The sequence below is a fragment of the Hyphomonas oceanitis genome (assembly GCF_036964545.1).
GTDB lineage: Bacteria > Pseudomonadota > Alphaproteobacteria > Caulobacterales > Hyphomonadaceae > Hyphomonas > Hyphomonas oceanitis.
This window is the reverse complement of record NZ_JBALTL010000002.1, coordinates 275,577-333,247: the sequence shown is the minus strand read 5'-3', so window position 1 is coordinate 333,247 and position 57,671 is coordinate 275,577. Positions and strand designations below refer to the sequence as shown.

Below are 57,671 nucleotides of genomic sequence, written 5' to 3'. Positions count from 1 at the left end.
CCGAGCGCATAGAAGGCAGAAGCCGCCTCTTCGACGCCAATGTCGGCTGTCTTTGCCAGATCAGTGACGACAAGGCCTTGCGCGAAGTTGCTCATGGCAGCCGCCCAGCGGGCAAGCGCTTCGGGTGCACCGCGCTTCATGAAGGCACGCGTCGCCCGTTCGATACGGGATGCCGGATACGGTGAGTGCACCGACGCCAGCGCCGCTTTCAACTCATTCAGCGGTACGTGAGACTCGGCAACCGCCTCGCCAACGGACAGGCCTGGGCGCATGCGGACAAACCATGTTGCCGCCTCATTCATCGCCTGCATGGCCTGCATGCGCAGGTCAATTTGCAGATCTGCGGGCACAGTGTTGTCCAGGCTGTCGACTTCGCGGCGGAAGGCGTCAAAGTCGAGCACGGCGCGTGCCGCTTCCAGCCCGCGCACAGTCGCCGCGCTATCGCCGCCCGACATTTCGCGCAGGCGCAGCAGAGGCACTGGCCCAGCCATGTCGAGCGAGCGGTTAGCGATCACAGTTGCGATGATCTCCCGCTTCAGGCGGTGATTGCTGATCGCCTCGCCGTACGTGTCGATCGGGTGGGTAAAATAGGAGGTCAGCACGCTTTCGAAATACGGATCGTCGGGAATGTCGGAAGCAACCACGTCATCAATCAGCACGATCTTCGACCAGGCCAGAAGCACGGCGAGTTCGGGTCGGGTCAGGAACTGCCCCTGTTCCTGTCGGACACGCATCTGCGCCGAACTTGGCAGGCCTTCCAGTGGCCGGTTCAGCACGCCGCGTTCTTCAAGATAGACCATCAGGCGCTCAAGCGCTTCATGGTCGGCTGCGGCGCTCGCCTCGGCCAGCGACAGGGCGGCGGTCTGGTCGTAATTGTGGCGCAGGACGTGGGCGGCCACATCGTCCGTCATCTCGGCGAGCAGACCATTGCGGTCCTTCGCCTTTAGGGACTTGATGCGGATCGCCTCGGCCGCGAGGATCTTGATATTGACCTCATGGTCGGAACTGTCGACGCCAGCCGAGTTGTCGATGGCATCGGTATTGATGCGTCCGCCATTCTGGGCAAACTCGATGCGGCCTGCCTGGGTGAGGCCAAGGTTTGCCCCTTCCCCGATGACTTTCGCCTTGAGGTCGCGCCCGTTGACGCGGAACGCATCGCTCGAGCGGTCGCCCGCCTCGGCATGTGTCTCGCTACTGGCTTTCACATAGGTACCGATACCGCCGAACCAGAGCAGGTCTGTCTCGGTTTTCAAGAGGGCGTGGATCAGCTCGTCCGGCGTGACGGCATCCTTGTTGACCCCCGTCATGGCCTTCATCTCATCGCTGAGCGGGATGGACTTGGCGGTGCGCGGGAAGATGCCGCCGCCCTTTGAAATCAAGCTTGTGTTGTAGTCGGACCAGCTGGAGCCCTGCATGTCGAACAGGCGCTGGCGCTCGGCGAGGTTCTTGGCCGAGTCGCCCGGGTTCGGGTCGACGAAGATGTGCAGGTGGTTGAACGCGGCCATCAGGCGGATTTCCGGTGACAGAAGCATGCCGTTGCCGAACACGTCGCCGCTCATGTCGCCGACGCCGATGACGGTGAAAGGCTCGGTCTGGATATCCTTGCCCATTTCGCGGAAGTGGCGTTTGACAGCTTCCCAGGCGCCGCGCGCCGTGATGCCCATTTTCTTGTGGTCGTAGCCGACAGAGCCACCGGATGCGAACGCATCGCCCAGCCAGAAGCCGTGCGCTTCGCTGATCGCGTTGGCCGTGTCGGAAAAGGTCGCCGTACCCTTGTCGGCAGCGACAACGAGGTAGGGATCTTCGCCGTCCCAGATGACCGTATTTTGCGGATGGAGCACGTTTGCACCATCGAGATTGTCGGTCAGCTCCAGCAGTGCCGTGATGAACTGCTTGTAGGCATCGCGCCCGCTTTCGAACCAGGCATTGCGGTCAGACCGGTCGGCCAGCTGTTTCGGGAAGAAGCCGCCTTTCGAGCCAACCGGCACGATGACCGCGTTCTTGACCTGCTGTGCCTTCACAAGGCCCAGCACTTCGGTGCGGTAGTCCGCCGCGCGGTCCGACCAGCGCAGGCCGCCACGCGCCACCGGGCCGAAGCGCAGGTGCACGCCGTCGACCTGCGGGCTCGACATGAAGATTTCGCGGTAGGGCTTTGGATCTGGCAGGTCTTCCAGTTCGCGGCTCGCCACCTTGAAGCTGATGAAGGAGAGCGGGCGGCCGTCTGCGTCAGTCTGGTAGAAATTGGTCCGCTGCAGGGCAAAGATCAGGTCTGTCAGGTGCCGGAGGATCTGGTCGTCGGTCAGGGTGGCCACGTCTGCGAGCGCGGTTTCGATTGCCGAGCGTATTTCGGCCGTGGCAGCGCGGCGCGCATCGAGCCCTTCATAGGCTGACGGGTCGAACCGCGCGGCAAAGAGATCAAGCAAGAGGCGCACGATTTTGGGATGTGCAGCAAGTGCATCTTCCTGCACATCCTGCGGCTGGTCGAGGCCCGACTGGCGACGATAGGCTGAAAGTGCACGCATCAGGGCTGCTTCGCGCCAGCTGGCACCGGCACGGAGGACAAGGCGGTTAAAGCCATCATTTTCCGCAAGGCCGCTCCACACGGCTACAAAAGCGTCTTCAAATCCCCGCGCGAGTTTCGCGAGGTCTACGACATCGCCATTGACCGACTGCATGAACAGCGAGTGGATCCAGTAAGTGTCCGGGGCGTCAGCGGCGGGCTTCTCCGACGGACGAACCGGATAGCCGGTCTCGAAGTTCACGAACAGGCCCATGTTCTCGAACACAGGCACGCAGCGTGAAAGCGGAATCGCACCCTTGCGCGCATAGATCTTCACACGGACAGCATCTTCGCCATCGCCCTCAAGCCGGAACGCGCGGGCGAGGACCGGCGTGGTGGCGTGCAAGCCGGCCATCGTCATCACATCGCGCAGCGCCTCGGCGGGCGGGAAGGCTTCACGATAGGCTGCGTTGAACGCGCCCAGGAAAGCACGACCGCCATCGCGGTCAGCATCAGCGAGGGGGCTCGCCATGATGGCTTCACGGAAGCCCTGATCCCAGGTACGGGCCAGCGCGGCAATCTCGCGTTCGAGTTCTGCGGCGTCGGGCTCGGGATGGTCGCGGTCGAGCGATATCTCGAAATGCACGCGCGCCAGCGGACCGGTATCGAAATAGGGTTGGAATTTCTCAAGCGTCCCATCATATGCGCGCGTCAGCACGTCTGCGATACGGATACGCAAATTGGTGTCATAGGCTTCGCGTGGCACGAACACGATGGCCGTCACGAAGCGGTCGAACTGATCGGCGCGCAGGAAGAGGCGCGTGCGGGGACGGCCGACAAGGTGCATCGCGCCGACGATCATTGGCGTCAGGGTGCGTGAATGCGTCTGGAACAGTTCGTCCCGCGGCCAGGTTTCCAGCAGGTTCGCGATTGTCTTTTCGGTATGGCCACCGGGCGTTGCGCCTGAGGCCGCGATGACTTTCTTCACGCGGCGCCGCACGAACGGAATGGAGCGCGCCGTCTCGTCATAGGCTTCAGCGGTGAAAAGGCCGAGAAAGCGAACCTCGCCATTCACCCTGCCCTCGGCATCGTATTTCTTGACGCCGATATAATCGCATTTCACGCGCCGGTGTACGCGGCTGACAAGGGTCGACTTGGCGACGAACATGGGGAACGGCTCGGCAAGCAGATCACCGATCTCGGGCGTGAGAACGAGCGGTTCGCTGTCAGGCGACAGCACATTGAGCTGCTCGTCACGCAGAATGCCGAGATTGGAGCCCTCCACCATGATCGGCTCTTCGGGCAGAACCTTGCCCTTTGCGTCCGTCTCGAAGCGATACTCGCGGCAGCCGACGAAGACGAAATGGTCCTCAAGCAGCCATTCAAGGAAAGCGATGGATTCGGCGCGGTCGTCAGCGGCGTGATTTTGCTGCTCGGCAATGCTTCGGATTTCGGCCCGCATGCGCTCCTTCATCGGCTCGAAATCGCTGACAACCTGGCGCGTGTCGCTGAGTGTCATGCGCACGCTCTGGGTCAGGCGGGTGGCTTCGGCCGGGGTCATGGGAGGCAAATGAATCTGGATAACAGAAACGACCCGCCCGTCATCCATGGTCACAATCGGGTGAAACAGCGCTTTGACTTCATGGCCTTCGGCCGCGCACTCGGCCAGCAGCGAGTCCACGAGGAAGGGCATGTCGGGCCCGACCGCTTCGAGAACCGAGCGCTGCAACGTCCCGTTGGCGCCGACGGGATCCCTCAGGACGCGCGCATCCTGTGTGTCAGGCGCAACCTCGCTCCCCCAGTTCCAGAGGCCCTCTGCCAGAGCCATCAGATCAGCCTCTGTCAGGCCGGTCAGATCTTCGTTGCTGGATTCCAGTTTTACCTGCTTGAGCAATTGCTGAAGCGGGTCGACCTTGGACGGTGTTTGGGACATGGGATTTTCGCTCACTGGCAGTGAAGACTATCCAACCGGGTGTAACGTGCACCGGGACGACCTTCAATGGCCTGTTACAAATGGAACTTTCTGCGTCTCAGGCAAATTCAAATCATGGCTGCCAAATAAGGCGGGCCCGCCGAACGGGGACGTGTCCGACGGGCCCTACAGGCGTTCCGCAGGCTGGGTGGGGGGACGCACGCGGAGGCCTGATCTCTTTATTTCGGCCCTTATCTTTGGAAGACAAGGGTTGCCGCTGGTATTGCTACATTAAAAATCATGAAGAGATTACTGATGTGGATGCAGTGAATCCTGAAGGTGCGCGATGCCATACTTCAACTGTTTCCGCTATCAACTTTGGCAGTTGTCACTGATCTCTTGCTCTCTCCTGCCCCTTGCGGGTTTCCATCGGCGGAGAGCAGGATCGCGATCCATCGCGTACTGTGAGACTGCGCAAACAGTATCATCATCAACACAGTCAGCGGCGCTGACAGGAACATCCCGGGTATGCCCCAAAGCACACCCCAGATCGCAAGCGCCAGCAATACAACCAATGCAGAAAGATTCAGTGAGTCGCCCATCATGCGCGGCTGGATGAAGTTCCCGATCGAAAACTGCCAGAAGCTGACAATGCCGAACACGATCGCGGCATAGATGTAGATGTCCTGAGGCGGAGTGCCCGGTATCCATCCCGGGATATCCGGCTGCACCAGTGCAAAGAGGGGCGGCACAAGCGCGGCCACGATCGACCCGACGGTCGGTATATAGTTAAGCACGAAAATCAGCGCCGCGAGGAAGAGCGCGTTCTGGACACCCAGCAGGAGCAGCGACACATAGGTCAACGCCGTTATCAGCGCCGAGATCACCGTCTGGGTCCAGAGGTAGGTCTCGATACCGCGCCGCGCTTCATCGCCGACCTCGCGCACCATCGCGCGCTTTTCGTAATCCGGGAAAATATTGTCCAGCTTACGGGTCCAGCCCGACTGCGCCAGGAACAGGAACGCGACATAGATGAAGATCAGCATCAGGTCGCCAGACAGGTCGCCCGTCGCATTCGCAATCGTGGCAAAGAAGCGCTGACCGCCCTCGTTGAACATAAGATGCGTCAATGTCGGCGCGTTCTCCATGTTCACGAGGCTATAGGCGTCCTGGATCAGGCCGTTGATCTTCTCCTCATACTCCGCCGCATCGCGCCCGAACTGCGACACGCCATTCGCGAGCAAGGCGATGAAGCCGACAAAGCCGCCGAGCACGATGAGGATCGCCACAGCCCGCGCCGCACTCCGGCGCATTGAATGCGACCAGTTGTCGATCATGCGCGCGAAGCCCTCGATTACGAGGAACAGGAACACCGCCATGGCAAATGTCGAAAGGATGCCCCGCCCCACATAGAGGAAGGTGATGATCACGCCGGTCGCGATGATCCAGATGCCGGTCTTGGTCGCGCGATCCATTCAGGGGCCCCCGTTAGAATTACAGGTTGGAAGCAGCCTTGCCCGCCGTCAAGCCACGCCTTTCTTTGATGGCAGCCAAGCTCAGTGGGGGCCTTGCCGAATCCTGTGAAACCACTAGCGTCCGCTCCGCATCAGGGGAGAAATGGGCAACATGACGGACGCACTTTTCATCGGCGGCGCTGACGCAGACGGCACGGGAACACCGAACACGGCCCAGGAAATGCTTCTGAAAGTGGCCAACCGCCATGGCCTCGTCGCTGGCGCCACCGGTACGGGCAAAACAGTGACCCTGCAGATTCTCGCGCAGGGCTTTTCCGATGCAGGGGTGCCCGTCTTCTGCGCTGATGTGAAAGGCGACCTCTCAGGCATCTGCGTTGCGGGAAGCGCCGACCACAAGCTGCATGAAAAGCTCGTCGCGCGGGCAGAACTGATCGGTCTGGAAGACTTCGGCTATGCCGCCGCGCCGACCATTTTCTGGGACGTGTTCGGCGAGAACGGTCATCCCGTTCGCGCCACGATTTCAGAAATGGGCCCCCTGCTCCTGTCGCGCCTCATGGGCCTGACCGATGCGCAGGAAGGCGTGCTCAACATCGCCTTCGAATATGCCGACGACAACCAGCTCCTGCTGCTCGACCTGAAAGACCTGCGCAAGCTGCTCACCCATCTTTCCCAGAAAGACGTGCGCGACGAGATCAGCAAGGAATACGGCAATGTGGCCGCCGCCTCGCTCGGCGCGGTACAGCGCAACCTTTTGATGCTCGAACGTGAAGGTGCCGAACACTTCTTCGGCGAGCCGGCCCTGGAGCTGGAAGACCTGATGCGCACGACCCAGGACGGGCGCGGCTATGTCAACGTGCTGGACGCCACGAAACTGATCAACAGCCCGAAACTCTATTCCACTTTCCTGCTCTGGCTCCTGTCGGAACTATTCGAGCGCCTGCCGGAAGTCGGCGATCCGGAGAAACCGAAACTCGTCTTCTTCTTCGATGAGGCCCACCTCCTCTTCAATGATGCGCCCCCCGCCCTGATGCAGAAGATCGAACAGGTTGTGCGCCTGATCCGCTCCAAGGGCGTCGGCGTCTTCTTCGTCACCCAGAACCCGCGCGACCTGCCCGAAAGCGTTCTCGCCCAGCTCGGCAACCGAATGCAGCATGCGTTGCGCGCCTACACACCCGCTGAGCGGAAAGGCGTGCGAGCGGCAGCTGACTCCTTCCGGCCAAACCCCTCCCTCGACACCGAAGAGATCATCACGCAGCTCGGCACGGGCGAGGCGCTCGTTTCCACGCTCGACGCCAAGAGTGCGCCATCGGTCGTCCAGCGCACAATGGTGCGCCCGCCTTCCTCCCGCCTCGGCCCGGCAACGGACGCCGAACGGGCCGCCGTGCAGAAGGACAGCCCCTATGCTGGCAAGTATGACGACGTGATCGACCGGGAATCCGCCTACGAGATCCTGGAAGAGAAGGAAGCAGAAGCGGCGGAACAGGCCGAGAAGCTCGCCGCCAAGGAAGCCAAGGCGGAAGAAGCGCTCGCAAAGAAGAAAACCCGCGCGAAATCGACCCGCTCGCGCCGCCAGACGCCGATCGAGGCGGCGGGCAAGCAGGCCGCCCGCACGGCGACGCGGGAGATTACCCGCTATATCCTACGGGGCATCCTGGGCGGCATGAAGCGCTAGGTCGCAGGTCTGCCCTTGATGAATTCCTTGTTACTAACCAGATTTCCTTTGCGTCAGGACTCGCCGGTGACGCGCACGTCACCTATAGTCAGGCAAGAACAACGGACACCACAGGGAGGCTCACGCCTATGAAAGATTATCTCAAGTTCTACATCAATGGTGAATGGGTCGATCCGGTCGAGCCGCGTACGCTCGACGTCGAGAACCCCGCAACCGAAGAACCCTTTGCGCGCATCTCGCTCGGCTCGAAAGCCGATGTCGACAAGGCTGTCGCCGCCGCCAAGGCTGCTTTTCCGTCCTTCTCGCAAACCAGCGTCGAATATCGCGCCGACCTGCTCGACAAGATCACGGCCGGTCTCCAGAAGCGCATGCCTGACCTTGCCAGCGCCATTTCAGACGAAATGGGCGCGCCCATGTGGCTCGCCAATGCGGCTCAGGTGCCTGCCGGCATGGGCCACTTCGCCACGACAGCTGCCATCCTGCGCGGCTATGAATGGGAAGAGCTGAAAGGCACGACGCTCCTGCGCAAGGAAGCCATCGGCGTCTGCGGTTTCATCACGCCATGGAACTGGCCGCTCAACCAGATCGCCTGTAAAGTCGCCCCTGCCCTCGCCGCAGGCTGCACAATGGTGCTGAAGCCTTCGGAAATCGCGCCGCTTGATGCGCTGATCTTCGCTGAAGTCCTGCATGAGGCCGGCGTGCCAAAAGGCGTGTTCAACCTCGTCAATGGTGACGGCCCAAGCGTCGGCGCCGTTCTATCCGGACATCCGGATGTCGACATGATGAGCTTCACCGGCTCGACCCGCGCCGGCGTGCTCGTGGCCCAGGCCGCTGCACCGACCGTCAAGCGCGTTGCCCAGGAACTCGGCGGCAAGTCGCCGAACATCGTCCTGCCAAATGCTGACCTTGAAAAAGCTGTCGGCGGCGGCGTGCGCCAGATGATGACGAACACAGGCCAGTCCTGTAACGCGCCGTCGCGCATGTTCGTCCAGAAGGACCAGCAGGCTGACGCGATCAAGATCGCCAAGGCCGCTGCTGAATCCGTAAAGGTCATGATGCCCGGCGAAGCAACGCCAGGCGCCATTGGCCCGATCTCGAACGGCAGCCAGTTTCAGAAGGTTCAGGACCTGATCCAGAAGGGCATCGACGAAGGCGCGACACTCGTCGCAGGTGGCACTGGCCGTCCTGAAGGCTTCAACAAGGGCTACTTCACCCGCCCGACCGTCTTCGCAGACGTGACCAATGACATGACCATCGCGCGCGAAGAAATCTTCGGCCCGGTGCTCTGCATCCTGCCTTATGACACGCTGGAAGATGCCATCTCGATGGCAAATGACACGGTCTACGGTCTTGCCGGCTATGTTCAGGGCCCTGAAAAAGAAGCCAATGAAGTCGCCAACAAGATCCGCGCCGGCCAGATTCTGGTCAATGGTGCGAACCCTGACTTTTCCGCACCATTTGGCGGCTACGGACAGTCGGGTAACGGCCGCGAATGGGGCGAGCTCGGCTTCGAGGAATTCCTCGAGACCAAAGCCGTCATCGGTTACAAGGCCGCCTGATCCATCAGGTTCGCAATACAGACATGATCAAGGGCGGCCCGCGAGGCCGCCCTTTTTCTTTGCGGGGTCAGGGCTGGTCGGCCTGGATGCGGAACACATCGCCGAGAATGGAGACGATATAGAGATTGCTGTCATTGTCCTCGCCAAAGCTGGAAATGCTCTCGACCGTTCCCGTCTCCGGGCGCAGCGATCCGTTAATGCGCAGGAATTCGCTGCCGAACACCGTGCGGTCCGGGCCGAGATCATCCACCGGCACGGCCCAGACGTTATTCGAGACAAAATCCGCAAAAACATAATGGTCTTTGATCAGTTCAAGATTGCCCCGGTAGACATAGCCGCCCGTTATGGACTGTCCCTGTGTCATGCCGCTGCCATGCGTGTATTCGATCACAGGGTCGACAAGGCCAGCCCGGTCTGCGCCGCTATAATCCTGCGTACCTTCCTGAATATTCCAGCCGAAATTCGTGCCCGCATCACTCATGCTAAGCCGGTCGACTTCCTCCACAGCGCCCTGCCCGACATCGCCGATGAAGAGGTCGCCGCTCACCTCATCGAAGCTGCAGCGGAACGGATTGCGCACACCCAGCGCGAAGATTTCCGGACGGCCCGAAGCCCCCGTAAACGCGTTCCCCGACGGGATGGCATAGTCACGTGCATCATCCGCAGGGAAATCATCTCCGGTCACATCAATGCGAAGGATCTTGCCAAGTAGTGAGTTCGGATTCTGGGCATATCCGTTCGGGTCACCCGCGCCGCCACCATCGCCCGTCGGCACGACCAGAAGCCCGTCCGGCGCGAAGCCGATCCAGCCCGCATTATGGTTCGCTTGCGGCTGGTCAAATGTCAGGATCACGTCGGCCGTTGCCGGGTCGGCCTGTGTCAGCGAACCTGAGAACATCTGGTAACGCCGAATTTCCGTGTCGCCGCTATTATTGGTCATGTTGATGTAGAAGGTCCGGTCGCTCGCGAAGTCTGGCGAGAAGGCAAGCCCGAGCAGCCCCCCTTCCCCCGCTGCAGATGTTTCGCCGGATACATCAAGGAAATCGACAGCGTCGATCACGCCCGTCGCCGGATCAAGCACACGGATATGGCCCGCCTTTTCAAGCACGACGACCTGCGACGTGCCCGGCAGGCCCGCAAGGTAAAGCGGTTGCGTAAAGCCGGTGCCAACCCGCGCGACGGTCATGCCCTCGACGACATCGTCCACAGTGATGGCGAGTTCCAGACGCGCCGTAAGGCCGCCCGGGTCCGTCGCTTCAAGGGTTATGTTGTAGACATTGTCCGCATTGGCATCCGCAGGCGCCTCGAAGTCGAGCGGCGTGGCCGCACTGATCGTTCGGGCCGTTGTATCAATATTGAAGGCCGCTTCATCACCGCCGGGCACGACTGAAACGGAGACGGTATCACCATCCGGGTCGGATACGGCAAACGTGTAGAGCGTCCCGGTCGCGTTCTCATCGACGCTGGCTGTGGGTGATGACGTAAAGGCGGGCGCACGATTGGCAGGGGTGGGCGGTGGCGTGGGCGCATTCCCACCATCACTTCCGCCGCTACAGGCAGCCAATAACAAGGGAGCCGCCGAAATCAGGCCAAGACGGGTTTTGAACCTACGCGTTACTTCTGGCATGATGGCGCCTCCTCACAATGATGGAATGCCCCAAATCTCACGCTAGTTCCCGAAAACGTGATTGTCATATGACAAATGGGACAGCTGGAACCTGCCAGTTCAACTGGCGTTCAGCTTGGATTGGCTTACATTGAAGGTAACCAGCTCCCCTCAGGAGGACCGCCAAAATGCACATTTCCAAGATTGCCGCCGGTTTTGCAGCGCTCGCCATGCTTGTCGCCTGTACAACCGCGACCCCCTATCAGGCAGCGCTCGACACGCAGCGCGGCTATTCCGAACAACAGATCGAATCCAACCGTTTCCAGGTCCAGTTCTCAGGCAACAGCCTGACAGACCGCAAGACGGTTGAAACCTACATGCTCTATCGCGCCGCCGAACTGACCAAGCAAAATGGTTTTGACCATTTCCGCGTTGTCCAGCGCGCCACGGATGCCGACAGCCGCGTCGTACCGACAGGTACAGGCTATTCGCCATTCTACAGCAACTTCTATCTCGACTACAGCTACTATGGCCCCCGCGCCGGATACTTCTATGACCCCTACCGCCGCTGGGCCTATCCGCGGTCGTTCTACGCATCCCGCTTCGGCTATTATGACCCGTTCTGGGACGGCCCGCAGGAATATCGCGAAGTGACGAAATATGTCGCCTCGGCCGAGATCGTCATGGGCAAGGGTCCGAAACCCGATGATCCAGCCTTCTTTGACGCCGATCAGGTGATCTTCAACCTGGGCACCCAGATCCAACGCCCTGAAGCCTGAGTCAGCGCTGAACATCCGCTTAAACGCCGCCCCCTTCAGGGCGGCGTTTTTACTTGGTGCACATTTTTCGCGCATTCGCCCCTAGGCAAGCGGGAAGGCTTGGCCCAGATAGGGGCCTTCCCCCAAACCGCACCTGACAGGAAAGGCGGGCCCATGGCCGACCAAGAACCCACCGCCATTCCACCTACAGGCGTCCTGCCCGGCGCGAAGCGCCCCGTGCCTGGGCGCAGCGAACTTGTCGTGATGATTGCCGGCCTGATGGCGCTCAATGCTTTCGGCATCGACGTCATGCTGCCCGCACTCAACCAGATTGCCCATGACGTCGGCCTCACTGCGCCCGGCATGGAAAGCGACAACCGCCAGCAGATGATCATCTTCTCATATGTGCTCGGCTTCGGCGCGCCGCAGATCATATGGGGGCCCATCTCTGACCGTTTCGGACGGCGCGGTCCGCTTTTCGTGGCCATCATCGGCTACATCATCACCGCCTTTGCCTGCATCGTGATGCGCGACTTCCATGCCCTGTTGTTGATGCGGTTCACGCAAGGCGTGTTCGCCTCCGGCGGCCGCCTCGTCGCTGTCTCGATTGTGCGCGACCTCTTCGCCGGTCGCTCGATGGCCCGCTTCATGTCACTGGTGATGACCATCTTCATGGTCGTGCCGATCCTCGCGCCGGGTATCGGACAGCTCGTCCTGCTGTTCGCCCCATGGGAAGCCATCTTTGTGGTCCTCGGCATCTTCGGCATGATCATGCTGGGCTGGACCTGGATGCGCCTGCCCGAGACATTGCCGGAATCCGCACGCCAGCCATTGAACCTCGGCGCCGCCATGAGCGCCTATGGCCAGATCCTCAAGTCCCGCGTGACGTTCGGCTACATGTGCGTATCAGGCGTCATCTTCGGCGCGCTGTTTTCCTTCATCGCCTCGTCGGAACAGATTTTCCGCGAAATCTTCGGCCAGACCGAAACCTTCGCGCTCTGGTTCGCAGGCATCGCCGGCACGCTCGCCTGCGCCAACTTCCTCAATTCCCGGATTGTGGAAAAGGTCGGCATGCGCCGTATCAGCCAGACGGCCCTCTTTGTGTTCACAATCGGCGCCGCCGTCCTGTCGGCCATCAGCTATTTCTATGGCGAGCACCTCTACATCTTCTTCCCGCTGTTTGCGCTCTGCTTCGGCTGCTTCGGCCTGATGGGGTCGAACTTCAGCGCCTTGGCCATGGAGCCGCTGGGCAAGATCGCCGGCACAGCGTCAGCGGCGTATGGCTTTGCGACGACGACGGTCTCCAGCCTTATCGGCATGGCCATTTCCAGCCAGTATAACGGCTCGACCATCCCGATCACGCTCGGCTTTGTCTGTCTCGGCCTCGCATCGCTCGTGATCATCCTGATCACCGAGAAGGGCCAGCTGTTCAGTTCACGTTGACGCGGCGGCCCGTTCGCCCGGTCCGCCCGGTTGTTTCGCGCACCTTGGCGAGCGGGCGAACCTGCCGCTCCAGATGCTCGATGATCATGCCGGCAATGTCCTTGCCGGACGCGCCTTCTATGCCCTGAAGGCCCGGTGAGGAATTCACTTCCAGCACTTTCGGACCTTCATCGGTCTGCAACAGGTCGACGCCTGCCACCCGGAGGCCCAGCACCTTCGCCGCATCGCGCGCAACTTCACGCTCCGCGGTCGTCAGCTTCACTGCGCTCGCCGTGCCACCCCTGTGCAGGTTCGAGCGGAACTCGCCCTTGGCTGCCTGCCGCTTCATGCCGCCAACCACCTTGTTGCCGATGATGAAACAGCGCGTGTCCGCGCCGGCCGCCTCAGCCACGAATTCCTGAACAAGGAAGTTCGCCTCCAGGCCGCGAAAGGCATCCACCAGGCTCTCGGCCGCCTTGCGCGTCTCGGCCAGCACAACACCCTTGCCCTGCGTCGAGGAGAGCAGCTTCACGACCACGGGCGCACCTCCGGCGAGCGATATCAGGTCTTTCGTATCCTTCGGACTGTGTGCAAAGGCCGTGATCGGCATGCCGATATTGGCGCGCGCCAGCAACTGGTGCGCCAGCAGTTTGTCGCGCGAACGCCCGATGGCCCCTGCCCCGTTCAGGCAGAAGGCGCCCGTGTTCGAGAACTGGCGCAGGACGGCCATGCCATAGTCAGTGATCGACGCACCAATGCGCGGGATAACTGCATCGAAACGCGCCAGCGCCTTGCCGTCATAGTGAACTTCAGGGTCCAGCGTGCCGATCTGCATGTAGCAGCGTGCCGTATCGATGGCCTCAATCACATGGCCGCGTGCTTCGGCGGCTTCCATAAGGCGCCTGGACGAATAATTGTTCGGCTCGCGCGTCAGCAAGGCAATCCGCAGCGGTCGCTTCACCGGGGTGCGCTTGGGCAGGCTGCCATAGCGGGCGAAATCCAACACCGGCTGGCTGAAGGACACGTTCGGATTGACGATCATGTCCGGCTGGATGGCCGCGCGGCCGAACAACATGCGATAGGTCATGCTTTCGCGGTTCGACAGGGTCAGCTGGATCGGCCAGCGGCGTTTGCCCATCTGCACATCGGTCTCGATGACATAGCGCAGTTCGGTGTCGCCATTGGAGCTGGTCACCTCGCGCCGGTCGATGACGCGCGCCGAACAGGTGATTTCAAGGTTCGGGTCTGCCGGGTTCGGCTGGATCAGGAAGCGCACCTGCGGCTTGGTGCTCGGCCCGAACGGCTCGATCACGCTGGCATGCAGGGCCGAGGTCTTCGCGCCGGTGTCCACCTTGGCCTTGATCGCAGGAAGCCCAAGGTCCGGCAGCGCCAGCCATTCTTCCCAGCCGAGTTCAAACTGTCCCATACCGGCTCCCGCTCAGACTGAATTTTAAGAATGCGCCGCCCTTAATGGGCTTCCGGCACATCGTCCAGAGCCAGAAAGCCGTACTTGCCTTTCCTCCCCTGCGCAGCGGGGGAGGTGGCGCACGCCGCAAGGCGTGTGACGGAGGGGGCATTTTCCGCCCCCACCAACCATGCTCCCCCTCCGACCCCTTCGGGGCCACCTCCCCCGTTTCACGGGGGAGGAAAAATCTTGCTAAGCCGTCGCGAGCCACGCCTTCTCGACTACTTTCACCACGTCACCCATGATGCCGGTGATCTTGAAGTCCTTCGGCGTATAGATGCGGGCAACGCCCATCTGGCGCAGGGCCTGCGCATCTTCCGGCGGTATGATGCCGCCGACGACCAGCGGCACATTCTCCAGCCCCTGCTTGCGCATCTCGGCAATCGTCTCGCGAACAAGGTCAAGGTGGCTGCCCGACAGGATCGACAGTCCAATGACATGCGCCTTGGCCTCTTTCGCCTGCGCGGCAATCTCTGCCGGCGTGAAGCGGATGCCCTCATAGACGACATCCATGCCGACTTCCCGTCCGCGCGCCGCGATCTGCTCGGCACCGTTCGAGTGGCCATCAAGGCCCGGCTTGCCCAGCACATAGGTGAGGCGTCGTCCGAGCGCGTCTGACACACGGTCGACCTCGGCCTTCACCGCTTCGATTTCTTCATCTCCGCCACTGCTGATAACCATGGCCACGCCCGTCGGTGCACGGAATTCTCCGAACACTTCGCGCATTGCCGTGCCCCATTCGCCTGTCGTCACACCCGCTTTGGCGCATGTGATGGAAGGCTCCATGATATTGCTGCCGCTCTCGGCCGCCGCCTTGAGCGCAGCAATCGCGGCATCACACGCCGCATTGTCGCGCTTCGCACGCCATGCTTCGAGGTCGCGCACCTGCATGGCTTCTTCCATCGGATCGACCGTCTGGATGGAGCCGTCGCCCACGCCGAGCGGGCTCTCTTCGGTAGACGTATACTTGTTGACGCCGACCACGCTGAGCGAGCCGTTCTCGATGGCCTTGATCCGGTCGATATGCGCACCGACCAGGCTCTCTTTCATATGCGTGATCGCATTGGTCGCCCCGCCGAGCGCGTCGATTTCAGCCAGCGTGGCGCGCGCCATCTTCTTCAGCTCTTCGGTCTTGCCTTCGATCACATGGCTGCCGTCGAAAATGTCCTCGAACTCAAGAAGGTCGGTCTCGTAAGCGAGAATCTGCTGCAGGCGCAGGCTCCATTGCTGGTCCCACGGGCGCGGCAGGCCCATGGCCTCGTTCCAGGCTGGCAGTTGCAGCGCGCGGCAGCGGGCACGCTTGGACAGCGTCACGGCCAGCGCCTCGATCAGGATGCGGTAGACATTATTCTCCGGTTGCGGCTCGGTGAGGCCCAGCGAGTTCACCTGCACGCCATAGCGGAACAGGAGTGCCTTGGGGTCTGACACGCCATAACGTTCGCGCCCTATCTCTTCCCAGAGATCGACGAATGCGCGCATCTTGCAGAGTTCCGTAACGAAACGGACACCTGCATTCACGAAGAAGGAAATGCGCCCGAACACGGTTTCAAAGTCTGATTCCGGAACTTGCCCACCGGCTTTCACCTTGTCGAGCACCGCAATCGCCGTCGCCAGCGCATAGGCCAGCTCCTGTTCAGGTGTCGCACCAGCCTCCTGCAGGTGGTAGGAGCAGACATTCATTGGGTTCCATTTTGGAACTTCGGTATAGCACCAGCTGACCATGTCCGCGATCAGCCGCATCGACGGCTCCGGCGGGAATACATAGGTGCCGCGCGACAGGTATTCCTTCACGATGTCATTCTGCGTCGTGCCGCGAAGTTTCGCCCGGTCGTCGCCGCGCTCATCTGCCAGCGCGACATACATGGCCAGCATCCAGGCGGCCGGCGCATTGATCGTCATCGACGTGTTCATCTCTTCCAGCGGCAGCTGGTCAAACAGTTTCGCCATGTCGCCCATATGCTTGACCGGCACACCCACTTTGCCGACTTCGCCCTTGGCCAGGATATGGTCGGCGTCATAGGCGGTCTGCGTTGGCAGGTCGAAAGCGATGGAGAGACCCGTCTGCCCCTTGGCCAGGTTGCCCCGGTAGAGTTCGTTCGATTTCTGCGCCGTTGAATGACCCGCATAGGTGCGGAAAATCCATGGCCTGTCAGGCGCGTGCTGGATCGGTCTCTGTGTATCGGCCATGCCGGGGCTCCCCTTTGTATTGTTGCGGCGCAACATGCCGCGCGGCGCGCCGGAGCGCAAGCGGCACATGGCGCCCTTGTGCTGACGCATTTGCGTGGCCACATTCGGGACACTACACCACCCGCGACAGACCCGCGAATACCCTTTGACGTACCTCGAACCGACCCGGAAATACCCTGACCCAGTCCACCTCCCCGCTCCAGACCGCCCTTGGCCTTCGCCTTGCCACCCTGCTCGCCTTCCCTTTCGGCGTATTGCTTGTGGCACTGATGGAGCGCAGCGCATTGATGATCGTGCTGCTCGCTGCCGCCATGATGGGCGTCAGCCTGGTTGAGCGCCTGCGTCTCGCCCGCCTGACGGGGAACCCGGCGCCTATCGCCATGACAGCGCTTTTGCCCGGCTTTGCGGTGCGCCTTGGCGGCCTGGCGGGCCTGTTCATCGTCTTCCTGGGTTTCCTGGCCCTCTTTCGCGACACGTCACTGGCGCGCGGCTTCGGCCTTGAAGATGCAGCAATTTTGATCGGCATCACCGGGTTTGCCCTTGCGGCCAACGCGATCAGCGCCCGCATCGCCACAACCGAGGTTGGCGCCGTCATGAGCACAATGAACGCTTCGTTCCGTGATGCCAATCCGGGCGCCCGCATGACAGGCGGAGACATCATCGAGGGCGAATTCCACGACGCCGAAGACGACACCGATCCCGCTACTCGCCGCTAGGTCCGGCTTGATGTATAAAGCTTTCGGACGCTGACAGAGGACGCATCAAGTGGCTGAATATATTGGATTTTTGGCTGCATTTTTGACAACCGCCTCGTTCGTGCCGCAAGCCGTCAAAATCCTGCGCACGCGGCAGACAGACGGCATATCCCTCATTATGTACGCCATGTTCACCGTCGGTGTCGCCGTCTGGCTGGTCTATGGCATAATGCTGGCCAGCCCATCAATCATCGCCGCTAATTTCGTGACCTTCTGCCTTGCCAGCACGATCCTCATGCTCAAGGCAAAGGCCGTTTTCGCCCCGCCTCAGTCCATCGCCCAAGGCGCAACAGCCGCCACATCGGCCCCCATCGCCTGATAATAAAGCCGCTGGAGCTGACGCGTTACCGGGCCCGGCTTGCCGCTGCCAATCGACTGGCCATCAATGGAGATCACAGGCGCAATCATCGCGCCGGCAGACGTCGTGAACGCCTCGACCGCCGCAAGTGCTTCCTGAGGCGTGAATGACCGCTCAACGAGGGTCAGGCCTGAACCCTCCAGCAGGGAAAGCACACCGGCCCGTGTAATGCCCGGCAGGATCGACGAGGAAAGCTCGCGCGTTACCAATTGCCCCGCCGAATCGACAATCCAGGCATTGGACGAGGCCGCCTCGGTTACCCTCCCCTCCTCGACCATGAGGGCCGTATCCGCCCCCGCCTCTCGGGCGGCGCGATAGGCCAGCGCCTGCGACAGGAGCTGGGTCGTCTTCATGTCGCGCCGCTTCCAGCGTGTGTCATCCAGGAAGATCGCCCTCACCCCATCGCGCGCCGTTTCGCCGATCAGCTGCTTGGTGTCGGCATAGAGGAAAACGGTCGGCTCGAATTCTTCGGGCCCGGCAAAGTCGCGCATGCCATAGGCGCCGCCTGTAACCTGAAGATAGATCAGCCCTTCGGTAAGATTATTGTATTCGATGAGATCGCGATGAACCTTGCCCCAGGCTTCAGCGCTGAGCGGGTTTGGCAGGGCAATTCCGCCCAATGTGCGGTCTAGACGCGACATATGGCCCTCAAAATCGACCAGGCGGCCGCCATAAACGGCCGTTACCTCATAGGCGGCATGGGCAAAAAGGAACCCCCGGTCAAAGGGCGAAACCATAGCGTCTGCTGCAGAACAGAAGGCGCCGTTGAGGTAGGCAGTCTGGCATATTGTCATTTTTGTCACGCTGTTGGGATTGCGATATTGTGCGGCGCAACAAAATCCTTGCATCCTTGCTGGCCAAAAGCCAAGGTGCCGCGACCCGGGGGCTTTGTGAAGACACGCAATAATCGTGCGCACGCTGCTCCCTGACGTGATTCTGGAGGATTGGTATTTCAATTATGGGCAGACAACAGAAAGACATTTACGAACTGGGCGAGATTCCGCCCGAGTTCCACGTGCCGAAACTCATGCATGCATGGGCCATCCGGCGTGAGCGCCATGGGCGCCCGTCATCCGCGATGCAGCTTGAGCAGGTTCCGGTACCGGAAATCGATTCCGACGAAGTGCTCGTCCTCGTGATGGCTGCCGGCGTGAACTATAACGGCATCTGGGCCGGTCTCGGCGAACCGATTTCGCCCTTCGACATCCACAAGCAGCCCTACCACATTGCCGGCTCCGACGCCGCAGGCATCGTCTGGGCCGTGGGCCGCAAGGTCACCCGCGTGAAGCCGGGCGACGAAGTCGTGATCCACTGCAACCAGGATGATGGCGACGATGAAGAGTGCAATGGCGGCGACCCGATGTTCTCGCCCAGCCAGCGCATCTGGGGCTATGAAACGCCAGATGGCTCGTTCGCGCAGTTCTGCCGCGTTCAGGCCCGCCAGTGCATGCCGCGCCCGAAACACCTCACCTGGGAAGAGAGCGCCTGCTACATGCTGACGCTCGCGACGGCTTACCGCATGCTGTTCGGCCATCGCCCGCACATCGTGAAGCCTGCTGACAACGTGCTCGTCTGGGGCGCCTCGGGCGGCCTTGGCAGCTTCGGCGTGCAGCTTTGTGCCGTCACCGGCGCGAACGCCATCGGTGTCGTTTCCAGCGATGACAAGAAAGAGCACGTGCTCAGCCTCGGCGCCAAGGGCGTATTGAACCGGAAAGACTTCAATTGCTGGGGCCAGCTCCCGACCGTGAATGGCCCGGAATTTGCCGACTATATGAAAGAGTCGCGCAAGTTCGGCAAAGCCATCTGGCAGTTTACGGACAAGAAGGATGTCGACATCGTGTTCGAACATCCGGGCGAAAGCACCTTCCCTGTCTCGGTCTTCTGCGTGAAACGCGGCGGCATGGTGGTCATCTGTGCCGGCACGACCGGCTTCAACCTGACCATGGATGCCCGCTTCCTCTGGATGCGCCAGAAGCGCGTCCAAGGCAGCCACTTTGCCCACCTGAAGCAGGCGAGCGCGGCAAATGACCTGGTCATCAACCGGCGCATTGATCCCGGCATGTCCGAAGTCTTCTCCTGGGCAGACATCCCTGCCGCCCACGACAAGATGCTCGACAACAAGCACCTTCCCGGCAACATGGCCGTCCTCGTGACATCGCCAAAGCCGGGCCTGCGCACCGTCGAAGACGTGCTGGAAGTCTCAGGACAGATTTAGCGTGGTAATCGCCCCCTTGGCTCTGACCAAGGGGGCTTCTCACTCTCTACCCAGCGCCGCCTTGCTGCGCAGACCCTGTTCCTTTCACTTTGTATGTGCGCTTTCCTTTGACTTCCTGTTTCCGCGCGGTTTCGGTACGCAAGTAATCGAGACAGGGGCAAGGCAATGGACATGACAAGACGGCTGGCCATAAAGGGCGCGATTACAGCGGCATCCGCCCTTCCCCTCTCCGCCTGCGCGACAGCCACGCCTCCGCCTGCCGCATCTGGCGGCATCGCCCCGGATGACGAGGCCTACTGGTCGCGCATCGCAGCGCATTATGACGTCACCGATGAAGTCGCCAATCTCGAGAATGCCTATTGGGGCCTGATGTCCCGCCCCGTGCTCGACGCTTATATCCGCAACACCGAGCGCGTGAACCGCGAGAACTCCTTCTATGCCCGCCGCAAGTACAATGCTGACATGGTGCCGATCCATGCCCGTGTCGCGGGCCTACTCGGCACCAGCACCGACGAGATCGTGCTCACGCGCGGCGCCACAGAGGCCCTGCAGGGCCTGATCGGCGGCTATCGCGGCCTGAAGGCGGGCGACGCGGTCATGTATGCCGACCTCGACTATGATTCCATGCTGCCGGCGATGGACACGCTGGCCGAGCACAATGGCTGCTCCGTCGTGCGCCTCGCCATTCCGGAACCCGTCACGCATGACGAACTTGTCGCCTTCTATGCCGATGCGCTCAAAGCCAATCCGAAGGTGCGCCTGCTCCTGCTGACCCATGTCAGTCACCGCACGGGCCTCGTCATGCCCATAAGCGAGATTGTCGCCATGGCCCGCGAACGGGGCGTCGATTGTATCGTTGATGCCGCCCATTCCTGGGGCCAGCTGGACTTTACGGTAGACGATCTCGGCGCGGATTTCGTCGGCTTCAACATGCACAAATGGATCGGCGCGCCGCTCGGCGTCGGCATCATGTACATTCGCAAGGGCCGTCTTGAATCGATCGCCCCCAACATATCCGAACAGCCCGACGGCACTGGCACGATCTATAACCGCGTCCATACGGGAACGACCAATTTCGCCGCGTCCCTCTCCGTGCCGAATGCACTCGACTTCCACGAAATGGTCGGCCCGGCCAACAAGGCCGCGCGCTTTGCCTATTTGCGCAATCTCTGGGTATCCGAGATGCGCAGCGACCCTCGCCTTGAAATCCTCACACCAGATGATCCGCGCCTGCATGCCGGCATCACGTCGATCCGCATCAAGGGCCGTACCAGCCTTGAGGATAATCTCGCGCTCGTCAAAACCCTGCTCGACGAGCATGGCATATTCACCGTGCATCGCACTGGCGTGGCGAAGGGCTGCTGCGTGCGCGTCACGCCCAGCCTCTACAATACGCCGCAGGACAGCCTGAAACTCGTCGCGGCCCTCCAGACGATCCTGCAGAACGCCTGACGCGTCACCGCGCGGAACTCTCCTCATGACAATTCGTTGATTGGCGAAGAGGAGATAATTCATGACCCGCAAGACACTCGACGCCGAAGCGCGCCCACGCACGTCGCCTGAAGAGGCAGAACAGATCGAAACAGCCGCACGCCATCGCCGCATGCAAATGCTGCCGGGCGAAGGCCCGCATGCGCCGGAACGCGACGAGCAGACAGATCACTTCAGAGGCAAGGATGATATTATTCTGGGAGGAGAGCCCATTGTGGCCTCCTACACCGATCCGACGTCTGATGCAGAAGGCATCGACCCTGACGAGACGGATGATGACAGCGAGAACTAAGCGGCCCTTTTGATCAGGCCGCTTGTGTTTCCGCAGCAATGCTGACGAAATCCTCAACCGCCTCTCTCAGCTCGGCAGGCTCGGAGCTTCCTTCCAGAATGGCCTTTGCCGTTGTCTCCAACCGGAACGCAGCATCTGAAACCTGGCTGAAGCCGAGACTGCCCGACGTGCCAGCAACCGAATGCGCCAGAGCCGCGACAGCTTTCGCCCGCTCGACGGGAGAGGTAATTTTCAGCAGCGCGCCCAGTTGCCCCGGCAGCTCCAGAATGTCTTTCCGGCATTCGTCTTTCAGCTTGGCGATCTTCATTTCCGCATCCGCAGCCTGACAGGCGGCTTCCTGCCGCTTCTTACGCAACAGGCGCTCAATCAGGCCGTTCAGGCGCACCATATCGACAGGTTTCGGGAAGTGCGCGTCCATGCCGGCTGCGCGGCACTCTTCAGCCTGCCCCGCCATTACGTTGGCCGTCAGCGCCACAATCGGCGTACGGCTTACAGGGCCGGGCAGTTCGCGAATGCGACGTGTCGCTGTCAGACCATCCATGTCGGGCATTTGCACATCCATGAGGATGATGTCGAACATGCGGCCCTCCATCAGCGCAAGTATGGCATCCGGCGCCGAAGCAAACGTCATGACCTCATGGCCGGACTGCTGGAGACCAATTTCGAGCAGGGCCCGGTTCATCTCCACATCGTCGACCACCATGATACGCGAGGCCTGAGGCGCGCGCCTGTCTTCTTTCACCGCGCCGGCTTCGGTGCGACCAGTCCGGCGGTCCGGAATATAGGGCAAGGTCAGTATGGCATTCGTGCCCTCACCAACCGTACTCGTCAGATGAAGGTCGCCGTCCATCAATTGCGCCAGCGAGCGGCTGATCGAAAGGCCGAGGCCGCTACCCCCGAAACGGCGGCTGATCGAGGAATCGGCTTGCGAGAATCCCGTGAAAACGTGTTCCAGCTTGTCGGCGGGAATGCCTGCCCCGGTATCGGCCACGATCATGCAGATCTTGCCCCCCTTCAGACGCACATCCACCATCACATGGCCAGCCTCCGTGAACTTGGCGGCGTTGCCGACAAGATTCGTAAGGATCTGGCGTGTACGTGCCTCATCGCCAACCACGTTAGCCGCAATATCGGGCGCGATCTGGTGGGTGATTGTTACATTCGGGTTTGGCCGCGCTGCAGAGATCAGGTTGACGACGTCGTTTACCACCGTGCGCAGATCATAGGGACGCTTTTCAACATCCAGGCGGCCTGCATCAATCTTGGAAAAGTCGAGAATGTCATTCACAATCTCAAGCAAAGTCCGCCCGGCCGACGAGATGCGCTGGACATGCGAGAGCTGCTCATCGCTTAGCGGAGTCGACTTGAGGATATCCGTAAAGCCGAGCACACCATTCAGAGGTGTACGGATTTCATGGCTCATGTTCGACAGGAATTCGGTGCGCGCGATGGTTGCGGTTTCAGCTTCCCGCCTCGCTTCGGCGAGCATTTTTTCGCGCTCGTGCCGCTCGGTCACATCGCGGTAGGTTGATACGATCGCCACCGGGATTCCGTCCTTGTCACGGATCAGCTGGGGGCTGCCTTCCAGCCAAACAATACTGCCATCGGCGAGCGGCGCCCTGTGCTCGCGCACGACAGAACGGTCTGGTTCGCCGTCGGTGAGAAGCGCTCGCGTGGCGTTACGCACAAATTCCTGGTCTTCCGGTACGATGAAGTCCATCGCCGACCTGCCAACCGCCTCGTCTGGAGGCACGATTTTGGCGGCGGACGGAGAGGCATAACTGATGATACCATCGAGGCCGAATTTCAGGACGATATCGGTCGAGTGCTCGGCGAGCAGCCTGTATTGCTCTTCCTGCTGCGCGATCTGTTCATAGAGTTCGTATTCGCGCGTAATGTCCTTGAATACGCCGAAGATGCTTTCAACGTTTCCATCCGGGCCTTTATGACACTTGGCGATGGATCTGACGCGACGGATTGCGCCATCGGAACGGCGTTCAAGCGAGGCTTCGAAATCCCAGTCTTCGCCAGAGGCCATGTGACGCGCCAGCATCTCCGATACGCGCGCCTCGTCTTCGCCATGATAGAAGCCCATGGCTGCATCCAGCATCGGATCGAAGGTTTCAGGATCGACGCCATGAATGCGGTAGACCTCTGGCGACCAGTAGATCTCGCCCGTCGACGGCGTCAGCGTCCAGTGACCGACCTGCGAAATCTGCTCCGCCAGTTCCGCCTTCGCCAGCAGCACTTTCTCCTGACCGGAGCGCTGCATGATCCGCCGCTTGGAGTTGCGTAATTGTTCGTTCAGCCGCCGCCGTTCAGCCACGGCTGCACCGAGTGCGAGGGCCATGAAGGAATTTGCTGCCATGAAAGACTGAAGGATCAACATATGGATGACGATATCGCCCTGCGTCAGCGTCGTCGGTCCGCTCCCCATATAGGTGAACGGTATCGCGATCAGCGAAACGACGATAAGCGCAACCGCCGCCCCGCGCACACCGTGGCGCAATGTGATCGGGACAAGAATCGGTGGCACAAAGAACAGGAACGGATAGTTCGACTGCGCGAACACCCCAAACGTGACGGCTATGACGAGACCCATCTGGAAGAATGACTTCCAGTCGATTTGCTCTCCCTTTGAGGTTTGCCGGGAAGCAAGCGCAGACACCAGCGGCGCGAAAAGAAGCAAGCCAAGAAAATCGGCGAAAAACCACAAGGCGCCGTCGAGAAGCAGCGCCGGCGTGCCCAGTGTGCTCCAACCCGCCATCATGATGGCCGTTGACGCAAGGCACCCCAATAGACCGCCCACAAACAGCCTTGTAACGCGTGCAGTGGAGATCAGTCCGGATGCGGGATGGCGCCCGACAATGAGCGCCGCAATGAGAACTTCAATACTGTGCCCAAGCAGCACGAGAAGCGCTTCGGCGCCCATGTGCCCAAACAGGAGATGCGCCGAGAATTCGCCGAGACCGAACCACAGGAAAAGGGATGGCCAATGCGCGCGCCGGGACTTGAGCAGCGTGATCAACAGCACCGCATTCACGGGCCAGACCGCCGCGATGTCTCCTGCGCCGCGGGTAAAGATGATCGCTCCGGCTGTCAGCATAAAAGCCAATGCGGCCAGTGCGGGATGAAGCACAAAAAGCTTCGACATAAGATCGGGCAAATGCCGCGAGCCCCGGTCAGGTTGGGTATCAAGGCTGGCGGCCAGGGCCGGCATGGTGTGCAGTTGTTGGCGTGTCATGATAAGGATAACATATTCCGTATATAATTTAGAATATCTTACGTCACTTCGAGCACTTTCAGATCATATTCCCCTGCCCCGAAACAAAAAACCGGCCCTGAAAGGACCGGTTTTTCGCATTTTCGAAGGCCGATATCCCTTATGAGGTCAGGCTGTCAGCGAACGCTTCGCCCGAACGGGCACTTGAATAGGCCTCCTGGAGCAGGTCCCGCGAGGGAGACTGCAGCTCAGGTTTGTCCAGACGGTCCTTGATCGCGTTTGCGAGGTGCTCTTCACCATCGTCAATTGCCTCAAGGGCTGCCTTCTTGTCGTCCTTGAACACCGATGCGAACTGCGTGAACCCGCGATGGAGTGCGCCAAGCGCGCCGCCATCGGTCTGTGGTTCGCCGCCGAATGTGCGCACCTGGGCCTGGAAACGGCTGATCAGCATCTCCCGGTCCTTTGCACGTTGCTGGAATTGCGAGCGAAGGCCGAAGCTCTCATCGGCGATCTCTGCGCATTTCTCATAGCCTTTACGGCTATCGATCAGCACTTTCGTGATGTCGTTCAGGGCATCAATATCGGTCTTGTTGGTTGTATCTGTCATATCGGAAGTCCTCTGCTTGAATATGAAGATCAACCGCTCAAGCTTCGTAGCTGTTCCGACAGGACTTCCTAAAATGATGGACAGGAATCAGGCCGACGCGTCCTCGTCCTTGAGCATGGCGTAGATTTCATCCTTCAGGACAAGCCGCCGTTTGCGCAATTCGGTCTCATGCGTATCGCTGGCTGGCTGCACTCCGCTTTCGTGCCGGTGAATATGGCGGTTAACCTCGTGATATTCCTCGGCAAGGCGCGCGAAATGCGGGTTGGACATTTTCAGTGCGTGGATCTTCTCCCCGGCGTCAGGGAATTCTTCGGCGAGCTCGTGGGGTGTGTGGGACATGGTGATCTCCTTCGCATGACGGGGCTTTGATTGGCCTCATACATTCAGATGGGAAGACCCGCGTCACTCAGGGAGTCTGCGTATGCCGCTCTATCGCAGCTGATAATAGGTCGTGTAGGTGGCAGCGGCCTCGGTCTCGGCGAAGACGCGCTTGAGACTGTCATAGCTGGGAAGGGCACACTCAGCGTCCAGCCCGAGCGCATTCATGGTATCGATGGGAAGGTCATCGCAATCGGGGAATTTCACGAAGAGGCGATCTCCGACCAGCTTGCCCAGCGCGTAATTGTAGACATATCCACCCTCAACGCTGTCTTCAGGAGTCGCTATCTGCATCAGGTATTCCCCTGCCCTGCCGTCCATCTGACCGAAGACAAGCCAGACGTCTTCGTCCAGCCAATAGCCATAGCCTTCCTGCCGAATGTCATATTCCTCGGGAACGCCATTCTCTGCCGACGGGTCCCAGCGTGACGGATCATCATCACTCTGGACATAGGCGCGGACGACCGTGGCCGTGCCCAGCGGCATGACCACATCTTCTGGAGGGATAAGCGGCGTGTAGGAGCCAAAGGCGCAGGCCGCTGCGACAGCGCACAGCACACCTGCCAGAAGGACTCTCAATCGCATCATTCAACTCGTCCCCGAACATGCTCCACAACCGAAGCTACCCCCCGTCCGGGCGCCAAGGCAATACGGGACAATTTCAGGATCAACCCTCGAACGGATCTCGCATCAGGATGACGTCTTCACGCTCGGGCGATGTCGAAACGAGCGCGCAAGGCTTGCCGACAAGCTCCTCAAGACGGCGAACATATTTCACCGCTTCTGCCGGCAGGTCCGCCCAGGAGCGCGCCCCTGCGGTCGAACCTTTCCAACCTTCCATCGTCTCATAGACAGGCTCAACGGCGGCCTGATCGGTGAGACCCGCTGGATAATGGTCGATTTCCTGGCCGTTGAGCTTATAGGCGACGCAGACCTTGATCTCGTCAAAGCCGTCCAGCACGTCGAGCTTTGTCAGGGCGAGGCCCGTCACGCCGCTTGTTGCACAGGCCTGACGCACCATGACGCTGTCGAACCAGCCGCAACGCCGCGCCCGGCCCGTATTCACGCCAACTTCCTTGCCAATGCGACCGAGGCGCTCGCCAATCTCATCATTCAGTTCCGTCGGGAATGGGCCAGAGCCGACCCGCGTCGTGTAGGCCTTGGCCAGGCCGAGCACATAGGAAATCGCGCCCGGACCCACGCCCGAACCCGCCGAAGCATTACCGGCCACGACATTGGATGAGGTCACAAAAGGGTATGTCCCGTGATCGACATCAAGCATCACGCCCTGCGCACCTTCGAACAGGATGCGGCGGCCACGCCGAACCTGCTCGTCCAGCACTTTCCAGACAGGCTGCGCATAGGCGAGGATTTGTGGCGCAATCGCCAGCAGGTCCGCTTTAAGCTGCGCGCCATCAGGCTCTGGCAGGTCGAGACCAATGCGCAGTGGGCGATGGTGCGCCAGAAGGCGCTCAATCTTCATGTCGAGGGCAGCCGGATCAGCGAGGTCTGCGACGCGGATGGCACGGCGGCCAACGCGGTCTTCATAGGCCGGGCCAATGCCGCGCTTGGTGGTGCCGATCTGGGCGGCGCCAAGGGCCCCTTCCCGCGCCGCGTCGATATCCTTGTGCCAGGGCAGGATCAGCGAGGCATTGTCAGCGAGGATCAGGTTCTCCGGCGTCACTTCAACGCCCTGCGCGCGAATGCCGTCGATCTCGTTAAGCATGTGCCACGGATCAACCACTACGCCATTGCCGATGACCGACAGCTTTCCGCCGCGCACAAGGCCCGAGGGCAGAAGCGCCAGCTTGAAGACCTTACCGTCAATAACGAGCGTATGACCGGCATTGTGCCCGCCCTGAAACCGCACAACTACATCGGCCCGGCTCGATAGCCAGTCGACGATCTTGCCCTTGCCTTCATCGCCCCATTGGGCGCCTACGACGACGACACCTGACATATACTGCTCCCGTGTTCAGCCGCCGCGACAAGGGCAGGAATCTGCCCCGAAAAGCAAGGGGGCAGATGCCGCTTTCGGGCCTTTTGCCGCTACTTCACGAGTTCATAGTCCTTCAGGTCCACTTCCGCGACTGCATCGGCATAGGCGCGGGTATGGTCGGCCCAGTTCTGGGTGATGCGGCCGTCATCGGTCTTGTACCAGCTATTGCAGGCCGGATCGGCCCAGACTGTGGTGCCAAGACGCGCCTGAATGTCCTTGTTGAACCGGTCCTGCGCGGCGCGTTTCGGCGCCATGGCGGTCACGCCGCTCTCGTCCATCTTGGCCAGCGCCTTGATCGTGTACTCGACCTGCCGCTCCAGCATGAACGTAATCGAATTGTGCCCCAGGTTTGTGTTCGGGCCATAGAGCACGAAGAAATTGGGGAAATCGGCCACGGTGATGCCGAGATACGCTTCCGGGCCCTCTTCCCACGCCTCTTCGATCGTGACGCCGTCCTGCCCGACCACATCAACCGACCAGTGCCAGCCCGTCGTCTCGAAGCCTGTCGCGAAGACCAGAATGTCGTATTCGTGCAGCGTGCCGTCCTTGGTGCGTATGCCTTCCGGCACAATCTCGGCAATCCCGTCGGTGATAAGGTCGACATTATCGCGCATCAAGGCCGGGTAGAAATCGTCGGCGATCAGGATGCGGCGGCAACCCACCGGATAATCCGGCGTCAGCTTCTTGCGCAGCGCTTCATCAGGAACCTGCGCATGCAGATGGTCCGTCGCCTGGCGCGTGAAGAAGGCGCGGCCCTCGGGCGTCCACTGGAAAGCCTGCCAGAAGAAATAGTCGGCATTCTCGTAGATGATCTTGCGGTTGATCTCGGCAAATTCCATCGCCTTTTCGGGCACGGTGAACATCAGCGCCAGTTCTTCCGGCGGGATTTCGCGGTCATTGCGCGGCACGACCCAGTTGGCCGAGCGCTGGAACACGCCGACATTGGCTGCTTCCATTGCGACCTGCGGGATAAGCTGCACGGCGCTCGCCGCCGACCCGATCACGCCGACGCGCTTGCCCTTGAAATCCACCGAATGATCCCAGCCCGCCGAGTGCATCTTCGCCCCGGCAAATGTGTCTAAGCCCGGAATGTCAGGCCAGAACGGCCGGTTCAGCTGGCCCAGCGCACCGATCACGGCATCCGCCTCGATCGTGCGGCCCTTGACCGTCGTCACCGTCCATTTTTTCGTGTCGCTGTTCCACACCGCCGATTTGGCGCCCTCGTTGAGGTGCAGGTGCGGGCGCAGCTGGAACCGGTCGGTCACTTCCTCGGCATAGGCCTGGATCTCGGCCTGCTGCGGGTAGAGGCGCGTCCAGTGCATCGATTGCGCAAAAGAGAGCTGGTAGAGTGCGACCTGCACATCGCAGGCGCAGCCCGGATAGGTGTTCGCCGCCCAGGTGCCGCCAACACGGTCCCCCTGCTCCAGCAGCGTGAAACCATAACCCGCTTCCTGCAGCTTGATGGCCGCCGTCAGCCCACCGAGCCCGGCACCTATCACCACAACATGCTTGTCCGGCATCACTTCCTCCTGATTGTATTTTCAGGAGAGAGTGGCAGGAACAGGTTTGAGCGCAAGGGGTATCGCTACGCCAAGCGGCGCGCGAACCTAGTTCCCCAACGCGTAACTCACGCGGACGCCCACATTGTCGAGGCCCTGGTTACGTCCATTTCCGAGGATCTGGCCGTGACTGAGATGTTCGTACAGAACTTCCACGCCCCAAGTCTCGTCCACTTTATATTTCAGGCCGAACGTCGTGCGGAAAAGGTCACGCGATCCAAGCAGGACATGATCCTCGGTAAAGGCGTCGCCGCGCGGGTCACCCTGCGGGAACGGGCTTTCCAGTTCGCCATCGTGGATGACATAGCCGACGCTCGGCTCGAACGCCCAGCGCTCGGAGAACGGGAAAGACCAGTGCAGGCCGAAGCCGCCGAAACTCGTGTCGCCGTTCAGGTTGAGGCTACCCATCACATAGGGCCTTGGGCTCCAGATGAGATCAAGCACATCAGGTGACGTGAACAGAAGCTCGCCGGTCAGGCTCTGGCCCGGTTCCTTGTTGGCATTGTCGCAGTCGAGCACACAGATGTTCTCCTGCATGACGCCGAAACGAACCTCATCCAGAACGTCGGCGGACGCCGTGCCTGCAAACGCAAGCACGGCTGTTAGGCTGAGAACAGCGCGGTGCATTAATGATAACCCCATTACAGTTTTATGACCTGACCAAGAGCCTAAACACCGTCCCGTCAAGACGGTTCCCTCAGGCTTTGCCGCGCACCCAGCGAAGTGTGGTTTCTGCGACGCGCTGACCGAACTGCTCGGCTGTTTCGAGGTCGAAACGGTCTGGCGTCTCTTCGGCCGATTTGTCCGTCAGGGACTGCACACCAAGACCAAGCGTGAAGCTGGCGCGGTTATGCACGGCGGTGATATCCTTCGTGGAGGCATTGTAGCCGGGCATCATGCCGGTGCCGACCCAGATCATTCCGTGCTGCGCTGCCAGTGTCGCCATTTGCAGCAGCGTGGTGCCCTTGTCGCCGTATAGCGAGCCGGAATTGGTAAAACCGGCAGCAATCTTGTCTTTCCAGGCATGGCTGAACCATGGCTTGGACGTCGCATCCTGAAATTGCTTAAACACAGCCGAGGCTGAGCCCATATAAGTCGGCGCGCCGAAGATGATGGCGTCGGCAGCGGCCAGTTCGTCCCACGGGCCAGCCTCAGGGCTGGTCAGGTCATCGGCCTTGTAGAGGGTCACTTCGGCCCCTTCTGCACGGGCGGCGCCGATACGGACATGTTCCGCGACCTTGGCCGTATGGCCATAGCCGGAATGATAAACGATAGCGATTTTTGCCATGTGAGGCTCCTGTCTTGTCTGGAGCCGGATACGTAAGGGCGGGCCACCTCATCAGCAGCCCGCCCTGTTTGCATAAGAATTATTCAGGCCGTGACGCCCTAGAAGGTCAGCACTTTCGCATAGCGGACCTGCGGCAGCTTATCGAGCTTGTCCATCAGGGCATCGGCGGGAACCGAGTCGATCCCGATCAGGGCAATCGCCTCCCCGCCCGCTTCGGTCCGGCCGAGGTGGAAGGTCGCGATATTCACCTTCGCTTCGCCCAGCATCTGGCCAAGCGCGCCGATAAAGCCCGGCTTGTCGAGATTGTTCACATAGAGTGTGACCGGCGAGAAATCGCCTTCGAGCGCCATGCCCTTGATCTCGACGATGCGCGGCTGGCCAGCGATGACCGTGCCAGCCAGCGTGCGCCAGCCGCCTTCAGTCGCGTTCTTGGTCGCCTTGGTCTTCACCTTGACGCGGATCAGGCTGTCATAGACCGGGCTCGCCTCGGTCTTTGTCTCGGTCAGCTTGACGCCGCTATCGGCGAGGATGGCCGGGGCAGACACCATGTTCACGTCCCCACGCGAAGCGCGCAGCAGGCCGGCCAGCAGCGCCGCCGTCAGCGGCTTGCGGTTAAGGTCCGCGACCTCGCCTTCATACTCGATGACAACCTCATCATAGCCGAAGTCCGAGATCTGTCCGGCAAACGAGCCGAGCTTCTCGGCAAGGCCTGCGAACGGTTTGATGCGCGGGGCTTCCTCAGCCGTGATCGACGGCATGTTCAGCGCGTTGGTCACAGCACCGGAGAGCAGGTAGTCCGACATCTGTTCAGCAACCTGAAGCGCCACATTCTCCTGCGCTTCGTTCGTCGCAGCGCCAAGGTGCGGCGTTGCGATGAAGTTCTTCTTGCCGAACAGCACATTCTCCTTGGCCGGCTCGACCGCAAACACGTCGAATGCCGCGCCAGCCAGATGGCCGCTTTCCAGCATGTCGGCAACGGCCTCCTCGTCGACCAGGCCGCCACGGGCACAGTTGACGATGATGAGGCCTTTCTTGGTCTTGGCGAGGTTCTCGCGCGACAGCACGTTGCGGGTCTGGTCCGTCAGCGGAACGTGCAGCGTGATCACGTCAGCGCGCTTCAGCAGTTCTTCCAGTTCCACCTTCTCGACGCCGAGTTCAATGGCGCGCTCGTCCGTCAGGAACGGGTCATAGGCGACCACTTTCATCTTCAGGCCGATGGCGCGTTCAGCGACACGGCTACCAATATTGCCGCAACCGATCAGGCCGAGCGTCTTGTAGCTGACCTCGATGCCCATATAGCCGGACTTCGGCCATTTGCCGTCTTGCGTCTCGGCATTGGCGGCCGGGATTTGGCGCGCTGCCGCAAACATCATGGCGATGGCATGTTCGGCCGTCGTGATGGCGTTGCCGAACGGCGTGTTCATGACCACGACGCCCTTGGCGGTCGCCGCCTTGATATCGATATTGTCGACGCCGATACCGGCCCGGCCAATGACTTTCAGGTTCGTTGCGGCAGCCATGACATCCGCGTTCGGCTTGCAGGCCGAGCGGACGACGAGGCCGTCATATTCAGGGATTTCAGCGATCAGCTGTTCCGTATTCAGACCGGTCTTGGTGACCGTTTCGATGCCGCGCGCATGAAAGATTTCGACGGCGGCGGGGGAGAGTGTGTCTCCGATAAGGACTTTTGGCATCTTGGTTCTCTTTGCGAATTCGGGGCGCGTGGCCCGGCTCTCCTTGGACGTTGCTGAGGATGAGCCTGCTTGTGGGGGTGTTTCCGTGCGCCCTCGTCCCGAACACAGTCGAAGGACGAGGGCGCAGGAGAAAGCGGCTAGAGGCTCGCGGCTTCTTCCGCGAAGGCCCAATCGAGCCAGGGCGTCAGCGCAGCCACATTCGACGGCTCAACAGAGCCACCGCACCAGATGCGCAGTCCCGGAGGGGCCTTTGCGTAACCGGCAGCGTCGAAGCAGGCGTTTTCCTTTTCGAGGCGCTTCATCATGCGCTTCACGAAATCGCGCTGGCCGTCCTCGTCGAGGCCCGCAACGCGCGGATCGACAATCTTGAATGTCACCCCGGTGTTCGAACGCACGGACGCATCCGGGCACAGGAAGTCGACCCAGTCGGTCTTGGCAACCCAATCCGTGAGGTAGCCAAGGCTCTCGTTCGAGCGCGCTTCAAGGGCCTTCCAGCCACCAAGGCTTTCACACCAGTCGAGCGCCTGCAGGAAGTCTTCAACGCACAGCATCGAAGGCGTGTTGATCGTCGCGCCTTCAAACAGCGCTTCGTCCAGCTTGCCACCCTTGGTCATGCGGAAGAGTTTCGGCAGGGCGCGGTCAGGCGTATAGCTTTCAAGGCGGGCAACAGCGCGTGGGCTCAGCACCAGCATGCCATGCGCGGCTTCGCCGCCGAGGCATTTCTGCCAGCTATAGGTAACGACATCGAGCTTGGCCCATTCAATATCCTGCGCGAAAGCGGCAGATGTCGCATCGCAGATCACGACGCGGTCAGGGTTTGGCTTGATCCAGTCGGCGTTCGGCACGCGCACACCGGAGGTCGTGCCGTTCCATGTGAAGATAATGTCGGCATCGTCGCGCGCCTGTGTGAAGTCAGGCAGCGCGCCATAGTCGGCGCCATATGTCTTGCAGTCAGGCAGCTTCAGCTGCTTGGTCGCATCCGTCACCCAGTCCTGGCCAAAGCTTTCCCAGGCAAACACGTCAACAGGCTTGGCGCCGAGCATCGACCACATGCACATCTCGACAGCGCCCGTATCGGACGCCGGCACGATGGCCACGCGGTAATCGTCAGGAATGCCAAGCAGCGCCTTGGAACGGTCGATCGCGGCCTTCAGCTTTTTCTTCGCATCACCGGAGCGGTGCGAGCGGCCAAGGACGGCAGTTTCGAGTTTTTCGAGGGAAAATCCGGGACGCTTGGCGGTCGGGCCGGAAGAAAAATGCGGGCATGCTGGAAGCACGCCGGGTTTGGCGGTCGTCGTCATCTGTTTTACTCCTATCCTCACAGATAGGCTGCATGCCGTTGGGGGCATGTGGCCCGCCGCGTCAGTCGCATATTTGATGGGGGGTTGCAAATGACATTCTTGCATAGGTCCCGGGACGGTGGTTCATTTGCCGCATGACCCTCACGATCCAGCCTCTCACCGGTACACTCGGCGCCGTCATCCATGGCGCAGATCTGACATCTGACCTGTCAAACGCCGAATTCGACGCCATCCATCGGGCCTTTCTCGACCACAAGGTCATCGTCCTGCGCGGCCAGAACGGGCTGACGCCGGACCGACAAAAGGCCTTCGCCCGCCGCTTCGGCACGCTCAACATCCACCCCTACGTCAAGGGCATGGACGGTCATCCGGAACTCCTGGAGATCATCAAGGAGCCGGAGGAAAAGACCAATTTCGGCGGCGGCTGGCATTCCGACATGAGCTTCCTCGAAGAGCCCGCCCTCGGGTCCATCCTGCACGCCATCGAAGTCCCGCCCTATGGCGGCGACACATTGTTCGCTGACCAGCAGGCGGCCTATGACCGCCTCTCCCCCGGCCTGCAGAAGACACTTGGCACCATGAGCGCGATCCATACCGCCAGCAAGGAATATGGCGCGGACGGCTATTCCGCCGCTGGGCGCCAGTCGATGGACGCCAAAGCGGCCCCGGAAGCCCCCGAATACGAACACCCCGTCATCCGGACCCACCCGGAAACCGGCCGCAAGGGCCTCTTCATCAACCCGGCTTTCACGCTGCGCTTTGCCGGATGGAGCCGCAAGGAAAGCCGTCCCCTGCTGAACTACCTTTTCGATGTGTCAAAGGAAGAGCGCAACACCTGCCGCGTCCAATGGCAGGCAGGCGATGTCACGATGTGGGACAATCGCTGCGTCTGGCACTATGCCCTCAACGACTATCACGGCCACCGCCGCCACATGCGCCGCGCCACGGTCGATGGCGACAGGCCGCGCTAGGCCAGCGCCGCCAGCAGGCCCCAGCCAATCAGCGCCTGCCCACCGAAATAGAGAATCCAGACGGCGAGGGACGAAACGGTGCCCGCTGGCACATCGGCCGGCTTCTTGAACAGCTGCAGCGACAGGATCACATCCGACGCAATGAACATCAGCGCGCCCAGCGTCACCGGCCAGAGCACCGGCGGCAGGTTCAGCGCCGCCGCGCCCATCATCAGGATCACAGCCGTATAGGCAAAGACGGGAATGCGCATCTCGCCCAGCCACGGCGCCAGCCAGCGCAGGAACACCGCCCCGCCGAACACGAGCACAATCTGCGCCGCCAGCACGAGCAGCGTCCGCTCTTCCGCTCCCAGCCCCCAGAACAGCGCCACATAGGCCACATGTGCGAGGAAAAAGGCCGCCATGCCTGGCTTCAGCCAGGCCTCGCCCTTCATCGCGAGGAACAGGTCGCCCAGCGAACTCAAGGCCAGCGCAGCCACCAGCAGCAATGGCCCGCCCGCAAGATAGGCCCACAGCGCCAGCAGCGCGGTCGACCCGGTCTTGATCACAAGCCCGGCCACGCTCTTCTCACGATAGCAGAAGCCCGCACCATACAGTGCGCCGAGCGCCAAGGCGCCATAAAGTGAAATGTCGCCCCCCGTCATACGGGCTTAGTCGGCGTGCTTGATCGGTTCCGGCAGGCGCAGCACGCGCCGGGCCGCCTTCCGGTGGCTTTCCGTCACATACATGCCCACCACGCTCAGCGCTGTCGCCAGCACGGTCGCATCATCGGTAAAGCCAAGGCCCACGATCACATCGGGCAGCGCGTCGGCGGGCATAACGAAATAGGCCACAGCCGCAAAGAGGATAGCTTTCGCTTTCATCGGTGTGAGTGGGTCGCGCGCGGCATAATAGGCCGCTACGAGGTCGTCAGCGAATGGCACACGGCTGATAACGCGCATGACCTTGGGCAGGACGCCGCGCGCGAGGCGCTCATTCCGCTCTATGGTCTTCGGCAGATAAGTGCCGTTACGGCCCCTTACGGTATTTATAATTTCCGCTGCGTCAGTCATTGCGTACTCCTCAGACCATTATAGACACATCCGCGTCCGACGAAAACCAGGGAGGGCAGTGCCCCATGAAACTCGACTCATCCATTTCCGCCGTCATTACCGGCGGTGCCTCCGGCCTCGGTGCCGCAACCGCTACGAAACTCGCCTCCTATGGCGTCAAGGTCGCCCTGTTCGACCTGAACGCTGAAAAAGGCGAAGCCCTTGCAAAAGAGCTTGGCGGTGTCTTCTGCAATGTCAACGTTACAGACGATGCTTCGGTTGATGCCGGCTTCGAAAAATCGCGCGCCGCCATCGGCCAGGAACGCATCCTCATCAACTGCGCCGGCACCGGCAACGCCATCAAGACAGCCAGCCGCGACAAGAACACCGGCGACATCAGCCACTTCCCGCTCGACAAGTTCAACATGATCATCCAGATCAACCTGGTCGGCACGTTCCGCTGCATCGCGAAATCTGCTGCCGGCATGATGACGCTCGACCCGATCGACGGCGAGCGCGGCGCGATCGTCAACACCGCTTCGGTTGCAGCTGAAGATGGCCAGATCGGCCAGGCTGCCTATTCCGCTTCCAAGGGCGGCGTTGTCGGCATGACCCTGCCAATCGCCCGCGACCTCAGCCGTGAATTCATTCGCGTCAACACGATCCTGCCGGGCATCTTCAACACGCCGCTTCTGGCCGCTGCGCCAGAGCCTGTGAAGCAAGCCCTCGGCGCACAGGTTCCGCACCCTGCCCGTCTCGGCAATCCGGAAGAATATGCATCGCTGGCCACCGAAATGTGCCGCAACGCCTATTTCAACGGCGAAGACGTCCGCCTCGACGGCGCCATCCGCATGGCCCCGCGCTGAGCCACTCGGCACGGCAATGAACAAGGCCCGTCCGGAGCGATCCGGGCGGGCTTTTCTTTTACACCAATATCAAAAAGCCCGCTCGGGCATGAGCGGGCTTTCCTCATCAGGGCAGCTGAACGGGAAGCTGTAACCGCCCCGAACTTGTCCTTACTGGCCCTTGCGTTGCTTCACGCCTTCTTCGTCGGCGGCGGCGCGATCAGCGTCGTCAAAGGTGATCTCGGCTTCTTCGCCCTTGCCATAGGCGCGGGACTTCTTGGCGAGGGCCGACATCGAGTCCTGCATCCGGCCCTGGCCGACAGCCATTGTCTTGGAGGCGCTCATGCCAACCGCATCCGCATCACCGAAGCTCGCAAACTCCGCACCGAGGAAGACGACTTCCCAGCCATTGGCCTTGGCCCGGTCCAGCGCCGCCTTGGCACCGTCGCGGGTAATTTCCTTCGATGAATTCTCATAGCCGTCGGTCATGATCACGATCACGGCCTTCTCCGGCTTGTCGGCTTCGGCCAGCGAGATGACGCGGCCGATGGCATCGAACAGCGGGGTCATGCCGCGTGGATTGGCTTCGTCATTGGTGACGTTGGTCCATTTCTCGGCGGGCACTTGCTTGCGCAGCACGTCGAACTGGAGCGATTCCTGATAGTCGAACACGGCGAGCGTAACAGCAGTCTTGATATCCTTGCCCTCGATCTCGCCTTCATCGGCCTCGCCGACGCTCTTGGCATAGGCGTTCACCGAGCCAAGCGCTTCGTCCCAGATGCCGCTCATCGAGCCCGTCCGGTCAAGGAGGATATAGGAGTGAACCGACTCGCCTGAGGCGGCGGGTTTCGGTGCCGGCGCCTTGGCGGCGGCGGGCAGGACCATGGCGAGGCTGATACCGGTCATGGCAAGTGTAATGAGCGTGGATTTCATAGGGGCGTCCCTTCCCTGTTGCATTGGCTCCCCAGCCTTGTTGAGAGACAACATTAACAAAGATTAGGGCGCACCTGTGGCCAAGCTGCGTTCATGCCAAGAAAAAGCCCGCCTTTTAAGGGGCGGGCTTGTTCATCTGCCGTTCACGGAAGGGCTCAGGCGAATTGCGGCGCGATCTTCAGATTCTTGACCCAGCCGATCTTCTCGAAGGCCAGCAAGATTGTGCCATTATAGTCGACAATCCGGTTCCACACGCCTTTGCGGGGACGGTGCAGCGCGCTGATTGGGGCATCATGGTGATGGTCGTGGAAGGCTTCGCCGCCCGTCAGCAGCGCCATCAAATGATCTGCCCAGATCGGCGTCTTGAGGTGGCCCAGCACGTTGATGCCATAGACCGTGGCATGGAACTGGATGGCGCGGCCGATCACGACGCTGGCGTGGATCAGCGCGGTCAGCACCAGCGATCCGCCGCTCGCCCAGACGATCAGGTAGATCGCCGCCGGAATGAACAGGTGCACGACAAGGCTGATCTCATTGTAGAAACGGTCCATCCACACGATGACCGGCTGGCCTTTCAGCCACATGGCAATCGGACGGTCGGTGTCTTTCTTGTCGCGCCACAGGATCCAGCCAACCCAGGCCCAGCGCTTGGACTCAAACGGGTTGTGCGGGTCGCCCGGGCCATCGGCAAAGCGGTGGTGCTGCGAGTGATAGTTCACCCAGTCCTTCACATTGCCCTGCATGGCGATGATCAGGTTCAGCATGGTCAGGAACTGCGCGGGTGCCTTCAGCTCGCCGGCCCGGTGCTGGAGAATACGGTGCAACGGGCCGATGCCCGCATTGCATATGAACACAGAGAACGCGATCACACCAAAGGCCAGCGGCAGGTACCACCAGTGAAAGGTCAGCTCGCTTACTGCAAAGCCAAGCACCACCATCGTGATGAACAGGCCAAGGCCGAGGGCCGGATAACCGAAAGCCGAGAAGAAGCTGGGAATATCGAACGTCTTCCAACTCTTCGGAATGGCCAGCGAGCGAGGTATCATGGGCGTGGTCTCCAATCGGCCAGCAGGCCGTATTTGCTTTCTGCAAGCCATTCTCAGGCAGGTCCAATTAACACATACTTAAGACCCCGCGCCAGCGTCTACAGGCTTAAATTGTCAGCCCTGACGGACCTGTGATCAAAGGGGTGACGCCGCGCGCCGGATTCGGATAAATGCATGGCAGCGGGAACGTGCGGGGAAGTGAGCGACATGCAGGAAGAACGCCGCCTGAAGGCGATCGAGCGCCTCGTCTCGCTCGGCATCGACCCGGAAGCGAGTCAGGACGAGACCACGCTTGCAATCCCTTGCTCCTTGTCAGGCGATTGCAAGGATGCCGGCGACCCGACGCTCCGCATCAATTTCCAGGAAGGTTCGTTCAAGTGCACGAGCTGCCTTGAGCACGGGGACCTCGACGATCTGGTCATCGCCTTCGAGTCCAGCGGCGTGCCGTCTACCGCCGTTGTCCGCAACGCCGAATTCCATGAAGTGACCAGGGCCGAACCGCACGCAACCAAGACCGCCCTCACACCGCGCCTCAAACCGCTCCCGGAACCACCCTTGAAGCCGCAGAGAACGGTCACGGAAGCCCCTCCCCGCCCCCACCGAAACCTCGGCGAACGCATCATTATCACCCTGCTCGCCCTCGTCTTCCTCGGCGCAGGCCTCAGCGCGGCGGCCCTGTCCGGCTTTGCCAATTACCAGGCCTTTTCCAGCTCCGTGACAGACCCGCTACAGGCCGGAATCTGGGGCTGGACGGGCGTTATCGCCGCAGTGATCTCGTTCGGCGGCTTCACCTTCTTCTACTGGCACACGGCCAACAAGCGCATGAGGGAAGGCGTCCGCGCCCTCCTCTTCGCCCTTGCCGGCGCCGGCACCAGCATCCTCGGCACGCAGATGTACATTGCGGCCAACAATCAGGCCTCACAGGCCGAGGTGACCACCGCCGGATCGAACCGGGCCCTTCTGGAACAGCAGCTGGCCGACTGGCGCGTACAGCTCTCCGGCATTCCCCCGGAAACGCGGTCGGTCGAGGGGCTTGAAGCCTATATTTCGGAAGTGGAACGCGTCGGCCGCACCGAGCAGAAACCTTATCGCGACGCCCAGAACGAACTCGGCCTTGCCCGCCGCCGGGACGACCTCCAGTCAAAGATCGAAGCGGCCAATGCAGAACTGCTCGGCCAAGGCAGCGGTGACATCCTGATCGAGACACAGGCCCGCGCGTCCATACCGAGCTGGTTCTTCGCGGCAATGCTGGAACTCTTCTCAAGCCAGGGTACAAGTATCGGCCTGGTTGCCCTGCTCATACTCTATACGCGCCGCCATGATGCGCCCGCAGTCGACTAGGCCAGAAACGCCACGCCCACGACGCCGAACGCCGCGAGGCTTAGGCCCAGCGCCAGCAGCATCAGCAGCCCATCGCGGGCAAAAATGGCGAGGCCGATCATTGTGATCGCCAGTCCGGGCACAGCAACCGCAAACGGCACCATTTCCAGCGGGATCAATGTCAGGCCCAGCATCATCACCACGCCTGCAGCAATCTGGCGCGCCGGCTGGCTGATGGCCCATGACAGCCGGTGAGTTACCCAGGAATCGATTTCCTGCAAAACACCCTTCGCCTTCTCGTCAGCCTTGCGGACCTTCTTTTTGGAAACTGACAGCTTCTCGACCGTCTCAGGCACCCAGACATGCGTGCTGCCGACCATCATCTGGAAAGCAAACAGCACGAGAACCATGCCGATGACCAATGGCAGGCCCGGTATCGCGCCAAGAGGGGGCAGAACGATCAGGAGGCCGAGAATCGTGAAGATCGGCCCGAACGTGCGATCTTCCCAGAGGTCGAGGAGGTCTCCGAAAGAGACTTTGTCACCCGGCGCTTCGTCGGCGGCTGTCTTCAGGACATTTTGGAGCGGATGATTATTGGCCATGCTCCTCCTACGCCTTCATGACGCAGACCGTTCCTTTTTTATTTCTCGCCTTTAGAGAGAATTTCTCTATCGCACCCAGCATACTTAATTTGCCGATTGCAACTGGCCAAGCCGGTCCTCGCGCAAGGCCTTTCGGCGCACCTTTCCGGCATCATCGCGCAGTGGCTCGCGCACCCATTCGACCGAGCGCGGAATCTTGTAGCGCACAAGGCGATCCGCCAGATGCGCCATCAGCGCGGCCTCGTCCGGTTCACCTTCCGGAAAATCGACAATTGCGTGCAGCAGCGCGCCAAGGTCTTCGTCCGGCAGGCCGATCACGGCAGACGAGCGAACACCTGGAAAGGCGTCCAGCGCGGCTTCCACTTCAGCGGGGTAAATATTGGCCCCGCCCGAGAGGACCATGTCCGACAGGCGATCCGACAAATAAAGGAACCCGTCTGAATCCATCCAGCCCATGTCGCCCAGGCTTTCCCAGCCGCCTTCGATGATCTTGGCTTCCGCGCCGAGATATTCATAGGTCGTTCCCGGCCCGGCCAGTGGCCGCATATAGACCTCGCCCACTTCACCGGCGGGCAGCGTTTGGCCGTCTTCGCTGACGATCTTCATTTCGCACGTCTCTACCGGCCGGCCAACCGAACCGCGATGGTTCAGCCAGTCCGTGCCCTGTATCGTGGTGGACCCCTGCCCTTCCGTGCCGCCATAGAGTTCCCAGATCACTTCGGCGCCCAGCCACTCGATAAAAGCTTCCTTCAGCCAGGCCGGGCATGGCGCCGCGAGGTGCCAGATCGTTTTCAGGCTGGAAAGGTCATACCTGTTGCGCACCTCCTCCGGCAGCGCCCAGATGCGGCGCATCATGGTCGGCACGAAATAGGCGATGTCGACGCCCGTCGTCTGGATGCGCTCCAGCACCTGTTCGGCGTCAAAACGGGTGGTGATGACCACGGTGCAGCCCTTGAACAGGGCAATGAACGCCCAGAGGAAGGGCCCATTGTGATAGAGCGGTCCCGGGATTAGCATCGTGCCCTGTTGCCGGATTTCGAGATAGTCCATCTCCGGGTCCCAGGCCGCCGGCATCTTGGACACGATCAGCTTCGGCCGCCCTGTCGAGCCGCCGGACGTCATCGCCTTGATCGAACTCGCCGTCCGCTCTGGCAGCGGCGCGTCCGACAGGGACGCATCCGGCTCAAAGCCCTTGGTCAGGCATGGCACGGGCGCATATTCCCCCGCCTCGACGCCAACAACCAACGTCGGCTGGCCGAGTTCGATGATCTGGTCGCGCTCGAATTTCGGCAGCTTGGCCGAGATCGGCTGCGGCGTGGCGCCCGCCTTCCAGACGGCAAGACAGGCTTCCATGAACTCGCAGCCATTGGGCAGTGCAATCGTCACGAAATCATCCGGTTTGACACCCATCGCCTCATAGGCCCGCGCGAGCCGGTTGGTGCGGGCGTCAAGCTCGGCCCAGGTGCGCGTATCGCCAAGATGGTCGAGCGCAACCCGGTCCGGCTGGATAGCGGCCCAGTGCGCCACAATGCGTGAAAGGGAGATGATTGCCATGGGTTTCCTGCCTTGAAGTCTGTTGTTCACGGGGGCGCATACAGTGTGCGCCGCCTCGCTTCAGCCAAACGTGCCACATCCATCGGAAGGCGTCATCAGGAACCTCAAGCCGTAGCAAAATCAACAGTGCCACTATCCAAGGCGCGCGCATTTGCTATCAGGCGGCATGATCACCCAAGACGCCGACTTCACCGCCGCCCTGCAGCACGCCATCGACACGAAGACCAAACCGGTCGGTTCGCTCGGCCGCATGGAAGCGCTCGCCGCCCGGATTGCCCGCATTCAGGGAACGCTGAAACCCACCGCCGAAACCTGCCAGCTGACCATTTTTGCCGCCGATCATGGCATGGCGACGGCCGGCGTCTCTTCCTATCCGCAGGATGTGACGCGCCAGATGGTGGCGAACTTCCTGAGTGGTGGCGCCGCAGCGAACGTGTTCGCCCGCAGCCTTGGCGCCGACATCCGCATCGTTGACAGCGGCGTGGCGGGCGAGCCGATTGCGCATCCGGATCTGGTCTCCCGCCGCATCGCGGCTGGCACGGCGAATGCGCTCGAAGGCCCTGCCATGACCGAGGCGGCGATGGGCGCAGCGATCGCCACAGGCCGCGCGCTCGGCTCGGAAAAAACACATGACGTCGCCTGTTTCGGCGAGATGGGCATCGGCAACACGTCCGCCTCCAGTCTTGTTGCCGCCAAACTGCTTGGCCTGCCGGTGGAAGAGATCACCGGGCGCGGCACAGGCCTCAATGATGCAGGCCTTGCCCGCAAGCGACAGCTGCTCAGCGCCGCAGCGGCCCGCACCGAGGCGCGCCTCACCGCACGGGTCGCGCTGATGGAATATGGCGGCTTCGAAATCGCCATGATGGCCGGCGCCATGATGGGCGCCGCACAGGCCGGGACAATCGTCATCGTCGACGGCTTCATCGCCAGCGTCGCCGCTCTCTGCGCCCGCGACCTGATGCCTGAAGCAGCGGGCGCCTTCGTCTATGCGCACCGCTCTGCCGAGGCCGGCCATGCCCGCGTCCTCGACGCGCTGGACGCCGAGCCACTGCTCGACCTTGGCATGCGCCTTGGCGAAGGCACCGGCGCCCTGCTCGCCTGGCCTCTGGTGAAAGCCGCCGCCGCCATGCTGCGCGAGATGGCGAGCTTTGACAGCGCAGGCGTCAGCGGCCCTGCATGAAGAACCAGATCGCGTCATTCCTGCTGGCGATCCAGTTCCTGACGCGCCTGCCCGTGCCGGGCTGGTTCACCTATAGCGAAGCACGCATGACCGCGTCTGCCGCCTATTACCCGCTCGTCGGTGTGATGGTCGGCGCCCTCTGCAGCGCCGTGTTCTGGAGCGTCTCCCTGCTCTTCCCGCCGCTTGTCAGCGTGCTAATCGCCAACACCGCCAGCCTGCTCCTCACCGGCGCCTTCCATGAGGATGGCCTCGCTGACACGTTCGATGGCATCGGCGGTGGGCACACACGCGACGCCGCGCTGGAGATCATGCGCGACAGCCGCCTCGGCACCTATGGCACGGCGGCCCTTGTCGCCGCCCTTGCGCTGAAGACTGCAACCCTTACCGCCCTGCCCGCGCACATGCTGCTCTTTGCCTTCCCCGCAGCGCATGGCCTGTCGCGCCTGTCGAGCGTCCTCACGATTGCCACCAGCCGCTATGTTCGCACTGCGGGCACAGGCAAGCCGGTCGCCCAAGGCCTCTCCCTGCCAAGCCTGCTGATCGCTTCTGTCACGGGCGTCGCCATCTGCCTCGCATGGATCTATCTGCTGCCCGCAGCGCCCTTGCTGTTTGGCCTCATCGGCCTCGCCACTGGCCATGTCGCCATGCGCGCCTTCTTCGAATTCAAGCTGAAGGGCTATACCGGCGACACACTCGGCGCGGTGCAGCAGGTAAGCGAGATCGGCTTCTATCTCGGACTGCTCGCATGGCTCTGACCCTTCTGCGCCACACCACGCCCGCCATCGCGTCCGGCATCTGCTACGGCATGACCGATCTCGATGTGGCGGAGACGTTTGCGGCGGAAGCGCGCGACGTGGTGGCCGCACTCCCACCACCGGACCGTATCGCCACAAGCCCGCTCAAACGCTGCCGCCTGCTGGCCGAGCATATTGGCGAGGCGATGAACCTGCCGGTCACCATAGACGAACGCCTGCGAGAAATGGATTTCGGCACATGGGAAGGCCTCCCTTGGTCCGACATCCCGCGCGCCGAACTCGACCAATGGGCGGCCGACTTCCTGCATGCCCGCCCCCATGGTGGCGAGAGCGTAACCATGCTGACCGCGCGCGTTCAGGCAGCACTGGCCGAATGGGACGATAACCAAAGCCATGGCTTGATTGTCACCCATGCGGGCGTCATCAAGGCCGCGCTGGCCAGTGAGGCAACCGCCCAAGGCTACAACGCAAATATCGGCTTCGGCCGCTTCGTCACTGTCCCACACCCCTTCCGAGGAATCTCTGCATGACCACTGACCCGACGCACACGGAAAAGATGAAGGCCCTGCAGACCGAGCAGAAGAAGAAAACATCCGAAGCCCGCGATCCGGGCCGCGGCCTCATCCTCGTCCACACGGGCAATGGCAAGGGCAAGTCCAGCTCGGCTTTCGGCGTCATCATCCGGGCCCTTGGCTGGGGCCAGAAAGTGGGCGTCGTCCAGTTCATCAAGGGCAAGTGGATCACCGGCGAGCGCCAGTTCTTCGCGAAGTTCGCCGATCAGGTGACCTGGCACACAATGGGCGAAGGCTTCACCTGGGATACGCAGGACAAGGACCGCGACATTGCCGCCGCCGAAGCCGCCTTTTCCCGCGCCTGCGAGATGATGAGCAGCGGTGACTATGACCTGATCGTCCTCGACGAGATCAATATCGCGCTGCGCTATGATTATCTCGACGTGCAGGCCGTGATTGATGGCCTCAAGGCCCGATCCGAGCGCACCAGCGTCATCCTGACGGGCCGCGATGCCAAGCCGGAACTCATGGATTACGCCGATCTGGTCAGCGAAATGACCGAAGTGAAGCACCCGTTCAAGGCGGGCATCAAGGCCCAGCGCGGCCTCGATTTCTGATCCCGCCACAGCGTCCTGCAGCGCGCATTTCTGTTGACAGCGTTTCGCGCTTGCAGCAACAGACGCAGCAGATGGTGCTCCCCTAACCGGGGGCTAAGAGGGAAGCCGGTTTAAATCCGGCGCTGTACCCGCAACTGTCAGCCAGGAGCTGATGGCCAAACTTGCCACTGGGGCTTTTGCCCTGGGAAGGCCGGCCTGAAGTGATGATCGGTGAGCCAGGAGACCTGCCATCGCGTCGTTCGTCCGAGAACCGGGGAAAGTTCTCAGTGGGCGGGAAGGCTAAACGCCAGTCCTTTGTGACGACAATCGTAAAATTTGGTCTGGCCGCCCGGCTGCGTTTCGCAGTGGGCCAGCATGTCGTTGTGAAATGTACCCTCCTCGCGGGCGGCAAGGGTGCAGAGGAATGCTAATATGTCTTTCAAGACTGCCCTTCTGGGCATGACCATCCTTGCTATGGCTGCGCCAGCCCTGGCCCAGACAATTGATACCGAAGAAACCAAGCTCGACACCGTGATCGTCTCTGGCTCACGTCTCGACCAGACGGCGACGGAAGTCGGCTCCAGCGTGTCGATCATCAGCGCCGAGACCATCGATAAGCTCGGCTTCGATTTTGCCCTTGATGCGATTGCCTCCGCGCCCGGCGTCACCATCAACCAGAGCGGCAGCTTTGGCGGCAACGCAACTGTCCGCATCCGCGGCGCTTCCAGCGACCAGACGCTTGTCCTGATGGACGGCGTGCCGATCAATGATCCATCCGGCACAGGCGGCGGCTACAATTTCGCCTATCTCGACACAGAGAACATCGAACGCATTGAAGTGCTCAAGGGCCCGCAATCCACGCTCTGGGGCAGCGACGCGATTGGCGGCGTGGTCGCCATTACCACCAAGCGTCCGGAAGACGGCCTCGGCGGCAGCGCGTTCGGCGAATACGGCTCGTTCAACACGTTCCGCGGCGGCGCATCCATTGGCGGTGCCAATGACACCGGCGACTTCCGCATCGCCGCCACCGGCATCACTACGGACGGCATCTCCAAGGCCGACGAAGCCAATGGCAATACCGAGGATGACGGCTACGACTCCACCACGCTGTCGGCCCGCGGCGGCCTGAACCTGCCCAGCAAGATGCGCCTCGATGGCACGCTGCTCTACAGCGAGGCCACCAGCGAGTATGACAGCTATTCCGGCGGCGCGCAGGGCAGCACAGCCGATGGCGACGAGTCGACGGAGTCAGATTCGCTCTCGGGCAATCTCTCCCTAAAAGTGCCGCTATTCGATGACAGGCTCGAAAACCTGTTCGTGGTCGGCTATTCCGACATCACCCGCAAGAACTTCACCGACGGCGCACAAAGCTATTTGGCCGAAGGCGACCGGGCGGTCTATCGCTACCAGGGAACGTTCACCGTCAACCCGGCCAACAAGCTGGCCTTTGGCGCTGAACGCGAAGAAACGACGGCCAATGATTCCGATTCGACGATTGATGGCCTGTTTGCGCTCTATGAGTACAAACCGGTTGAAAAGCTGACCCTCACGGGCGGCGTGCGCGTCGATGATACCGACACGTTCGGATCCAAAACCACAGGCCGGGTCGCAGCTGCATACAGCGCAACCGACCAGGTCCTGCTACGCGCAAGCTGGGGACAGGGCTTCAAGGCGCCCTCCATCTTCCAGTCGACCTATGTCTGCTCGTTCTGCGGCCTGACAGAACCCAATGCCAACCTGAAACCGGAAACCTCCGAAGCCTATGATCTGGGCGTCGAATGGAATTCTCTGGATGGCCGCGCACAGGCTGGCGTCACTGTCTTCCATCAGGAAACGGAGAACATGATCGATTTCTCCTACACCGCCGGATACGACAATATCGCCTTCGTTGAGTCGCAGGGGGTGGAACTCACGGGCGGCTACCAGTTCACCAACTGGCTCGGCGTCTCGGCGAACTACGCCTATATCGACGCTGAAGACGGCAACGGCAATGCCCTCGTCCGCATGCCGGAACATAGCGGTGACGTCACGGTCTCGCTCGACCCTGAAGGCCCGCTCTCCGGCGCCGTCCTCGTCCGCTACAATGGCGAAGAGCCCAACTCCTCCGGCGGCATGCTGGACAGCTGGACCCGCGTTGACCTGACAGGCCGCTATGACCTGACAGACAGTGTCGAGCTCTTCGCACGCATCGAGAACCTTTTCGACGAGCAGTATCAGGAAGTCCTCGGCTACGGCACACCCGGCCTTTCCGGTAGTGTCGGCCTGAGACTGCGTTACTAGAGGAAGCAGCGTGTCGAGACTGATGATCCTTTTCCTGGCCGGGCTGCTGGCCGCCTGCGGTGGTCCTCCCACACCGCCTGCGGCCGATACGGCACGCCCGGTCCGGATCGTCAGTCTCGACTATTGCGCCGACCAGTACGTCCTTGAATTCGCAGACCGCGACCGCATCCTCGCCATCTCGCCCAATGCGGACAAAGACTTTTCCTACATGCGCGATGCCGCCCAAGGCATTCGCACCGTCCGTCCGATTGCAGAAGACGTGATCCTGCTGAAGCCGGATCTCGTCGTACGCTCCTATGGCGGCGGACCTGACGCGACGCAATTCTTCGAGCGCGCCGGCATCCCGGTTCTTGACGTCGGCTGGGCCGGCGACCTGCCGGGCGTCCTCGCCAATGTCCAGCGCATCGCCGACGGCCTCGGCGAACACGATCGCGGCGCCGCCCTGGTCGCGCAAACGCAGGCCCGGCTCGACCACCTCGCCCAGCGCAGCAGCGGCAAGTCCGCGCTCTACATGACGCCCGCCGGCGTCACCAGCGGCCCCGGCTCCCTCGTGCACGAAATGATCCTTGCCGCCGGCCTCGAGAATTTCCAGCAACAGCCCGGCTGGCGCTCCCTCCCCCTCGAACGCCTCGCCTATGAAGCGCCGGACGTGATCGCCGCCGCCTTCTTCGGCGCCCGCACCAATCATCCCGATGCCTGGAGCCCGATGAACCATCCCGTTGCCCGTGCCCAGCTGGCCGACCACCCCGTCGTTTCGCTTGAGGGCGCGTGGACCTCCTGCAATGGCTGGTTCCTGATCGACGCCATCGAAGCGCTGGCCGAAGGGAGCGACACATGAAACCGAATGTCTGGCTCCTCCCCGCGCTGGTCGCCGCATCGCTGCTCGCCCTCTTTGCCGCCTGCCTGCTTGGCTCGACGCCCATGTCGCCGGAGCGTGTGCTGGCGGCCTTCTTCGGTGGCGGCGACGCAGGCGACCGGCTCGTGATCTGGCAGATCCGCCTGCCCCGCGCCCTCGCCGCCTACATGGTCGGCGCCTCACTCGGCATCAGCGGCGCCGCGTTGCAGGGCCTGCTTCGCAACCCGCTGGCCGAGCCGGGCGTGCTCGGCGTTTCGGCCACAGCCTCGCTCGCAGCCACCTTCTCGCTCTATTACGGCCTGGTCGCGCTCTCGCCCTGGATCCTGCCCCTCTCGGCCATCCTTGGCGCGCTGGCGGCCACGGGCCTCATCACGCTCGCCGCCATCCGCACACGCTCCGTGGTCACGCTGATCCTCATCGGCGTCGGCCTTTCCAGCTTTGCCGGCGCCGCCATGAGCCTCCTCATGAACCTCGCGCCCAATCCCTTCTCGCTCGCCGACATGATCAACTGGATGCTCGGCTCGGTCGCCAATCGCAGCTTCCGCGAGATCGGCCTTGCCGCCCCCTTCATCCTTGTCGGAGCCGCCATCCTCCTCGCCTCCCGGCGCGGCCTCTCGGCCCTCACACTCGGTGAGGAAGCCGCCAGCGGCGTGGGCCTGAACCTCCGCGCCCAGCGCATCCTCACTGTCCTCGGCGCCGGGCTGGCGACAGGCGGCTCGGTCGCCCTCGCAGGCGCCATCGGCTTTGTCGGCATCGTCGCCCCGCACGTGATCCGTCCCTTTGTCGGGCATGACCCCGCACGTTCCCTCGTGCCGTCCGCCATGTTCGCGGGCCTCATCCTCGTGCTGGCCGATATTGGCGTGCGCATCATCCCGACCTCCAACGAGCTGAAGCTCGGCGTCGTCGCCGCCCTCATCGGCGCGCCCGCCTTCGTCTGGATTGCGATACAGAGGCGGACCGGCAATGACTGATCTCACCGTCACCGACCTGACCGTCAAGGCGGGCCGCAACACGCTCGTGGAAGGCGCCGGCTTCTCGCTTGTGCCCGGTGAACTCGTCGCACTGCTCGGCCCCAATGGCGCAGGCAAGACCAGCCTTCTGCGCGCCGCGCTCGGCCTTGAGAGACGTGACGCAGGTATGGCCTCCCTCAACGGCGATGATTGCGCCAGGCTGTCGCCGATGGAACGCGCCCGCCGCGTCGCCTACCTGCCCCAGCAGCGCCCCCTCGCCTGGCCCAATGCCGTGCGCGATGTCGTCGCCCTCGGCCGCTATGCCTATGGCGCAGCGCCCGGACGCCTCAGCCAGCCGGACGCCGACGCCGTCGATCGCGCCATGGAAACGTGCGACCTGGCCGCCCTCGCCCACCGCTCCGCCGACACATTGTCCGGCGGCGAGCTTGCCCGCGTCCACTGCGCGCGCGCCTTTGCCGCAGAGGCGCCGCTGCTTGTCGCGGACGAACCCGTCGCTGCGCTGGACCCCCGCCACCAGTTCCGCATCATGGACATCATCCAGTCCTATGTCGCGCGCGGCGGCGGCGCCCTTGTCGTGCTGCACGACATATCGCTTGCGGCGCGCTATGCCAGCCGCCTCATCTGGATGAAGGATGGCCGCATCGTGGCCGACGGCCCGCCCGCCGAAACCCTCACCGCCGAGCGCCTCGCCGAAATCTATGGCGTCCGTGCCCGCGTCCATGGCACGCTGGTCCATATCGAGGGCGCCGCATGACGGCACGCGCGCTCATGCTGCAAGGCACGGGATCGGATGTCGGCAAGTCCGTCCTCACCGCCGCCCTCTGCCGCATTGCCCGCCGACGCGGTCTCAGCGTTGCGCCCTTCAAGCCACAGAACATGTCCAACAATGCGGCCGCCTGCCCCGGCGGTGGCGAGATCGGCCGGGCGCAGGCGCTGCAGGCCCTCGCCGCAGGCATTGCGCCGCATACGGATTTCAACCCCGTCCTGCTGAAACCCGAGACAGACCGCAAGTCGCAGATCGTGGTCCACGGCAAGGCCGTCCAGACAGTCGACGCGGCCTATTACATGTCCAATCGCGACCGATTGATGGGCGCAGTGATGGAAAGCTTTGACCGGCTCACCAACCAATATGACCTCGTTCTCGTCGAAGGCGCGGGCAGCCCCGCCGAGATCAATCTGCGCGAGCGCGACATTGCCAATATGGGCTTCGCCCGCCGCGCCGGGGTGCCCGTCTGCCTGATTGGCGACATCGAACGCGGCGGCGTCATCGCCAGTCTTGTCGGCACGAAGACCGTCATTGACCCGGCGGACGCCGACATGATTCGCGGTTTTCTGGTCAACAAGTTTCGCGGTGACATCCGCCTCTTCGATGACGGCGTCACCGGCATTGAGCAGCGCACCGGCTGGCCCTGTTTCGGCGTCATTCCCTGGCTCCCGGCCATCACGCAGCTTCCCGCAGAAGATGCCGTCATCCTTGACGAACCCGTGCCCCGCTCCGGCAAGGGCCTGCGCATTGCGGCGCCCATGCTGTCGCGCATCGCCAATTTCGATGATGCCGACCCGCTGCGCATCGAACCCGATGTGGACTTCCATTGGGTCACGCCCGGCCGCCCCATTCCCCGCGACACCGACGTGGTCATCCTGTTCGGCACCAAGTCCACGCTCGGCGACCTTGCCTTCCTGCGTGCGCAGGGCTGGGATCATGACATTCACGCCCACGTCCGCAATGGCGGCCGCCTGCTCGGCATTTGCGGCGGCTACCAGATGATCGGTAAACGGATCATTGATCCGCAAGGTGTCGACGGTCTGCCCGGCGAAGCCGAAGGCCTCGGCCTGCTTGATGTCGAGACACACATGATTGCCGACAAGCAGGTCAATGAGGCGCGCGGCCAGTGCGCCCTGAGCGGCGCGCCCGTCGCCGGTTACGAAATCCATGCCGGCATTACGCAAGGCCCGGCCACAGACCGGCCCATGTTCACCCTCGACAACAAGCCCGAAGGCGCCCGTAGCCCGAACGGGCGCATTGAGGGCACCTACCTGCACGGCGCCTTTGCGCAGGACAATTTCCGTCGCAGCTGGATAACCCGCTCCGGCGGACGGGGCGATTTCGCGCTCAATTATGATGGCGAAGTGGATCGGGCGCTGGATGCACTGGCCGATGGCGTCGAAGCCGCCGTTGATGTTGACAGTCTGCTCGCCGAGGCGCGCGCACCCGGCTGGCGCCCCAGTTTGGTATGAGCGCGGCGGCCCTGATGCTGGCAGCCTGGGCGGTCGAAGCGCTGCTTGGCTGGCCGCAATGGCTCTACCGCCTGATCCGGCACCCCGTCGTCTGGCTCGGCACCGGGATCAGCTGGCTCGAACGCGCCTTCAATGAGCCTTCATGGCCCCACGCCGCACGCTATGTGGCGGGCGCCCTGTCATCCCTGTTCGCCATCTCCGCCACCACAGCGCTCGCCTTTGCCATCTCGCGCGCCCTGCCCGACACGATCCTCGGCTGGACAATCGAGGCCCTGCTCGCCTCCAGCCTCATCGCTTCGCGCAGCCTCTACACACATGTCGCTGCCGTCGCGCGCCCACTCTCCGCCTATGACCTCGCAGGTGCCCGCACCGCCGTCTCGCAAATCGTCGGCCGCGACCCCGCCCAGCTGGACGAGCCCGGTGTTGCCCGCGCCGCCCTCGAAAGCCTCGCCGAGAACGCGTCTGACGGCGTTACCGCCCCCCTCTTCTGGGGCGCCCTGTTTGGCCTGCCGGGCCTTGCCGCCTACAAGGCCGTGAACACGCTCGACTCCATGATCGGCCATCGCACTGATCGCTACGCCGCCTTTGGAGGCTTCGCCGCCCGGCTGGACGATGTGGCCAATCTCGTCCCTGCACGCCTGACGGGTCTTGCCTTTGCAGCCATGTCCGGCAGCACATCTGCCCTGCGCACCATGCTGCGCGATGCAAGCCATCACCGCTCCCCCAACGCCGGCTGGCCCGAAGCCGCCATGGCCGGCGCCCTCGGCATTCGCCTCTCCGGCCCGCGCCTCTATGGCGACCGCGTAAGCGACGAGCCATGGCTCAACGCCGCCGCGCCCGATCCGACCCCCGACACACTCAAGCGCGGCCTCCGTCTCTATCTCCGTGCGATGGTCTTGCTCGCCCTGCTGCTCGCCGCAGCCGCATTGGCAAGGAGCCTCGCATGAATGACGACCTCCTCCACGGCGGCGCGCTGGACCATATGCAGACCGCCTACCCGAACGCGCCGACGCCATGGGTCGACCTCTCCACCGGCATCAACCCCTGGCCCTACCCCGTCGGCGCCCTCCCGCCTTCAGCTTGGCAACACCTGCCCACCGAGGCCGCCCTGCAGGCCTGCCGCGCCGCCATGGCCCACGCCATCGGCGCGCCCGAAGCCGCCCTCCTGCTCGCTCCCGGCAGCGAACTGCTGATCCGTCTCCTGCCCACCGTGATCGCGCCCCGCACCGTTGCCCTCCTCTCGCCCACCTATGGCGATCATGCGCGCGCATGGCGGGCGAGCGGCGCCGACGTGATCGAAACGGCCGATCCACTCGCCTTTGCTGGCAAAGTCGACGCTCTGGTCCTTTGTAACCCCAACAATCCCACGGGAATGGTCCACGAACGGTCACAACTTGGTCAGGCTCTGACCCGCCAGGCGGCCCGCAATGGCTGGCTAATCGTCGACGAAGCCTATGCCGACCTCTGCCCGGCCCTCAGTCTCACCCCCCTCGCCGGCGCCAGAAACCTCATCATCCTGCGCTCCTTCGGCAAGTTCTACGGCCTCGCCGGCCTCCGCCTCGGCGCCCTGCTGGGCCCGCCCGCGCTGCTCGACTCCCTATCCCACCGCCTCGGCGTCTGGCCCGTTTCTGGCCCGGCGCTCGCTATTGGCAAGCAGGCCTATGCCGACCTTGCTTGGCAGGCCGAAACACGCAACCAGCTTGCCGCCGCCCGTCGCCGTCTCGATAAAATCCTTTTGGATTCAGGTCTCTGGCTGGTCGGCGGGACAGACCTCTTCCGCCTTGTAAAGACAGAGAAAGCCCAGCAACTCTGGCACCGGCTCGCCGAGGCAGGCATCTATGTCCGCCGGTTCGACTATGCGCCCGATCTCCTCCGCATCGGCCTGCCTTCAGACGCCGCCGCCGAACACCGCCTCGCCGCCGCGCTCAGCCTTTAAGGCGCAATGGCAGGCCCGCCGCGACGAATTCCACCACATCACACACCGCCGCCACGCGCTGATTCAGCCGCCCCTGCGCATCCCTGAACGCCCGCCCCAGCACCGTCTCCGGCACAAGGCCAAGACCCACCTCGTTCGACACAAGGATCACCTCGCCCTCGAAGCGCCCGAGACAGGCGCACAGCGCTCGGGTCTCCGCCTCCACGTCTCGCTCATGATGCATGAGATTGGACAGCCACAGCGTCAGGCAATCGACCAGCACGACGGGCGCATCTGCAGCTTCCATTGCAGCTACAAGGTCCAGCGGTGTCTCCACCGTGCGCCAGCCCGCGCCGCGATCAGCCTTGTGGCGCGCGATCCGCGCTTCCATTTCCACGTCCAGCGCTTCGGCTGTGGCGATATAAACACGGGTCTCCCCCGCCGCCTCCGCCAGCGCCTGCGCCCGCGCACTCTTGCCCGAACGCGCCCCTCCCAGAATGAATGTCGCTGTCATGAGGGGGCTCTAGCCCAGAGAGGGCTGCAGCTCCAGTGTGCAGATTGGAAAGCGGAACCCGCAATTATTTCGACGTCACGTCAGGCACGTTATCTCGAACGCGGACGACAGCGCCAACGGCGCTCAAAACAAATGACGCCAAAAAAGGATGTCCGAAAACATTCCCATCGAACTGCCACGGTTCCCCCTCATGGGAATAACCAAACGCCATGAAAAAGACATTTGGGAGAAAGATGCTCACAAACATTGTTGAGGCCTGAAAAGGTGTAACGACAATAACACCGATGCAGACAAGTGTGAGTCGACGCAGGTTTTGACCCACATTTATGCGTCGAAGGCCCCACATCGCCAGACCGCCAAATATCGCCATGCTGATTGCCCAGACCGCCGTCCACCACCCAGCTGCGGCCAGCATGTTGATGATCTTCACGCGACCGTTCTCCTTCTCGTCGGTGGGCGGCGGAGGAGATATGACAATGACCTGGTAGCCATGCTGACGGAGAACGGCGAGAGTATCATCATAGACCTGGAGGGCTTGCGGGCTGAACCCGCCCGCCCTGAAATCGGTGATATTGATCTCGATATAGGGAATTTGGACGCCATCGACCGGCCATGAATCCGCGTCCGATGATGTCGGAACAGCGATAATTTCGCCGTGGACGTCTGACTCCACCGGTTCGGATTGATGCCGCCAGAAACTGATCGTGTGGGACATGCGCAAGCGAAACTCGCTGGACAGGCTATCTAGCATGTCACTCGTCCAGCCTTCCGTCGCTGGCTGCGTTTCAAATCCCAGCCGGTTCAGCTCGTGCTGGATTTCAACCGAAGCCGTGTCCAGATCGGATACTGACTGAAACTCCACGCCCAGCTTGGCAGTCGGTGCGACATAGCTCACACCGCAGCCCGAAATCGCCAATACCACAAGGAACGCAAGCCATTTCATGGCCTCCCCCTCCCTTGGTCATCCATGACAGTTCGAAAGTCCGAAAATAGATGCCGTTGTGAGCGTCACCTTCGCACCCGCTTGGGTCAACTGCGCAAATTGTCCGAATGACTGCGGGACCAGGCAGTCAGGTCAGTCGAACCCGATAGCAATGATGAGCCCGAAGATGTGAAAGGACATTAAATGCCTATCACCCTATAGGAGAAAATGGTGCACCCGGAGCGATTCGAACGCCCGACCCCCAGATTCGTAGTCTGGTGCTCTATCCAGCTGAGCTACGGGTGCCCCCATAAGGAAGGCGGACACATACAGGCAGGTTTCGCAGCTTGCAAGCCTGCCTGACACGGGTTTTCACGGAAAACTGCACTCAGGGCTGCGGCGCAGCGATCTGCAGTCCCGTAACGCCGGAAATCCAGTCTGCATAAGCCGCGACACGGGTGTAGATTCCGGGGCTTTCGGGCCGACCGCAGCCGAGGCCCCAGCTGACAATGCCGACCTGGACCGGGGGGCCATCATAGTCGCGATAGACCAATGGGCCGCCACTATCGCCCTGACAGGAATCCGTCGTGCCCGCGCCGGCGCAGATCTGGCTCTCGGAACTGATGGCGACATCCGTATATATGTCAGACAGGCCATAGCGCGCGACGAGGCTGTCGATCTGTTGCCGGCAGGCCTCTGTCTCCACAAAGGGCACGTAGCCTTCCTGCAGGCGCATCTTGGGGGCGCTGAGCTGGCGGCCAGTCTGGCTGAAGGCCTCCTCGCCGGGCCCGTCTTCCTCCGTGCGGCCATATCCGGCAACCACGAGAGGCGGGCCGTCGAGATTATCCTCTGGTGGCCCTACCGTCAGGCCGTCCACAAGGGCGACGGGACCTTCCCAGGGACTTTCGAGGCGCAGCAGGGCGATATCATTGCCGGCTTCAGGCTTTTCGGGCTTGTAGGCGGGGTGAACAACGACGGCGCTCAACGGAAATACGGTCCCGGCCCCTCGCCGTCGCAAATCGGCCGCTCCGATGGCAACACTCAAAACGCCAAACCTGACGAGGCTTCCATCGTCGGCGCGCGCATACTGATAGGCCCGCCCGCCTGTCTCGATGCGCGCGTCTTCAACGCAATGGGCAGCGGTAAGGGCCCATTCGGGCGAAATCATCGTGGCGCCACACTCATGGAAGAGCGAATGACCCAGCACGGTCTGCAGCGAGGCCATACCCGGCCAGTCATCCGCGTTGGCATCGCGTCCTGCAATGATCTGTGCAGATGCAGCTGTGGCGATAATGGCGCAAGCGTTCGTCAGCAACGCAACGCGCCTGACTAACCCGCGATATGCCAACCTCTGCATGATGCTTTGACCTCGCTAGAGGCAACCATTTTACGCCGACTGGCAGGGCACAACAAGGGGCGGACAAGGCCCGTCAGAGTGCCGCCGGAGTTGCCGAACGGGCGATCCCGGTCGTGTTGGCGATCCAGTCGGCATAGCCCGAGACGCGCATATAGACGCCCGGGCTGCCCTCGCGGCCACAGCCGAGGCCCCAGCTGACCACGCCGACCTGAACCGGCCCGTTGCCGCCATTGCCGCGCTGGACGAGCGGTCCGCCGCTATCGCCCTGGCAGCTGTCGGAATAGCTGGCGCCGGCGCACATCTGGGTCTCGGGCGAGACTGTGACGCCAGCATAGTCGTCCTGCAGGCCATATTGGGTGATGAGGCCTTCCAGGTCCGTCTTGCATTCCTCCGGCGTAATCTTGGGAAGGTAGGCCTCCTGCAGCACCATCATCGGCGCGCTGAGGTGGCGCCCGGTGCGGCTGACGGCTTCCTGCCCGGTGGCCTGTTCGCCCGTCTTGCCATAGCCGGCGACCATCAGCTCCGAATAGGGCGGGTCAAAATCGCTGACGCTGCCCGTGAGGCCGTCGAGCCTGCCGACGGCGCCTTTCCAGACGCCATCAATGCGCACGAGGGCAAGGTCATTGCCCCCTTCGGCATGGCCGCGCTTATAGCCCGGATGGACGACGACGTCCCGGATCGGGAAAACGCTGCCCCTTGCGACCTTGCGCAGGTCCCCTGCCCCGATGGTCAGGATCAGCGGGCCGAAGCGGACGAGGTCTCCCGACGCATCTGGCACGTATTGAATGGCGCGGCGGCCATTCTCGATGCGCGCGGTCTCGACGCAGTGGGCTGCCGTGATGGCCCAGCTGTCGGAAATCATCGTGGCGCCGCACTCGTGATAGATTTCCTTGCCGCTGACCGACTGCATGGAGGCCATCCCCGGCCAGTCAGCCGGATTTGCGTCCCTTCCTTCCACGACACAGGCCGTGGCGAGCGTGAGCGCGCCGAGCGCCAGGCTCAATCTTGTGATGTTTTTCATGTCCGTCCCCTTACCTCCCGGACATGTATACCCCTCTTGCGATGGCGCGCGCCAGTGTGCTGGCCGCCAGCTCGCCAATCCGGGCAATTGTGGCGGGCGTTGGATCGGGCAAGGCGCGCTTGCCGGTAGCCAGAACAAACACGGCGTCGCCGTCAAAGGGCGCAAAGACGGGCCGGATGGCGCGCGAGAAACCGGACAGGGCCATCTGCGCGACGCGCTTGGCCTGATCGGGCGTCAGGATGGCGTCTGTCGCGATGCAGGCAATGGTCGTGTTCTGACCGAGGCTGGGGTTCAGCTTGGCCGCGCCCCAGTCTTCGGCACTCATGGAAAAGTCGGATGGCGGGCGCGCGCCGCCAAACTCACCATCAATCTCGTACGGCCATGCCCAGAAGGCGTCCGTGCCGGGCATGTAGACTGAGCCATAGCAATTGACCGCCGCAAGGGCGCCGACTGTGATCTTGTCCCGCGTCACGATGCTGGCTGAGCCCGTGCCGCCCAGATGCGCGCCCGCTGCCGCACCATAGCCTGCACCTGCC

General features: G+C 62.1%; 50 protein-coding genes, 1 tRNA gene and 1 riboswitch (2 of these 52 cut by a window edge). Of the genes, 23 read left to right on the top strand and 28 right to left on the bottom strand.

Annotation, left to right across the window (positions count from 1 at the left end):
* Both V7651_RS06545 and V7651_RS06540 read right to left on the bottom strand, forming a co-directional pair.
* A protein-coding gene (locus tag V7651_RS06545; protein WP_335612653.1) for an NAD-glutamate dehydrogenase crosses the window boundary here: on the bottom strand, positions 1-4,433 show its 5' portion. Its footprint begins 292 nt before the window's first position; the window shows 4,433 of its 4,725 coding nt (coding positions 1-4,433); its start codon is at positions 4,431-4,433; its stop codon lies off the left edge, out of view.
* 335 nt (positions 4,434-4,768) lie between these two features.
* Positions 4,769-5,887 (bottom strand): AI-2E family transporter, encoded by a 1,119-nt coding sequence (locus V7651_RS06540; RefSeq protein WP_335591066.1) that lies wholly within the window; start codon positions 5,885-5,887, stop codon positions 4,769-4,771.
* 151 nt (positions 5,888-6,038) lie between these two features.
* Here V7651_RS06540 and V7651_RS06535 point away from each other — a divergent pair, with 151 nt between their 5' ends.
* Together V7651_RS06535 and V7651_RS06530 are read left to right on the top strand one after the other, a co-directional pair.
* Positions 6,039-7,559 carry a helicase HerA-like domain-containing protein gene (locus V7651_RS06535; protein ID WP_335612652.1) on the top strand — a complete coding sequence of 507 codons (1,521 nt, stop codon included), beginning with the start codon at positions 6,039-6,041 and terminating at the stop codon, positions 7,557-7,559.
* A gap of 128 nt (positions 7,560-7,687) precedes the next feature.
* Positions 7,688-9,118 carry an aldehyde dehydrogenase family protein gene (locus V7651_RS06530; RefSeq protein WP_035538030.1) on the top strand — a complete coding sequence of 477 codons (1,431 nt, stop codon included), beginning with the start codon at positions 7,688-7,690 and terminating at the stop codon, positions 9,116-9,118.
* Positions 9,119-9,185: 67 nt separating this feature from the next.
* On the opposite strand, the gene V7651_RS06525 is transcribed toward V7651_RS06530, so the two are convergent.
* A complete protein-coding gene (locus V7651_RS06525; RefSeq protein ID WP_335612651.1) occupies positions 9,186-10,745 on the bottom strand; it encodes a PQQ-dependent sugar dehydrogenase in 1,560 nt (519 codons plus the stop codon).
* A 167-nt stretch (positions 10,746-10,912) separates the two neighbouring features.
* Here V7651_RS06525 and V7651_RS06520 point away from each other — a divergent pair, with 167 nt between their 5' ends.
* Entirely contained in the window at positions 10,913-11,503 is a 591-nt protein-coding gene (locus V7651_RS06520; protein WP_335612650.1) for a CC0125/CC1285 family lipoprotein, read from the top strand.
* Between the two features lie 153 nt (positions 11,504-11,656).
* Positions 11,657-12,925 carry a multidrug effflux MFS transporter gene (locus V7651_RS06515; protein ID WP_335591069.1) on the top strand — a complete coding sequence of 423 codons (1,269 nt, stop codon included), beginning with the start codon at positions 11,657-11,659 and terminating at the stop codon, positions 12,923-12,925.
* Here V7651_RS06515 and rimK read toward each other — a convergent pair.
* A complete protein-coding gene (rimK, locus tag V7651_RS06510; RefSeq protein WP_335591070.1) occupies positions 12,912-14,330 on the bottom strand; it encodes a 30S ribosomal protein S6--L-glutamate ligase in 1,419 nt (472 codons plus the stop codon). The genes V7651_RS06515 and rimK overlap by 14 nt on opposite strands.
* A gap of 231 nt (positions 14,331-14,561) precedes the next feature.
* Complete coding sequence (locus V7651_RS06505) at positions 14,562-16,592, bottom strand: protein meaA (protein ID WP_335612989.1); 2,031 nt, start codon at positions 16,590-16,592, stop codon at positions 14,562-14,564.
* A 224-nt stretch (positions 16,593-16,816) separates the two neighbouring features.
* Here V7651_RS06505 and V7651_RS06500 point away from each other — a divergent pair, with 224 nt between their 5' ends.
* Both V7651_RS06500 and V7651_RS06495 read left to right on the top strand, forming a co-directional pair.
* Positions 16,817-17,272, top strand: a complete 456-nt coding sequence (locus V7651_RS06500; RefSeq protein WP_335612649.1) for a hypothetical protein — start codon at positions 16,817-16,819, stop codon at positions 17,270-17,272.
* A gap of 49 nt (positions 17,273-17,321) precedes the next feature.
* The gene (locus tag V7651_RS06495) at positions 17,322-17,630 is read left to right on the top strand and encodes a SemiSWEET family sugar transporter (RefSeq protein ID WP_335612648.1); all 309 of its coding nucleotides are present in this window, start codon (positions 17,322-17,324) and stop codon (positions 17,628-17,630) included.
* On the opposite strand, the gene V7651_RS06490 is transcribed toward V7651_RS06495, so the two are convergent.
* A complete protein-coding gene (locus tag V7651_RS06490; RefSeq protein ID WP_335612647.1) occupies positions 17,579-18,406 on the bottom strand; it encodes an aminotransferase class IV in 828 nt (275 codons plus the stop codon). The genes V7651_RS06495 and V7651_RS06490 overlap by 52 nt on opposite strands.
* 221 nt (positions 18,407-18,627) lie before the next feature.
* Between V7651_RS06490 and ccrA the strand changes: the two genes are divergently transcribed.
* The 3 genes from ccrA to V7651_RS06475 all read left to right on the top strand — a co-directional run bounded on the left by ccrA (position 18,628) and on the right by V7651_RS06475 (position 21,667).
* Entirely contained in the window at positions 18,628-19,884 is a 1,257-nt protein-coding gene (gene ccrA, locus V7651_RS06485) for a crotonyl-CoA carboxylase/reductase (RefSeq protein ID WP_035538041.1), read from the top strand.
* A 165-nt stretch (positions 19,885-20,049) separates the two neighbouring features.
* Positions 20,050-21,336 (top strand): aminotransferase class V-fold PLP-dependent enzyme, encoded by a 1,287-nt coding sequence (locus V7651_RS06480; protein WP_335612646.1) that lies wholly within the window; start codon positions 20,050-20,052, stop codon positions 21,334-21,336.
* A 61-nt stretch (positions 21,337-21,397) separates the two neighbouring features.
* The gene (locus V7651_RS06475; RefSeq protein ID WP_335612645.1) at positions 21,398-21,667 is read left to right on the top strand and encodes a hypothetical protein; all 270 of its coding nucleotides are present in this window, start codon (positions 21,398-21,400) and stop codon (positions 21,665-21,667) included.
* 13 nt (positions 21,668-21,680) lie between these two features.
* On the opposite strand, the gene V7651_RS06470 is transcribed toward V7651_RS06475, so the two are convergent.
* From V7651_RS06470 to V7651_RS06425, 10 genes are all read right to left on the bottom strand, one after another.
* Entirely contained in the window at positions 21,681-24,911 is a 3,231-nt protein-coding gene (locus tag V7651_RS06470; protein WP_335612644.1) for an ATP-binding protein, read from the bottom strand.
* Between the two features lie 139 nt (positions 24,912-25,050).
* On the bottom strand, positions 25,051-25,497 hold the full coding sequence (locus tag V7651_RS06465) for a PA2169 family four-helix-bundle protein (protein WP_035538151.1): 447 nt from the start codon (positions 25,495-25,497) through the stop codon (positions 25,051-25,053).
* 87 nt (positions 25,498-25,584) lie between these two features.
* Complete coding sequence (locus V7651_RS06460) at positions 25,585-25,836, bottom strand: YdcH family protein (RefSeq protein WP_035538050.1); 252 nt, start codon at positions 25,834-25,836, stop codon at positions 25,585-25,587.
* A gap of 90 nt (positions 25,837-25,926) precedes the next feature.
* Positions 25,927-26,463: a hypothetical protein gene (locus V7651_RS06455; protein ID WP_035538053.1), complete on the bottom strand. Its 537-nt coding sequence runs from the start codon at positions 26,461-26,463 to the stop codon at positions 25,927-25,929.
* 79 nt (positions 26,464-26,542) lie between these two features.
* Positions 26,543-27,835: an adenylosuccinate synthase gene (locus tag V7651_RS06450; RefSeq protein WP_035538056.1), complete on the bottom strand. Its 1,293-nt coding sequence runs from the start codon at positions 27,833-27,835 to the stop codon at positions 26,543-26,545.
* Positions 27,836-27,924: 89 nt separating this feature from the next.
* Positions 27,925-29,394 (bottom strand): flavin-containing monooxygenase, encoded by a 1,470-nt coding sequence (locus V7651_RS06445; RefSeq protein ID WP_335612643.1) that lies wholly within the window; start codon positions 29,392-29,394, stop codon positions 27,925-27,927.
* Positions 29,395-29,481: 87 nt separating this feature from the next.
* Positions 29,482-30,060 carry an acyloxyacyl hydrolase gene (locus tag V7651_RS06440; RefSeq protein WP_035538060.1) on the bottom strand — a complete coding sequence of 193 codons (579 nt, stop codon included), beginning with the start codon at positions 30,058-30,060 and terminating at the stop codon, positions 29,482-29,484.
* Between the two features lie 70 nt (positions 30,061-30,130).
* Positions 30,131-30,721, bottom strand: a complete 591-nt coding sequence (locus V7651_RS06435; RefSeq protein WP_335612642.1) for a flavodoxin family protein — start codon at positions 30,719-30,721, stop codon at positions 30,131-30,133.
* A gap of 98 nt (positions 30,722-30,819) precedes the next feature.
* Positions 30,820-32,415 (bottom strand): phosphoglycerate dehydrogenase, encoded by a 1,596-nt coding sequence (serA, locus tag V7651_RS06430; RefSeq protein WP_335612641.1) that lies wholly within the window; start codon positions 32,413-32,415, stop codon positions 30,820-30,822.
* A gap of 137 nt (positions 32,416-32,552) precedes the next feature.
* Positions 32,553-33,716, bottom strand: coding sequence for a phosphoserine transaminase (locus tag V7651_RS06425; protein WP_035538064.1), 1,164 nt, complete (start codon positions 33,714-33,716; stop codon positions 32,553-32,555).
* A gap of 134 nt (positions 33,717-33,850) precedes the next feature.
* On the opposite strand from V7651_RS06425, the gene V7651_RS06420 reads away from it, so the two are divergent.
* Entirely contained in the window at positions 33,851-34,687 is an 837-nt protein-coding gene (locus V7651_RS06420) for a TauD/TfdA dioxygenase family protein (protein WP_335612640.1), read from the top strand.
* Here the strand turns inward: V7651_RS06420 and V7651_RS06415 are convergent.
* Together V7651_RS06415 and V7651_RS06410 are read right to left on the bottom strand one after the other, a co-directional pair.
* On the bottom strand, positions 34,684-35,331 hold the full coding sequence (locus tag V7651_RS06415; RefSeq protein WP_335612639.1) for a lysoplasmalogenase: 648 nt from the start codon (positions 35,329-35,331) through the stop codon (positions 34,684-34,686). The two genes, V7651_RS06420 and V7651_RS06415, sit on opposite strands and share 4 nt — an antisense overlap.
* Positions 35,332-35,337: 6 nt before the next feature.
* Positions 35,338-35,739, bottom strand: a complete 402-nt coding sequence (locus V7651_RS06410) for a YkvA family protein (protein WP_051624723.1) — start codon at positions 35,737-35,739, stop codon at positions 35,338-35,340.
* Positions 35,740-35,804: 65 nt separating this feature from the next.
* Between V7651_RS06410 and V7651_RS06405 the strand changes: the two genes are divergently transcribed.
* Entirely contained in the window at positions 35,805-36,584 is a 780-nt protein-coding gene (locus tag V7651_RS06405; protein WP_335612638.1) for an SDR family NAD(P)-dependent oxidoreductase, read from the top strand.
* Between the two features lie 150 nt (positions 36,585-36,734).
* Here the strand turns inward: V7651_RS06405 and V7651_RS06400 are convergent, their stop codons facing one another.
* Both V7651_RS06400 and V7651_RS06395 read right to left on the bottom strand, forming a co-directional pair.
* Positions 36,735-37,496, bottom strand: coding sequence for a vWA domain-containing protein (locus V7651_RS06400; protein WP_335612637.1), 762 nt, complete (start codon positions 37,494-37,496; stop codon positions 36,735-36,737).
* Positions 37,497-37,651: 155 nt separating this feature from the next.
* Positions 37,652-38,542 carry an acyl-CoA desaturase gene (locus V7651_RS06395; protein WP_335591088.1) on the bottom strand — a complete coding sequence of 297 codons (891 nt, stop codon included), beginning with the start codon at positions 38,540-38,542 and terminating at the stop codon, positions 37,652-37,654.
* Between the two features lie 174 nt (positions 38,543-38,716).
* Between V7651_RS06395 and V7651_RS06390 the strand changes: the two genes are divergently transcribed.
* On the top strand, positions 38,717-39,883 hold the full coding sequence (locus V7651_RS06390) for a hypothetical protein (RefSeq protein WP_335612636.1): 1,167 nt from the start codon (positions 38,717-38,719) through the stop codon (positions 39,881-39,883).
* On the opposite strand, the gene V7651_RS06385 is transcribed toward V7651_RS06390, so the two are convergent.
* A complete protein-coding gene (locus tag V7651_RS06385; RefSeq protein ID WP_335612635.1) occupies positions 39,880-40,464 on the bottom strand; it encodes an exopolysaccharide biosynthesis protein in 585 nt (194 codons plus the stop codon). The genes V7651_RS06390 and V7651_RS06385 overlap by 4 nt on opposite strands.
* 84 nt (positions 40,465-40,548) lie before the next feature.
* Entirely contained in the window at positions 40,549-42,018 is a 1,470-nt protein-coding gene (locus tag V7651_RS06380) for an AMP-binding protein (protein WP_335612634.1), read from the bottom strand.
* 166 nt (positions 42,019-42,184) lie between these two features.
* On the opposite strand from V7651_RS06380, the gene cobT reads away from it, so the two are divergent.
* The 11 genes from cobT (at position 42,185) to cobD (ending at position 53,342) form a co-directional block, all read left to right on the top strand.
* Positions 42,185-43,198, top strand: coding sequence for a nicotinate-nucleotide--dimethylbenzimidazole phosphoribosyltransferase (cobT, locus tag V7651_RS06375; protein ID WP_335612633.1), 1,014 nt, complete (start codon positions 42,185-42,187; stop codon positions 43,196-43,198).
* Positions 43,195-43,953 carry an adenosylcobinamide-GDP ribazoletransferase gene (cobS, locus tag V7651_RS06370; protein ID WP_335612632.1) on the top strand — a complete coding sequence of 253 codons (759 nt, stop codon included), beginning with the start codon at positions 43,195-43,197 and terminating at the stop codon, positions 43,951-43,953. The genes cobT and cobS overlap by 4 nt, the downstream gene beginning before the upstream one ends.
* Complete coding sequence (cobC, locus tag V7651_RS06365) at positions 43,944-44,483, top strand: alpha-ribazole phosphatase (protein WP_335612631.1); 540 nt, start codon at positions 43,944-43,946, stop codon at positions 44,481-44,483. Before cobS ends, cobC begins: the two co-directional genes overlap by 10 nt.
* Positions 44,480-45,082 (top strand): cob(I)yrinic acid a,c-diamide adenosyltransferase, encoded by a 603-nt coding sequence (gene cobO, locus V7651_RS06360; protein ID WP_335612630.1) that lies wholly within the window; start codon positions 44,480-44,482, stop codon positions 45,080-45,082. Before cobC ends, cobO begins: the two co-directional genes overlap by 4 nt.
* Before the next feature lie 54 nt (positions 45,083-45,136).
* Positions 45,137-45,328, top strand: a riboswitch (cobalamin riboswitch).
* A 165-nt stretch (positions 45,329-45,493) separates the two neighbouring features.
* Positions 45,494-47,341 carry a TonB-dependent receptor plug domain-containing protein gene (locus V7651_RS06355; RefSeq protein ID WP_335612629.1) on the top strand — a complete coding sequence of 616 codons (1,848 nt, stop codon included), beginning with the start codon at positions 45,494-45,496 and terminating at the stop codon, positions 47,339-47,341.
* Positions 47,342-47,351: 10 nt separating this feature from the next.
* Positions 47,352-48,179: an ABC transporter substrate-binding protein gene (locus V7651_RS06350; RefSeq protein WP_335591096.1), complete on the top strand. Its 828-nt coding sequence runs from the start codon at positions 47,352-47,354 to the stop codon at positions 48,177-48,179.
* On the top strand, positions 48,176-49,168 hold the full coding sequence (locus V7651_RS06345) for a FecCD family ABC transporter permease (protein ID WP_335612628.1): 993 nt from the start codon (positions 48,176-48,178) through the stop codon (positions 49,166-49,168). Before V7651_RS06350 ends, V7651_RS06345 begins: the two co-directional genes overlap by 4 nt.
* On the top strand, positions 49,161-49,922 hold the full coding sequence (locus V7651_RS06340; protein WP_335612627.1) for an ABC transporter ATP-binding protein: 762 nt from the start codon (positions 49,161-49,163) through the stop codon (positions 49,920-49,922). The genes V7651_RS06345 and V7651_RS06340 overlap by 8 nt, the downstream gene beginning before the upstream one ends.
* Positions 49,919-51,406 (top strand): cobyric acid synthase, encoded by a 1,488-nt coding sequence (locus V7651_RS06335; RefSeq protein WP_335612626.1) that lies wholly within the window; start codon positions 49,919-49,921, stop codon positions 51,404-51,406. The genes V7651_RS06340 and V7651_RS06335 overlap by 4 nt, the downstream gene beginning before the upstream one ends.
* Positions 51,403-52,353, top strand: a complete 951-nt coding sequence (cbiB, locus tag V7651_RS06330) for an adenosylcobinamide-phosphate synthase CbiB (RefSeq protein WP_335612625.1) — start codon at positions 51,403-51,405, stop codon at positions 52,351-52,353. The genes V7651_RS06335 and cbiB overlap by 4 nt, the downstream gene beginning before the upstream one ends.
* Positions 52,350-53,342 (top strand): threonine-phosphate decarboxylase CobD, encoded by a 993-nt coding sequence (gene cobD / locus V7651_RS06325; RefSeq protein WP_335612624.1) that lies wholly within the window; start codon positions 52,350-52,352, stop codon positions 53,340-53,342. Before cbiB ends, cobD begins: the two co-directional genes overlap by 4 nt.
* Here the strand turns inward: cobD and cobU are convergent.
* From cobU to V7651_RS06295, 6 genes are all read right to left on the bottom strand, one after another.
* Entirely contained in the window at positions 53,332-53,835 is a 504-nt protein-coding gene (gene cobU, locus V7651_RS06320; RefSeq protein ID WP_335612623.1) for a bifunctional adenosylcobinamide kinase/adenosylcobinamide-phosphate guanylyltransferase, read from the bottom strand. The two genes, cobD and cobU, sit on opposite strands and share 11 nt — an antisense overlap.
* A 64-nt stretch (positions 53,836-53,899) precedes the next feature.
* Positions 53,900-54,778 (bottom strand): hypothetical protein, encoded by an 879-nt coding sequence (locus V7651_RS06315; RefSeq protein ID WP_335612622.1) that lies wholly within the window; start codon positions 54,776-54,778, stop codon positions 53,900-53,902.
* A gap of 208 nt (positions 54,779-54,986) precedes the next feature.
* A tRNA-Arg gene (locus V7651_RS06310) sits at positions 54,987-55,063 on the bottom strand.
* Positions 55,064-55,145: 82 nt separating this feature from the next.
* On the bottom strand, positions 55,146-56,072 hold the full coding sequence (locus V7651_RS06305; RefSeq protein ID WP_335612621.1) for a S1 family serine peptidase: 927 nt from the start codon (positions 56,070-56,072) through the stop codon (positions 55,146-55,148).
* Between the two features lie 115 nt (positions 56,073-56,187).
* Positions 56,188-57,135, bottom strand: coding sequence for a serine protease (locus V7651_RS06300; protein WP_335612620.1), 948 nt, complete (start codon positions 57,133-57,135; stop codon positions 56,188-56,190).
* Positions 57,136-57,145: 10 nt separating this feature from the next.
* Positions 57,146-57,671, bottom strand: partial view of a P1 family peptidase gene (locus tag V7651_RS06295; protein WP_335612619.1) — the 3' portion only. The gene runs 455 nt beyond the window's last position; the window shows 526 of its 981 coding nt (coding positions 456-981); its start codon lies off the right edge, out of view — the gene reads right to left on this strand; the stop codon is at positions 57,146-57,148.

What these genes read in the sequence shown, in the direction of transcription:
- V7651_RS06540 (WP_335591066.1), bottom strand. Translation starts at nt 5,887, where the DNA reads ATGGATCGCGCGACCAAGACCGGCATCTGGATCATCGCGACCGGCGTG.
- V7651_RS06535 (WP_335612652.1), top strand. Translation starts at nt 6,039, where the DNA reads ATGACGGACGCACTTTTCATCGGCGGCGCTGACGCAGACGGCACGGGA.
- V7651_RS06530 (WP_035538030.1), top strand. Translation starts at nt 7,688, where the DNA reads ATGAAAGATTATCTCAAGTTCTACATCAATGGTGAATGGGTCGATCCG.
- V7651_RS06525 (WP_335612651.1), bottom strand. Translation starts at nt 10,745, where the DNA reads ATGCCAGAAGTAACGCGTAGGTTCAAAACCCGTCTTGGCCTGATTTCG.
- V7651_RS06520 (WP_335612650.1), top strand. Translation starts at nt 10,913, where the DNA reads ATGCACATTTCCAAGATTGCCGCCGGTTTTGCAGCGCTCGCCATGCTT.
- V7651_RS06515 (WP_335591069.1), top strand. Translation starts at nt 11,657, where the DNA reads ATGGCCGACCAAGAACCCACCGCCATTCCACCTACAGGCGTCCTGCCC.
- rimK (WP_335591070.1), bottom strand. Translation starts at nt 14,330, where the DNA reads ATGGGACAGTTTGAACTCGGCTGGGAAGAATGGCTGGCGCTGCCGGAC.
- V7651_RS06505 (WP_335612989.1), bottom strand. Translation starts at nt 16,592, where the DNA reads ATGTTGCGCCGCAACAATACAAAGGGGAGCCCCGGCATGGCCGATACA.
- V7651_RS06490 (WP_335612647.1), bottom strand. Translation starts at nt 18,406, where the DNA reads ATGGTTTCGCCCTTTGACCGGGGGTTCCTTTTTGCCCATGCCGCCTAT.
- ccrA (WP_035538041.1), top strand. Translation starts at nt 18,628, where the DNA reads ATGGGCAGACAACAGAAAGACATTTACGAACTGGGCGAGATTCCGCCC.
- V7651_RS06480 (WP_335612646.1), top strand. Translation starts at nt 20,050, where the DNA reads ATGGACATGACAAGACGGCTGGCCATAAAGGGCGCGATTACAGCGGCA.
- V7651_RS06475 (WP_335612645.1), top strand. Translation starts at nt 21,398, where the DNA reads ATGACCCGCAAGACACTCGACGCCGAAGCGCGCCCACGCACGTCGCCT.
- V7651_RS06470 (WP_335612644.1), bottom strand. Translation starts at nt 24,911, where the DNA reads ATGACACGCCAACAACTGCACACCATGCCGGCCCTGGCCGCCAGCCTT.
- V7651_RS06465 (WP_035538151.1), bottom strand. Translation starts at nt 25,497, where the DNA reads ATGACAGATACAACCAACAAGACCGATATTGATGCCCTGAACGACATC.
- V7651_RS06460 (WP_035538050.1), bottom strand. Translation starts at nt 25,836, where the DNA reads ATGTCCCACACACCCCACGAGCTCGCCGAAGAATTCCCTGACGCCGGG.
- V7651_RS06455 (WP_035538053.1), bottom strand. Translation starts at nt 26,463, where the DNA reads ATGATGCGATTGAGAGTCCTTCTGGCAGGTGTGCTGTGCGCTGTCGCA.
- V7651_RS06450 (WP_035538056.1), bottom strand. Translation starts at nt 27,835, where the DNA reads ATGTCAGGTGTCGTCGTCGTAGGCGCCCAATGGGGCGATGAAGGCAAG.
- V7651_RS06445 (WP_335612643.1), bottom strand. Translation starts at nt 29,394, where the DNA reads ATGCCGGACAAGCATGTTGTGGTGATAGGTGCCGGGCTCGGTGGGCTG.
- V7651_RS06440 (WP_035538060.1), bottom strand. Translation starts at nt 30,060, where the DNA reads ATGCACCGCGCTGTTCTCAGCCTAACAGCCGTGCTTGCGTTTGCAGGC.
- V7651_RS06435 (WP_335612642.1), bottom strand. Translation starts at nt 30,721, where the DNA reads ATGGCAAAAATCGCTATCGTTTATCATTCCGGCTATGGCCATACGGCC.
- serA (WP_335612641.1), bottom strand. Translation starts at nt 32,415, where the DNA reads ATGCCAAAAGTCCTTATCGGAGACACACTCTCCCCCGCCGCCGTCGAA.
- V7651_RS06425 (WP_035538064.1), bottom strand. Translation starts at nt 33,716, where the DNA reads ATGACGACGACCGCCAAACCCGGCGTGCTTCCAGCATGCCCGCATTTT.
- V7651_RS06420 (WP_335612640.1), top strand. Translation starts at nt 33,851, where the DNA reads ATGACCCTCACGATCCAGCCTCTCACCGGTACACTCGGCGCCGTCATC.
- V7651_RS06415 (WP_335612639.1), bottom strand. Translation starts at nt 35,331, where the DNA reads ATGACGGGGGGCGACATTTCACTTTATGGCGCCTTGGCGCTCGGCGCA.
- V7651_RS06410 (WP_051624723.1), bottom strand. Translation starts at nt 35,739, where the DNA reads ATGACTGACGCAGCGGAAATTATAAATACCGTAAGGGGCCGTAACGGC.
- V7651_RS06405 (WP_335612638.1), top strand. Translation starts at nt 35,805, where the DNA reads ATGAAACTCGACTCATCCATTTCCGCCGTCATTACCGGCGGTGCCTCC.
- V7651_RS06400 (WP_335612637.1), bottom strand. Translation starts at nt 37,496, where the DNA reads ATGAAATCCACGCTCATTACACTTGCCATGACCGGTATCAGCCTCGCC.
- V7651_RS06395 (WP_335591088.1), bottom strand. Translation starts at nt 38,542, where the DNA reads ATGATACCTCGCTCGCTGGCCATTCCGAAGAGTTGGAAGACGTTCGAT.
- V7651_RS06390 (WP_335612636.1), top strand. Translation starts at nt 38,717, where the DNA reads ATGGCAGCGGGAACGTGCGGGGAAGTGAGCGACATGCAGGAAGAACGC.
- V7651_RS06385 (WP_335612635.1), bottom strand. Translation starts at nt 40,464, where the DNA reads ATGGCCAATAATCATCCGCTCCAAAATGTCCTGAAGACAGCCGCCGAC.
- V7651_RS06380 (WP_335612634.1), bottom strand. Translation starts at nt 42,018, where the DNA reads ATGGCAATCATCTCCCTTTCACGCATTGTGGCGCACTGGGCCGCTATC.
- cobT (WP_335612633.1), top strand. Translation starts at nt 42,185, where the DNA reads ATGATCACCCAAGACGCCGACTTCACCGCCGCCCTGCAGCACGCCATC.
- cobS (WP_335612632.1), top strand. Translation starts at nt 43,195, where the DNA reads ATGAAGAACCAGATCGCGTCATTCCTGCTGGCGATCCAGTTCCTGACG.
- cobC (WP_335612631.1), top strand. Translation starts at nt 43,944, where the DNA reads ATGGCTCTGACCCTTCTGCGCCACACCACGCCCGCCATCGCGTCCGGC.
- cobO (WP_335612630.1), top strand. Translation starts at nt 44,480, where the DNA reads ATGACCACTGACCCGACGCACACGGAAAAGATGAAGGCCCTGCAGACC.
- V7651_RS06355 (WP_335612629.1), top strand. Translation starts at nt 45,494, where the DNA reads ATGTCTTTCAAGACTGCCCTTCTGGGCATGACCATCCTTGCTATGGCT.
- V7651_RS06345 (WP_335612628.1), top strand. Translation starts at nt 48,176, where the DNA reads ATGAAACCGAATGTCTGGCTCCTCCCCGCGCTGGTCGCCGCATCGCTG.
- V7651_RS06340 (WP_335612627.1), top strand. Translation starts at nt 49,161, where the DNA reads ATGACTGATCTCACCGTCACCGACCTGACCGTCAAGGCGGGCCGCAAC.
- V7651_RS06335 (WP_335612626.1), top strand. Translation starts at nt 49,919, where the DNA reads ATGACGGCACGCGCGCTCATGCTGCAAGGCACGGGATCGGATGTCGGC.
- cbiB (WP_335612625.1), top strand. Translation starts at nt 51,403, where the DNA reads ATGAGCGCGGCGGCCCTGATGCTGGCAGCCTGGGCGGTCGAAGCGCTG.
- cobD (WP_335612624.1), top strand. Translation starts at nt 52,350, where the DNA reads ATGAATGACGACCTCCTCCACGGCGGCGCGCTGGACCATATGCAGACC.
- cobU (WP_335612623.1), bottom strand. Translation starts at nt 53,835, where the DNA reads ATGACAGCGACATTCATTCTGGGAGGGGCGCGTTCGGGCAAGAGTGCG.
- V7651_RS06315 (WP_335612622.1), bottom strand. Translation starts at nt 54,778, where the DNA reads ATGAAATGGCTTGCGTTCCTTGTGGTATTGGCGATTTCGGGCTGCGGT.
- V7651_RS06300 (WP_335612620.1), bottom strand. Translation starts at nt 57,135, where the DNA reads ATGAAAAACATCACAAGATTGAGCCTGGCGCTCGGCGCGCTCACGCTC.